The organism is Thermomicrobiales bacterium, assembly GCA_037045155.1.
Taxonomy (GTDB): Bacteria; Chloroflexota; Chloroflexia; order Thermomicrobiales; family CFX8; genus JAMLIA01.
Genome location: JBAOIG010000003.1, coordinates 1 through 57,671 on the forward strand (window position 1 = coordinate 1; position 57,671 = coordinate 57,671).

Genomic DNA, 57,671 nt, shown 5'->3' on the forward strand with positions numbered 1-57,671 from the left:
GTTGAAGCTCACCATGTTCGTCGACGGCGTGGGGGTTGATTGGGTGAGCTCGCCGGGGGCGCTGACGGGGAGCCGGTGGACGCCGGCCTTGGCTCTGTACGCCGGCGCCCGCATCGACGAGCTCGCGTTCTACACCAAGGCGCTCTCGGAAGAGCGCGTGGTCGCCCATTGCAAGGCCGCTGGAAAGTGCCAATGAGCGCCGCCACGCTGTCCCCTGACGTCCCCTGACAGTCAGGGATCGTGACTAGCTAACTCCTCGATTTCGCACGGCGAGTTCCGGGCATGACGCGTGCTCGAGGGTGCCGTCATGCACGTGCCTCTTCGCTCCTCGCTCGCCCTCGCGTCTCTCGTGGGAACCGTGGCCCTCGCGGCCGCTTGCGCCGAGGACGAGCTCCTCGCGGGTCGCGCCTTCGGCGGGGCGCCGGGCGCCGGCGTCAAGTGGACCGGTGGCCCTGGCGAGCCGGGTGCGCCGACGACGGCGGCCGTTGGCGCCCGTCGCCTGACGAAGGCCGAATACGCGGCGACCCTTCGGACGCTCGATCGCGCCCGAGGTGCCCGTGGCCCTCGAGCAACTCGCCGTGGACGAGGGCGTGCCCTTCGACAACGACATCGCGTTGCAGCACGCGAGCGGCGTGCTCGTCGAGGGCGCTGACGCCATCGCCGAAGCCGTGGCGGCGTGGGTCATGACCCAGCCGGCGGTCAAGGCGCGCCTCTACGGGTGTCAGCCGACGGGCGCCAAAGACGCCGCCTGCTTCCGCACCTTCGTCGAGCGCTTCGGTCGGCGCGCCTTTCGCCGGCCGCTCACGGAAGCCGGAGATCGTCTCGCTCCTTCCGCTCCACGCGGGCGAGCGTGGAAGACAACGCCTTCGACAGCGGCGCGGCCCTCGCGCTGCGCGCCATGCTCTCCCCATCCGTCGCTGCTCTATCGCTTCGAAGCCGGCGCGAGCGTGGACGCCGCCGGTGAGGTCACGCTCACGGCCTTCGAGATCGCCGCGCGCCTCTCGTTTCTCTTGCAGGGCACGACGCCCGACGACGCGCTCCTCGACGCCGCCGCGAAGGGCGAGTTGGAAGAGCTCGCGCCGCGCACGGCGGCCGCCGAGCGACTCCTCGGGACGCCGGAGGCGAAGGCGCGCCTCCAGCGGTTCCACGCCATGTGGCTCGGCTACAGCCGGCTCACGGAGACCGAAGCCCTCGCGCGTTCGATGCGCGCCGAGTCCGACGCGCTCGTCGGCGCCACGCTCTTCGAGGGCAGCCGCGACTACGCGCGGAGCCGTTTCTGAAGCCCCAAGACCTGGCTCGACGGCGCCCTCGCCACCCACTACGGCCTCTCCGCACCGTCGGCTGCAGGGGGAGCGTGGGTCGAAACGAAGGCACCCGAGCGACGCGGGATCCTCTCGCACGGGGCTGTGCTCTCCTACGGCAGCAAGAACGGCGACACGAGCCCGACGCGCCGCGGAATCTTCATTCGCACGCGCCTCATGTGCCAGGCGATTCCGCCGCCGCCGCCGACGGTGAACGCGGATCAAGGGCCGAAGGGAACGACGCCCAACGCGTGCAAGACCGACCGCTACAAGGAGCACGCGTCGGGGAGCTGCGCCGGGTGTCACCAATCCATCGACCCCGTCGGCTTCGGTCTCGAGCGCTACGACGCTCTCGGGCGTTACCGGACCCACGATGACGGCCGCCCCGAATGCGCCGTGTCTGGGCAGGGCGAGCTGTCGGGCGCGAGCGGAGGCGGAGCGTTTCAGGGGCCCGCGGCGCTCGGCGAGTTGGTCCTCAACTCGGGCAAGTTCGAGGAGTGCGTCGCCGAGAAGCTCTACACGTTCGCGCTCGGTCGTGAGCTTAGGCCGGAGGACTTCGCCATGATCAAGAAGATTGGCCCGGCCTTCGCCGGCGATGGCCGGCACTTCGTCACGCTCGTTCGCGAACTCGTCAGCGACTACACGTTCACGCACCGTCGGGAGGAGAAGTGATGAAGAAGCTTGAGCTCAGTCGCAGGGCCGTCCTCCGCGGAGTCGGTGGCTTCGCCTTGGCGCTTCCCGCGCTCGACGTCATGCTCGACGCGAAGCCCGCCTACGCCCAAGGCGCACCGGTGAAGCGTTACGTCGTGATGACCTCGGGCCAGTCGACGGGGCAGGACTCGGGGCAGAACGCGGCGCCTAGCCTCTACGTGCCGGCGACCGTCGGCGCCCTCAAGGCCGCCGAGCTTCGGCCCGCCGTCGCCGGCCTCGCGGACATCGTCGATCAGTTCAGCATCGTGTCGGGCCTCCAGATTCCGTCGGTCGGGCTCGACGGCTACGGCTCGGTACCCGTCGCGGGGAAGGTGCAGGCTACGCACGACAGCACGCTCAGCCCGCTCCTGGCGGGCAAGGCCCACTCCAATGGCTCCTACGGCGCGAACGGCGCGACGTCCGACTATCTCGTGGCGCAGCAGCTCGGCGCGTCGAGCGTCTACAAGCAGCTCGTCTACCGCGTGCAGCTCGACGAGTTCAACGGTCACTACGCGGAGATCTCCTACGCCGCCGCGAACAAGCCCGTAAACAACTCGGTCGCCGATCCGGCGCTCGCGTGGCAGTCGCTCTTCGGCTCCTTCGTGCCGCCGGCGCCGCCCGCCGGAGGCGGCGGTGGTGGAGGTGGCGGCGGAGGGACGCCGGTAGGCGGTGGCGGCCCTTCCGCCGCCGACCTCGCGCTGCAGCAAAAGAACCTCCGCTCGACGTAGCGTCCTCGACGCCGTCATGAACAGCGCCAAGGAGCTCTCGGGGCGCCTCGGCGCCGCGGACCGGCGTCGGTTGAGCGATCACCTCGATCAGGTGCGCGCCCTCGAACAGCGCGTGGCGCTCCTCTCGGGAGCCGCGTTGCCCACGATGCCGTCTTCGCCCTCGTCTCCGTCGGCGCCGCCTCCCATGACCTCCACGCTCTTCGTGCTCGAAGCCGACGCAACCTGGCGCATTCACCAGGGGGGCCAACTACAACGACGAGATCAAGCGCGGCGAGCTGCTCGTCGACCTGATCACGATGGCCTTCGCGTGCGATCTCACCCGCGTCGCTTCGCTGCTCATCTCTTTCAGCATGCCCATGTTCCGTCTCCCGGCGCATGCCATCGATGTCCACGAGGAGGGCCACAGCGGCTCGGCGGCCGACTTCCTCTTGTCGCACAAGTGGCACGTGGGTCTGTTCGGACGGTTGGTCCGAAACCTGAAGGCGCTCCCGGAAGGCAACGGCACCGTGCTCGACAACACGGCGGTGGCGTTCGCCCTTCTCGAAGCTGGGGCCACGGCCGTGACGGGCAACAAGGCGAAGGCAACTACTTCGCGGCTCACTCGACCGACAACATGATCATGCTCATCGGAGGCGGCGGTGGCGGCAAGCTGCGCAAGGGGCAACACATCCGGCCCGCCGCGAGCGGGACGCACCCTGAACGGCAGCGCCAAGCCCCGCCATCCTGCGAGCGTGCTCATCTCGTGCATGAACGCCGTGGGCGTGCCGGCGACGACGCTCGGCGACGTGAGCGGCAACGTGCCGGAGATCCTCGTCTGAGTCGCTTGAGAGCTACGGGAAGATTGAGCGTCGTTCGCACGGTCATCGAACGACCCGGCGGCGTGACCGCCACGGGCGCGACGATCATGCGCAAGCAATCGGCCACCTCGCCTCGGGCGCCCGCGCGCGGGCTGACGCCGCGACCGATCTCTCGACCGTCCGCTGCGATCCCGACGTCGAAGCCGTAGGTCGCGGCGCCGGCGTCGGCGGCAGCCAACTGCGCCGCGCATCGCTGCCGAAAGAGCGGGCGCTGCGCCTGCAGGGCCAGCGTGACCTCGCCATCGATGGCGGCACGATTGACGGGGACGGCCTGGCGATCGGCGAAGCCTGCCGGCGTCTGATGCTTGGGACGTCGAGGGAGCCAGCGGCGCCGGAGGGCTAGCCGCGGGCCGCGCGCGCAGTCCGAAATAGATGGATAGTGCAATGATGGAGGCGCCGCCGACGATGGCCAGCGGCGTCGTGCGTGAGGTCCCGCTCATTGGCTCACGACGGACTCAGGAGGTTACTCGACGATCATCGTGACGGTCTTCGCCGAGCCGCCGCTGATCGCAGGCGTGCCCTTCGAGCCGTTTGGTGCGGTGCCGCACATGGCGACCCACACCGTCGCGGCGCTCTTGAACGTCTGGAGTCCGACGCGCGTCACGCCGATGGCCACGTTGGCCAGGAGCGGCTTGATGGCCATCGTCTGCGCCACGGCGGGCGGCGCTTCGTCGTCGAAGGGCGACCAATTCTTGCCGTCGTAGTAGCAGGCGTAGGCAAGGGCGCTCTGGGCATCGACTTGCGAGACCATTAGTGCGGCGGTGCTCGTCATGAAGACGGTCTGCCCCGCCTTCACGTTGATCTGCACGAGCGGCGAGAACTCCGCGGTGGTCGCACCGGGGATTCTGGCGTCGCCGCCCGACGAGACGGGGCTCGTCGTGCCCGGCACGCCCTGGATTCCTTGGATGCCTTGAATCCCCTGGATGCCTTGTCCGCCCGGTGCACCGGTGGCTCCCGTTGCGCCTGCCGCTCCGGGAGCGCCCGTCGCGCCAGTGGCGCCCGCTGCTCCGGGCAGCGCCAGTGGCTCCCGTCGCGCCCGCGGCGCCTGGTGCTCCTGTTGCTCCCGTGGCGCCAGCCGCGCCCGGTGCTCCGGTAGCGCCCGCGGCGCCCGGTGCTCCCGTCGCGCCCGCTGCACCTGGTGCGCCGGTAGCGCCCGCAGCGCCTGGCGCACCGGTCGCGCCCGCGGAGCCTGTTGCTCCCGTGGCGCCCTGCGCGCCGGTTGCACCGGCAGGGCCGGTCGGGCCGATCGGGCCGATCGCGCCCGTCGCGCCGGTTGGGCCCGTGGCGCCTGTTGCGCCGGCGCCCGTGGCGCCTTGCGCGCCCGTCGCTCCAGCCGGGCCTGTCGGACCGGGCGTGCCCGCGAGTCCCGTCAGCGGACCGACCCAGTGGCCGGTGCTGTCGATCACTTGGGTGCCGTTGACTGTCACCGTGTTGGGATGGATGTTGCCGACGGCGTTCTCGGCGACGAGCGCGTAAGGAACGCTCGACATCGCTTCGCGCGGAGCCATCTCCACGTCGCCTTCGATGCGGATGCCGAGGTAACGCGTCCCTCCGTCGGCGAAGAGCGCAGCGCCGATGGGCGTCAGCTTGCCGAGCTGCGTCGTGAAGTAGCCGTTGTCGAGCGTCAGCGCCTGGCTCTCGGTCCAGATGGGCGTGCCGCCGGCGGCGCTGTCGTACATTCAAAGTGAAACGTCACTGGGCCCGACACGGGCTGACCTGCGGCGTCGAGCAAGAGCCCCTGCTGCGTGATGGGCCGCCGGGACCGCGGCTGCCGCGTGGCTCGCGATGGCGAGGCTCGCCACCATGCCGAGCACGTAGAGGCCCCGCGTTCGCTTCGGCCGGCTCGAGCGCTTGCTGTCCTGCCGCTGGTCTGCGCTTCGTGTCACAACGAACCTCCGTCGATTCATTTCTCGCGCCAGCGGCGGCGCCGCTGACGACCGTGTGCGCCGGTGATGCGGTGATGCCGTGCCCGCCGGGCTACCGCCGGTCTTGGTGATGAGCGTGAACTTCGAACTCTTCGTGACGACCGCGCCGGCGCCCAAGCCTGACGCGAAGGCCGCGCCATCGAAGCCCGCGTCGAGCGTCGGCGTGGGCGCCGCGTCAACGACGGGCGGTGGCAAGTTCGTCGTGCTCGCGCTGGGGAGCGGCGGGATTGACGCGTCCGCGCCTTCCGGCGGAATGATCGGCGGATCGTTCTTCACGCAGCCGCGCCCTGGCGGCGCCGGCCGCTGCCGCGAGGAGCAACGTGGCGAGCACCGGCGCGAGCCGCCCGCCGCGAGGCCACGAAGACGAGGGAGGGGCCGAGGGGCGGAAGAAAGTCACGACCCCAGCATATAGCCGAGCTGTCGCGCCGCGCCACCCGCGCCGCGCGATGCCATCGGTCCGCGTCGAGGCCCACTCGGGCCCTCGGGCCCGACGACTGAAAACGGCTTCAGAACAGTGAATTGAGGAGGTCTGGGTTGGCCTTCAGCGTTTGGCGACCACGTCGTCGCGCCGCGCCGATTCTCCTTCCCCCAGCGAAGGGACGTCGCGCGATTGCCTAACTTTCGGTGGGCGCAGTTCGAGGGACGCGGTGCGGCCGCGCTACTTCGCGGGCAGCGGCGTAGCCCGGCGGCGGCCACTCAGCGGTGTCCAGTCGATCTGTGTTCCAGCGTGCCTCGCCGAGCAGGCGGTCTTCGACGAGTTGCCCGCCGTTGAAGATCGACGGGCTCCAACCCGCGAAGGCCCGATCCCAACGCACGCTCCAGAGGATCGACGAACTCCAAGCGAAGGCCCTCCCCCGACGACTACGTTGAGAGAAGCGATTGCCGCTTCCTATTTGCACCTACCGCGGGTGCGGTCTTCCATCTTGCAGTTGCCCGACTGGCACTCAGAACCCTTGGAGCACATTCGGCCGCGCTCCAGGCCCTTGGGCTTCGAGCCGCCGGACGTTGGCGACGAACTCGCGTCGCTCGAGCTGCTCGATGACGAACTGGTTCGGGGGGGTGGCCATTCGGCAGACGCCCCCTTCCAAGCACACGTCGAACTTGCCGGGGCACTTTCGCTTCGCGCTGCAAGTCCGACACACGCCGCCGCTGCACAGGCCCGAGCCGCACTCCCAGGGTTCTTTGCACGATGCACCCGCGGCGAGCGAGTGGTAGGTCGCCGTTCCCCGCAGCACCCCTTCGTAGCAGCCGGGCACGGAGTAGACCATCTGCGGCGAGATGTGGAGCGTGAGCTCGCCGGCTTCGAACTTCGCGTTCCGCCGCATGTGAGTCCTCGTGCTCCTCGCCGGGCCTCTTCGCGTCGGCGCCGGTGAACAGGCACGTGAGGCGTTTGACCGATACGGCGGCCGGCTGCGGGGCGTTCGTCCTCGAGGCCGGCTTGGTCGGCGCGCTGCCCTTCTCGGTGCGGACCTCGGGGCCAGCGCACGCGGTCGCCGCGGCCGCGAGGGCCTCGCCGCACGCCGTCGTAGTGAAGTTCCACCGCCCGTTCGCGGCCTTCCACGCGGCATCATCGTAGTGTTCAAAGTCGGTGACGAGCTTGAAATCGTCGCCGCACTTTTCCTTGGTTCTCGCCAAGCTCGCACGCAGCGTCTTGTCGAACTCATCCCGCGCAGCCGATTGCTCAGCGGTGAGCGACGCCTGACTGTGCGAGGGCGTCGCGCAAAGCACGAGTCCTCCGAGGCACGCAGCTGCGAGCACCGTCCGACGCACCACCGAACCCCTGCGATCTGCCATGGTCACTTGCCCTCCGGGACCCCGCTCGACTCGACTGACTTTGGACGGGCCGCCATCCGCGCGATTCAAGCCGGTGAATTCCGAGACCCGCACCCGTTTGCGCAAGCGAGGCGGCCCCCCCTCGAACGAACGAGCAGGAGACGAGACTATCGTCGAGTGAGAGCGGGCGCGCGCCCAATGACCTGGCGGAGCGAGCACGGGCCCGTTTCGACCCGAGGCGATTACAGGACCACTTTGCGCACCTCGTCCGTGACTGGTCACAGGCCAGGGCGCGAAGCGTCACGGTCACCCGTCCGGTCCCCGCCGAAGAGCGTTCGCTCGTAGACGCCATTGGGACCGATGACCCCCAGCGCGAGAGCTCCGACGACGCCGTCGCGCTCCACGGTGTCCTGGGGGAGCGTCAACGTCTCGGGGCCACGAAGGCCTTCCCAGATGGCGAGCGTGACGTGCGGCATGAAGCGCTCGCCGTTGCCTGTCGTCACCGTCACACCGCGCACAAAGGGGAGCGACAGGGCTCGCTCTTCCGCCTCGCGAAGGGCCTTGGTGCACGGCACGATGAGATACGCCATCGTGGCGGGCGGTGCGCCGTCGGGCGCGTTGTCAGGGGCGTTGTAGGGTCGGTCGTAGCGAAGAAACGCCAGCGCGCGGAACGACATGAGCATCGCCTTCGGGAGCGACGCAACGGCTTCGCGCCAGAGTGCTTCTGCCGCGCCGGCGCCGTTCGTCTCGACATGCAGCAACGTCACGTGCGGGACGCGGCCGTCGCCGAGCACGACGCGCGCCTTTTGGCCGCGCGCGAGCGACTCGGAGAGCGCGACGCAGCGCGCCATCGACTCAGGGTCGGGCAAGTAAACGAGGCCGAGTCGCATTGTGGCTCAGTCTAGCCGCGAGCGCGGCGCAGTCTCCGCCCTACGGACACACCGCCGGCTCCGGCGCCGCCACGAGCGAGTCCAAGTCGGCCGCCGTGGTGGCCGCGTCGAAGCCAAACGACCCAATGAGGCTCGTGCCGGCGTCGAACTCGAGCCGCATGAGGGTCTTGTCGGTGCCGTTGATGGCGAAGATCGTGTCGAGCGTGCTCTCGACGCCGATGCGCGTGATGCGCGGCGTCGTCGTGATGGCGAGCGTCGCCGCGGCGTCCGCGAGGTTCATCGTGTAGATGGCGCTGCTGCCGGTCGTGGGCGTCGTTTGCATCACGTCCATCATGTAGAGCGTGCCGCCGCGGAAGGAGCAGCTGTCGCCGTCGTCTTGCAACGTCTGGTGCGAGCCGAGACGCGACGCGGCGCTGGCATCGAAGTCGACCTTCACCAAGCTGCCGGTGACGGTGGTGGCGCTGTCGACCCAGTCGCCTGACGCGTAGAACTCCCCGGTGATGGGGTTTGCCGCGAAACACTCCATGCGCTTCAGGAGGCCCGCGTCTCCGCCGCCGGTGGGCGCTTTCGTCACGCGCGGACCGACGGTGATGGCGCCGGTGCAGCAATCCACCGTCGCGAGCTTGGGCGCCGTGAGCGCTTCGACGACGGCGAAGAGACCTCCGCGGACGGGGTTCCACGCGAGGCGAACGTCGGTGTGTCCCGTCGCGCCGACGAGCGTGAGCGCTGCCGTCGACGGGTTCACGCGATAGAGGCTTCCCTGAAAGTGCGCGTAGAGCGTCGGCGCCGTCGCGGCGTCCGACGCATCGGACGCGTCAGCGGCGCCCGCATCGTTGGTGGCGTCGCCCGCCGCGTCGAGCGTGTTGGCGTCAGCGCCGCTGTCTGCGCTCGCTGCGTCGGGAGGCCCGCCGCTATCGGCGACGGCCGTGTCGGGCGCACCGGCCTCGGCTGTCGGCTGGTTCAGATCCAAGCTCGCATCGAGTGAGCCACCCGTCGAAGGGGAGGGGTCGTCATCGCCGCAGGCGCTGTAGGCAAGAGCCGAGCTGGCAAAGACGAGGGCGAGCGGGAGGGCGCGATTCATGGCCTTCGTGTAGCGCACTTTGCGCCGCGAATGCACCTCGCGACGACGGGTTTTTCGCACGCCGGCGGGGGGAGTCACCGCCCTCCGGCGCTCCTGTGGTCACGAGCCCTTCGCCTCGATAACATGGCTCGTCGTGCCCAAACTCCGCCCGCGCGCCCACCTCTTCCTGCCGCCGGTCTCCGTGGGCCGCGTTTTGGGCAGGTCGCGATGAGCGCCCCCGTGCGTGAGGGCGAGGTCCTCGCCGGCAAGTACCGCGTCGAGCGCGTGCTCGGCGCGGGCGGCATGGGCGTCGTCGTCGCGGCGACCCACCTCGCAGCTCGACCAGCGCGTCGCGCTCAAGTTCCTGCTCGCCGAGGCGCTGGCAGAACGCCGGAGACGCGTCGAGCGCTTCCTGCGCGAGGCGCGCGCCGCCGCGCAGCATCAAGAGCGAGCACGTCGCGCGCGTCCTCGACGTCGGCGACGCTCGACGACGGGCGCGCCGTACATGGTGATGGAGTACCTCGAGGGCGCACGACCTCGCGGACGTCGCTCGAGCGCGCGCGGCGCGCTGCCCGTCGAGCGACGCCGTCGACTACGTGCTGCAGGCGCTGCGAGGCGCGTCGCCGAGGCGCACGCGCGCGGGCATCGTGCACCGCGATCTCAAGCCGGCGAACCTCTTCCTCGCGCGCCGCGCCGACGGCGCGCCGCTGCGTCAAGGTGCTCGACTTCGGCATCTCGAAGATCGCTCGGCCAGCGTCGAGCCGAGCGCCGACTCACGCAGACGACGCTCGATCGCTCGGCTCGCCGCACTACATGTCGCCCGAGCAGATGCGCTCGCTCGCAGGACGTCGACGCGCGCACCGACATCTGGGCGCTCGGGACGATCCTCTACGAGCTCCTCACGGCGCGCCGTCGCCTTCCCCGCGCGACTCGATGCCGCGAGATCGTGCCGCGCCATCCTCCACGATCCGATCCCGAGCCGCTACGGCATGGCCGCGCCGCGATGTGCCCGAGGCCCTCGAGCGCGCGGTGCACCCAGGCGCCTCGAGAAGGACACCGAAGGACGCGCTTCGCCAATCCGTCGCGCGAGCTCGCGCACGCGCTCGCCCCGTTCGTCGCCCGACGCCGAGGGGCACGCCTCTGCCGACTCGGTCGCGCGCCTCTCCGGCACCGCCGCTCACGCGGCCACCTTTCGTCCGCCCGCCAGCAGCGCCGATGGGATGGAGAGCGCCGCGTGTCGGTGCGGCGACGCTGCTCTCTTCGTCAGAGGCTTCCTCAGAGGCTTCGTCCGCGCCTTCGTCGGGGCCTTACTCGTCGCCGTCGTCGACGGAGCCGTCGGCGGAGGCTCGCGCCGGGCGCCGGCAAGGCGACGGCATGGTCCGCTGGCCACGCGTACGGGCCCGAAGACGGCGGTGGCCCAGTCGATGGACGCGCGCGCCGAGCGCCCGTCGTCGCATCGGCGCCGCGCTCTCGGGCCGTTGATCGCCGTCCTCGGGGTCCTCGGCGGCGGCGCCCTCGCGTTCACGCTCGCGCGGAGCACGCCGCCCACGACGGCGGGCGCGCCGGTTTCCCGGCGGAGAACGGGCCGGCGTCGGCTTCGCCGGAGGCCCCGGTGCCGTCCCCGTCCTTGCCGCACCACCCGCGTCGGCGTCGGCGTCCGTCGTGACGACCCCTTCGCCGAGCGCCGCCGTCGCGCTTTCTTCTGCGTCGCCGTCGCCCTCTTCGTCTACGCCGGCCCCCGTGCGCGTCGGCACCGCGGCACCGCCTGCACGAACAGAAACGCGAACGGAACCCAAGAAGCCGCCGGCACCACCGGCTGCCTCGAGTGACAAAGGTCGCCTCTTTATGGAGCTGGAAAATGAGCACGCGCATCGGGTCTTCGCGTTTCGTCACCGCCGCGCCGCGCGGGTGCTTGGTCGTTGCCCTCGCCGCGGCCACACTTCTCGGCGCAGCGCCCTCTGAGGCGCAACGTCGACGTCGCCCTCGGCCCGTCGCACCGACCGCACCCGTGCCCGTCGTCGCTCCGGTCGCGCCAGTGGCGCCCCAGCGGCCGAGCCTTGGCCGAATCCCTCAGCGGCGATGCGCGCGCCGACTACGACTCGGGGCGCGAGCTGTTCCGCGACGGCGATTTCGCCCGGTGCCCTCGTGAAGTTCGAGAGCGCGCACAAGAAGTCCGCCGACGCGCGCCTCCTCTGGAACATGGCTGCTTGTGAGAAGAACCTGCGCCACTACGCCAAGGTGCTCGAGCTCGTGCGCCGGTACCTCGCCGAGGGCGGCGACAAGCTCGACGACAAGGATCGCGCGGAGGCCACCGACCTCCTTCGCACCGTCGAGCCGCTCACCACCAAGCTTCGCGTCAACGTCAACGTGCCCGGGGCCGAGGTCGCCATTGACGACGTCGTCGTCGGCACCGTCGCCCATGACTCGACGGAGCCCGTGATCGTCGACATCGGCATGCGTCGCGTGCGCGTTCGCAAAGACGACCACAAGGAGTTCACGACGCAGATGCCCGTGGGCGGGAGCGCGGAGGTCGCCCTCGTCGCCTCGCTCGTGCCGATCGTGCACGAAGGAAAGTTGTCGGTCACGGCCAAGGACGGGCAATCGATCTACGTCGACGGAAAACTCGTCGGCACGGGCCGCTGGGACGGCGTCGTCAAGAGCGGCGGTCACCAGATTCGCGTCATCGCTCCGGGCATGAGGCCGTTTCAGTCAGGAGAAATCGTGGTGCAAGACGAGCAGGCCCGGACCGTTCCGGTGACCCTCGAGAAGGAGCCGGAAGCGCCCTCGAAGGTTCCCGCCTGGGTTTGGATCGGCGGCGGCGTGCTCCTCGCGGCCGGTGCCACCGTGGGCGCCGTCGTCATCTTTCGCCCCGAGGATCGCACCGAGCCGGCTCCCGTCGGAAACCTCGCGCCGGGCAACGTGCAGGCGTCGGTTCGCTTCCGCTAGGCCGGCGTCAAGCCGACCGACGGGCCCGTCAGCTCGAGCTCGCGAGCCGCGGTCGGAGAATCTCGCGGAGGTAGCTCGCCGACGACGGCGCGTGGCACGACGCGCATGCGCCGTCGAAGCCGACGTCGTCGCAGCTCCGGCAGACCGTGAGCGCCTCGTAGGGCGTGGCGTCGACGAGGTAGTCGACGAGGAAGAGCGAAAGGACGCGCGCGGCGAGGCGCATCTTGGGCTGATCGACGGGCAGCCACACGAGCTCCCCGGCATGACGCGCTGGCTCGAGATGACCGTCGCGCATGGCGAGCGTCACTGCGTTCCATTCGCCCTCCGAGAGCTCAACCAACGCGTCGACGACGACGCGCCGGGTCGACGCGAGGAGCTCGGCGATGGAGCGCTCGCTCATGGGCGCGGCCTCGTGGCGTGATTCGCTCGCGCCGTCGTCCGCCGCCTCGGCTTCGGCGCTGACGTTCGCAAGGGCGCGATACGGACCGCATAGCCACTCCGCCAAGTCGCGCTCCAGCCGTCGCGGGCCCCGTCGAGGAACGCAAGCCCCGTCTCGCGACAGGCCTCGGCAAACGTCGAGGGGGTTTCTTCCGCGCGGTCCAACGGCTCCACCTCGATGGATTCTGCAAAGTTGGTGCTCACGCCTGCGGGCGTCGTTTGGAACGGCCCGGGACGCCCTCGGTGTCCATTTCCGCTCAGGGTGCCGCTCTCGAGGCTCTCGTCGGCGACCGATGGACCCGCGGAGATCCGCCGGGCCGTTGCGCGAAAATTACACTCGCTGGGCACCGTCGACAGGTGCCACGTCGGGATCCGTCGGGCCGACTTTTCTGTCAGACCCTTTCGCGGTCTGAGAGCCCTCAGCGGTGAGAGGCCCTTCAGAAGGTTCCGACGGCGGCGGCGCCGGCGCCCATCGGAACGAACGCGATCGACGGAACGTTCGCTTGCCGAGCCGGCCTGTTCTTGGGTGTCGCGCTCGCCGGGCCGACGCTCACGGTGCGCGGCGGCAGCCAGAGGCGACGAGCAAGGCGCCGAAGGTCTGCATGGCGCCGCTCGTGATGAGCGCGCCGCGCGTGGCCGTCTCTTCGATGCACGGATCGACAGGAATCAACTCGGAGCCGGGCGGCGGGGTGCAGTTGGGGCGCTTCGCAAAAGCCATGAACGGCCCCGCGACGGGGATCAGAAGCTCGCGATCGGCGCTGCGCTTGGAGGCGGCGCCGAAATACGCCGTCGGCGCGTAGGCCAGGAGCAAGACCGTCGCGCCGCCGATGAGGAGGCCCGTGGGCCTCGACACCTCCGAAGCGGCGACGCCGTCGGCGGAAGGGCGCGTCCTTACCGGCTCGATGTCCTGCCGTGGCGCGCTCTCGACCTCGATGCGATCGTGCGACAGGAGCTCGAGGGTGGCGTCGGGCCCCGTCGTCACGCCGCGCACCGAATCGCCGGAGCGCGACATCGCCGCCGTGCCGGGTCGAAAGACGACGCGCCTGCCGTCGGTGTGCCGCACGGCGATGACTTGGCCCGCCGCGTCTTGTTCGATCACGGCGCCGAACTCGACGGGCTCGCTCGCGACGAGGGTGATCTCGCCGCGATCAACCCGCGCGCCCTCCGGCAGGGGGATTCGCTTGGTCGAGCGAATGATCGCGAGCGGCCGAAGCGCGTCGCGGCGGGCCTCGGCCGGCGACACCGTGTGCGTCGCGACCACTTGGCCGCCACAAGCGGGGAGGCCGCCCATCGTCGCCACCAAGAGCGCCGTGCCAAGAAGACGCCCGACGCCGTGCCCACGAGGAGATGCACCACGGAACCACGGAAGGCACTCCATACCCTTGCGAACGGCCGCATGCGCGAGCCCTTAAAGGGCTCGGCCATCTTCAGCGTTGTTGTCAGCGCCGAGCCGCCCTCGGCTACGCTCGTGCGTCCCGGTGCGCGCCGATTTCGAGAGCGCGCCGGCGCCCACAACCGGGCCAGAGGTCTCATGCGTCACGTCACGGTCTTGCTCTCGGCGGTCTTCGGCCTCGTGACCACCGTGGCGGCTTGCGGCTCCGAGTCGGCGGCGACCTTCGGCTCTGCTCGAGGCCGAATCATCGGTGGGCAGCTCGACGCGACGCACCTGGCGGTCGTCGCTGTGATGCTCGACGCTGGCGTCTGCACCGGCACCATCGTTCGCACCGACCCGGTCACCGGCGTCGGGTGGGTGCTGACGGCCGCCCACTGCGTCGACGGAAAGAAGGCCGCGTACGTACGCATGGTGGACGACTACACCCTGGGCCAGAACGAGCCCCAGCCGTACCTGCGCGCGACGGACTTTGTCGTCTCGGAGACCGTGAGGCACCCCGGTTACGTCGCCCTCACGGGCACGACGCCGCCGCAGAATGACTTCGCCGTTTTGCGCATCCTCGGCGTCGACGCCTCGACGCCGGTGATTCCGATCTTGCCCGCGAACTTGGACGATCTGGCGATCGGCAAGTCCGTCGTCGAGGTTGGGTACGGCAAGATCAGCGGCGTCGTCGACGCTGGCGACAACTCCAAGCGCCGGAGCGTCACCACGACGCGTCACCAAGGTGTCGGCGACGGAGCTCGAAACCAGCTACGCCATCGGCAGCACGTGCCAGGGCGACAGCGGCGGCCCGTCGCTCTACGTCTCCGGCGGCAAGGAGTACGTCGCCGGCGTCACGTCGTATTCGGACTCGGAGTGCAAGGTGTACGCGGTCGCGGAGCGCGTGTCGTCGGCGCTCGCGTGGATCGACGGCGAGGTGAACAAGGCGCCGGCGCTGAGCGGCTGCAATCTGGTGCCGCGAGGTCTCCACGGTCGGCTCGCACGCGTGTCACGCGGCCTACGAGCGCTGCAACAGCGACGCCGCATGCGCCGCGCTCCGCGACTGTCGTAGCCACGTGCAGCACGCGGCGGCCTGCTTCGCGACGTGTGAGTCGCGAGCACCCGCTCGCCGTCGGGGCCGCTCCTCGCGTGGGCCAACTGCGCGTGCCTCGGCGAGTGCAAGAGCAAGTGCGGCAGCGTGTCGGCGTGCGGCAATGTCCCCAAGTGCAGCGTCGACGTCGGTGTCACCGCGTGCGGCAAGTGCCAGGAGGCGAGCTGCTGCAGCGAGGTGACGACGGCGGCGCACGAGCCCGTGGGCAACCGGTGCCTCGCCACCAAGGGGACGTTCGCCGGGTGCGCGTCCAACGCGGCCTACAAGGCGGTGGAGGCGTGTCGCGCCTCGAGGTGCGCCGCCGACTGCGGCCTCGCGCCGCCGTCGCCGTCCGCGCCTCCGCTCGCCGAGGCGCCACCGGCAGGCGACGCGGGCTCGGCGCCTCCCGCGCCCGCGGCGGCACCGCCGGCCGAGGACTCAGGCTGCGCGGTCGTCGGGAGGGTCGTCCTCCGCCCCGACGTCGTCGGCCTCGTGGGTGGCCATGGCGCTCCTCGCGTGGGCGCGGCGCCGCCGCGTCCCCTGAGCGAAGCCGTGTGCTGACCCGCCGCGCCGCGCTATCATCCAGCGATGCGCCGCACTTCCTTTCTCGGTCTCAGCGTCCATGGTCGTCGCCGTCGGCACTTACGCCGCGTGCGTCGACGACGATCCGTCCAACCCGGGTTTCCAATTCGACGGCGGCGGTCTCGACGCCGCTTCGCCTGACGGCACGACGCCGGAGACCGGCGTGCCGCCCGTCGGCATCGACGCCGGTGGCGCCGCCGACGCGGGCCCCGCCCCCGTGACCGTGCTGCTGACGCGAGCCGGTGCGCCCGCGAGCGGCGTGACGGTGGTCTTCCACGACGCGAGCGGCGCCGTGCATCGATACACGCACCACCGACGCCAGCGGCCAAGCCGCGATGGTCGTGCCCGCCGGCTCGCAAGTCACCGCGGTCTTCGGCACGGTCACCAACCCGGAGCTCGTCACCATCGCTGGCGTCGAGCCAGGCGACGTGCTCCGCGCCGCTGAGCCGCTCGCGGCGGCCCAGCCGCCATTCCCCTCGATTGACATCGAATCGGCACCGGCGTCGCCGCCCGCGGGGACCGCCTATTACCTGGCGCGCGTGGGCTCCTGCTCGAACAGCGTCAACGTCGTCGACGGCGGGCAGGCCGGCCCCATCAACGTGACCCTCGATCCTGGTTGCACGAACGGGTCCACCGTGTCGGTGGTCGTGGAGGCGAAGAGCGCCGGCTCCGCGACGCTGGGCTTCGCCTCGCTGGCGAGCGCGTCAATCGCCGACGCCGGTGTCGTGACGCCGATGCCCGTCGACGTTGGTGGCACGTGGGCCGACGCCGGAGCGCAGGCGCTGCAAGTCGTAGGCGCCGATCCAATCGCCTCCGGCAATGCGGTCTACTCCGAGATCATGAACAGCGGAGCCATCTCTTCGTTCACGAACGTCGTCGGCAACGCAGACGGCGGGCCGCTGCAGCTCTCCTTCGAGGTGCATCCAGGCGTCGCGGCGAACGGTCAATATGAAGTTAATTATCGGGAGGACCTCTCAAGCGGCGTCGCCTTTCGCGCCATCGCCGGGCGCAGCGCCAGCGGGGAAATCCGAGCATCGACGTCGCGCAGATGATGCCGGCGCTAACGGCGGCGGACGTCGACGCCGGTGTCCCGGCTCGTCCCGCCGTCACTTGGGCTTCGGCACCACCGTCACCGCCGACGGCCTCTTCGTCCGCGTGCGCTGGTGGGAGTCGCCGACCGACGGCGGAGCGTACGTCTCGGGGCGCTGGACCATGGTCGTCCCCCCGCAGACCCAGGTAATCCAAGCCCCGCAATTGCCCGCCGCGCTGGCCGCCTACGCGCCGAGCGCCACATCGTCCGTTTACCAGACGCCGACGCTCGTGTTCGTCGACTCGAGCCTCTTGCCCGGCTACCGCGAGCTCCGGCAGGTCTCTGCCTCCGTCGGGCCGTCGCAAAACATGTACGAGGATCGACCGGGCGGTGGCCTCGTCCGCCTGATCGCAGTCGATTGCGACAACACACTCTGGGGTGGGGTTGTTGGCGAGGTCGGGCTGGGACGGAATCGAGCTCGGCGAGGATGGCCCCGGGCGCGCCTACCAGCTCTTCCAGCAGCAGCTGAAGCGGCTCAAGGAGCGGGGCATCCTGCTTGCGGTGGTCAGCCGCAACGAGGAGGCGGATGTCCTGGAGGTGTTCGAGCGCCACCCCGGCATGGTGCTCCGGCCGGCCGACATCGCGACCTGGAGCGTCAACTGGCGCCACAAGTCGGAGAACCTGCGCTCGCTCGCCGAGGAGATGAACCTGGGGCTGGACAGCTTTGTGTTTCTGGACGATGACCCGGCGGTGCCGGGCGGAAGTGGCAGCGCGCGCGCCGGAGGTCCACGTCGTCCCCTTGCCGAGCCGCGCGACGGGATACGCCGAGGCGCTCGCGCGGCTCTGGCTATTCGATGGCGCCCAGGCGACGGATGTGGACGCGGCGCGGACGCAAATGATGCAGGAGGAAGGACGACGCAAGCGCGAATCGACGGCAGCCGCCAGCATCGACGAGTTCCTCGCCGGGCTGGACCTGCGGGTCGAGATGCGACCGCCGGAGGACACTGAGTGGGCGCGTGTCGCTCAACTCACCCAGCGCACCAATCAGTTCAACCTGTCGTTGAAGCGTCGCACCGTCGAGGAAGTCCGGGCATTGGCCGGCGAGGAGGCGGTTCTTGTCTTGAAGGCGGCCGACCGGTTCGGAGATTACGGCCTCGTCGGGGTGGTATTCGTCCGGCCGCCGGACGCGGCCCGCTCGGCCGAAATTGACACGCTGCTGATGAGCTGTCGGGCACTCGGCCGGGGCGTCGAGGATGCGTTCCTCGCCGGCATGGCGGCGCTAGCCGCCGGCCAGGGAGCAACAACCCTGGTCGCGCCATACGTCGAAGGAAAGCGCAACGCGATGGTGCTGGACTACCTGCGACGCAGTGGATTCACCGAGCAGGGCTCCGGAGCATGGACGCTCTCGATCGTCGATCCGCCCTCACTGCCGGCCCACGTCCAGTTCGATAGCCCCTTGCTCGTCACGACCGGCGCTCCCGGGGGCAACTGAAAGGATCGTCTTGATGGAGACAGTGTCTTGCCTGCTCTGCGGATACCCAGGGAGCACGGTGCGCGTGACTGGGTGGGATCGTATGTGCAATGTGCCGGGGGTGTACACGCTGGTCGAATGCGACCGATGCGGCTTCCTCTACCTGTCGCCGCGCCCCGATGCGGAGGAGATCAAGCGTCACTATCCGGAGGAGTACCCGTTCTACGCATCGTTCTTCGACCAATCCTCCTACATCAAGTCGATCGGTGTCTATGAGCTGACCAAGCGCGCCCAGCAGGTGCTCGACGCGGTGAGTGGCGGGCATGACGTGCTCGATATCGGCTGTGCCGTCGGCGACTTCCTGTCGATGATGAGCTCGAAGGGCTGGAATGTGCGTGGGGTAGAACCCGACCCTGGCGCGGCTGCCTATGCCCGCAAGCGACACGGGATCGACGTGTTCAACGGCTATCTCGAAGAGGCTTCATTCGAACCCGAGTCATTCGACGCCGTGACAATGTGGGAGGTTCTTGAGCATACTCCCCAGCCCCTCGATACGCTGCGGCGCGCCTTCGATCTGCTCCGGCCCGGCGGCGCGATTGTCATGTCGGTGCCAAACCGGGACTCGCTCGAATCAAAGGTGTTTGGGACATACTGGATTGGCAATGACTTCCCACGCCATTTCTCCGTGTTTTCGCCGAAGCACATGCGTGTGGCGCTGAGCTCGGCTGGATTCGTCGAGCCGCGAATCATCAGCCAGCGTGGCCGTCTGGGGGCGATGCATAACGAGATCGCCTGCGGGCTTGGCAGCATCGACCTCTGGCTACACGCTGGAGACCGCGATCGCGGCGCAAGGCGCATCGCAGATCGCGTCCTGTTGCCGATTGTCACGAAGCCTGTGGGTGTCGTCCCCATCTTCATTGCGTCGTTGCCGATGTCGGTTGCGATCCGGAAGCTGAACCTCGGGTCGCAGATGATCGCCGTTGCCCACAAGCCAGCCGCCTGATCTGCCTGGCCCGCGTACACTTCGCTGAATCCGCTTGGCGGAGAGAGGGGTAGCGTGTGGCGCTTCGGATCGCGATCGACAACAGGCTGGAGACTGCCCGGCTGACCTATCCGTTCGAGGCGGGTTGGGTCGAGCAAGGAGGAGTTTCCCTTGTCGAGGGCCTGACCTCGACCCGGGCGGCCGACGTGGATATCGCCCTGCTCGACAGCGTTTCGGCGCTCTCGATGCTGGCGAATTTCGCCGTCCTGTCCGATCTGGCGCTTGTCACCCGGCGGGCGACGATGCTGACACTGGCAACCCATACGCGGCCGGACGATGTCGATGATGTCGCGGTGTCGCTCGCAGGGGTCTCGCCGGCCGGACGCGCGGTGGCGCTAGCGACACTGCAGCCATTCTATGGCATCCGCGCGAGAGAATGGTCGGAGGAGACGTTCCCCGTTGACACGGAACACGCCGTCGTCAGCGAGGGGCCGGCCGCCCTGATCCTGGCCGGGGATGAGGAGACCCACCAGGAAGACCTCGGGCGAGCCTGGTATCTGCTCACCGACACGCCATTCGTCAGCCACATCTGCGTCGTCCGTCGAGGACTACTCTCTCGAGACCCGGTAGCTGTAGCCGAGGCGGCCGGGTATCTGGTCGCCTCGCTCGAAGCGGGAAACGAGCGTGGGCGCGAGTTGCGGCGCGATATGGCGAAGCGATACGACATCGATCGCGACCTGCTGGTCGAAGTGATGGCCGACCAGGAGTGGGAGTTGACGGCGGAAGGAGTCTCTGGCCTCGCTCTGCTGGCTCGCCGCTCCGGCCTCACCAGCGGCCCGGCGCTGGAGCGCGCGGTTGTGCGGGTCAGGACGAGCAAGGCAGGCTAGCGCGGCGATCGGCCGGCCGGTCGCCGGGACTGACAACGCGACGTAACCTTATGGGTGAGATTTGGCGACTCGACGGTGAGTCGCCGCGCGGCGTGAAAGGAACGGCGGCCAGGATGTCACTTCGAGCAGCATTTCAGAACGAACCGTATACCGATTTCGCGGTCGAGGAGAATCGCGCGGCAATGCGTGCCGCGCTCGACGAAGTCGGCGCCCAGCTCGGCCAGCGCTACCCGCTGATCATCGGTGGCGAACGGCGTGAGACGGGTGAGTGGATCACCTCGACCAACCCGGGCAATCCGTCGCAGGTGGTTGGCGAGGTCGCCAGAGGGCGAGCCAGCGACGTCGAGGACGCGATCGTGGCGGCCGAGAAGGCGTTCAAGAGCTGGAAGCGGATGAGCGCCACTGGTCGGGCCAGCACGCTGTTCAAGATGGCCGGCATCCTCCGTCGGCGTCGGCTCGAGCTGGCCGCCTGGATGGTCTTCGAGCTGGACAAGCCGTGGGATGAGGCCGAGGGTGAGATCGCCGAAGCGATCGACTTCCTGGAATGGTATGGCCGCAAGGCGTTCGAGCTGGGTCAGCCGGTGCCGCTTGCCCATCTGGCAAACGAAGCGACCCAGATGATCTATGTCCCGCTCGGCATCGGAGTGGTCATCCCCCCCTGGAATTTCCCCTGCGCGATCCTGACCGGGATGACGATGGCCCCCATCGCGGCCGGCAATGTCGTGATCCTCAAGCCGGCCAGCAACACCCCGGTCATCGGCTACAAGATGGTCGAGATCATGGAGGAGGCTGGCGTCCCGGCCGGAGTAATCAACTTTCTGCCCGGCAGCGGTAGCGAGATCGGCGACGCGCTGGTCGAGCATCCGAAGACGCGGTTCGTTGCCTTCACCGGCTCGAAGGACGTTGGTGTGCGGATCTACGAGCGGGCGGCGAAGCTCCAGCCGGGCCAGCGCTGGCTTAAGCGGGTGACAGCCGAGATGGGCGGCAAGGACGCGATCATCGTCAACAACGACGCGGACCTCGATGCGGCGGCCGAGGGAATCGTCACCTCGGCGTTCGGCTTCAGCGGCCAGAAGTGCTCGGCCTGCTCGCGGGCGATCATTCACCAGGATGTCTACGATTCGCTGGTGGACAAGGTCGTCAAGCGCGCCGAGGCGGCGGTTTCTGTCGGCCCTGGTGTCGATGGCGAGGCGTCGATGGGCGCTGTCGTCGACAAGAAGCAGTACGATCAGATCCTGAAGTACATCGAGATCGGCAAGGGCGAGAGCCGGCTGGTCCTCGGCGGCGAGCCGGCGGCAGAAGAGGGCTACTACGTTGAGCCGACGATCTTCGCCGACGTCCCGCGAGATGCCCGAATCGCCTGCGAGGAGATCTTCGGCCCGGTGCTCGCGCTGGTGAAGGCGCGGGATTTCGATGACGCGCTGGACATTGCCAACGACTCCGAATACGGCTTGACCGGCTCGGTCTACGCCCGCGATCGGGCCGTGCTGGAGAAGGCGCGCGAGGAGTTCGAGGTCGGCAACCTGTATCTGAACCGCAAGTCCACCGGGGCAATGATGGGGGTTCACCCGTTCGGCGGGATGAAGCTGAGCGGGACGAACACGAAGGGCGGCAGCCCGGACTATCTGCTGGCCTTCGTCGAGGCCAAGTCGGTCGGCGAGCTGCTGTAGGAGCGCGGCTGGGCAGGGGCGACCCGCTTGCCTGTCATCCTTCACTCCGTTCAGGATGACAGAGAAATGGGAAGCTGCCGGCCTGCCATATTCACTGCGGTCGCCTACTCAGTGCAGCGACTAGCATGATGCGTCCTGTATTGTGGTGCGACAGCCACCACCGCTCGTTGTCATTCCGAGCCGCAGCGAGGAATCTCCCCTGGCTGGATACAGTCGAACGCAGGGAGATCCTTCGGCTGCGCGGGCGCCATCGCCCAGGGGGCACCCGCGCAGAGGATGACAAAGGACAGGGAGGCTATCGACGTGACAGTTCATACTGGTTGATGCACTCAGGATGACGAAGGAACGAGTCGCCTGTCGCTTGAACGGATCGTCCAGCCTGCTTCCGAGGTGGGCCGAATTGGAAGGAAGGACCCGCCGTGGCGTCTGCAACCGTATCGGCTAGCCAGTCCCTGCCGGCCAGGCTGTCGGCGATGGTCAACCCGGTTTTCCGCAAGGGCATCCTGCTGGCGACGCACAACCGTCTCGTCGCCAAGGTTGTCCGACGCTATGGAATGCGGCTCGGCGGCAACCGTTTTGTGGCTGGTGAGGATCTCGACCAGGCTGTGCCGGTGCTCCGGCGGCTCAACGAGCAGGGCCTGCTGACCAACACAACGCTGCTCGGCGAGGCAGTGCGCGACGAGCGCGCCGTCGCGGCCGTCGTCGGTGAATATGTCCGGCTGCTCGACCGAATCCAGGCCGAGGGGTTGAAGACCAACATTGCGCTCAAGCTGACCCACCTGGGGCTGGATCTCGGCGAAGATGTCGCCTATGCCAACGTCGAGCGACTGGTTGCGCACGCTGCAACGGTCGGCAACTTCATCCGGATCGACATGGAGGAGTCGGCGCGTGTCGACCCGACGCTGCGGATCTACCGCCGGCTGCGCGCGGCCGGCCACGACAATGTCGGCGCCGTCCTCCAGTCGGCCTTGCTGAGGACTCCGGCGGACCTCGAATCGCTGCTGGCGCTCAAGCCTAACCTCCGGCTGGTGAAGGGCGCCTATCTCGAATCGCCAGCGATCGCGCACCAGAAGAAGACAGACGTCGATGCCGCCTACGTGCGACTTGCCGAGCGGATGCTGCTCGAAAATAGCTTCACCGCGATCGCGACGCACGACGAGAAGATCATCGACTACATGATCAGCTTCGCCGCGCAGCATGGGCTGACCAGCGATAGCTTCGAGATTCAGATGCTCTATGGAATCCGGAGCCAGTATCAGCTCGATCTGGTTCGGCGCGGATTCCGCGTTCTGGTTGCCAGCCCCTACGGCGCAGAGTGGTATTTCTACCTGATGCGTCGGTTGGCTGAACGGCCGGCCAACGTCATGTTCCTCCTGCGCGGGATCGCCCGGCGCTAGGCGCGAAGACGCTTGCCAACCGGGTTCCACCGCCGATAATGCCAACCGAGGGTATGGCGTGAGCGAAGGGATTCCCAGTGGCGACAAGCTATGACGTGCTGATTCGTGGCGGCAAGGTGATCGATGGGACCGGCAACCCGTGGTTCTACGGAGATGTGGCGCTTGCTGGCGATCGTGTCGCCGCAGTGGCGCCGCGCGGACGGATCGACCCGGCTAACGCGCGCGAGGTCGTTGATGCCGCCGGCCACGTCGTCAGCCCCGGCTTCATCGACATCCAGTCGCACTCAATCCTGCCGCTCTTCGCCGAGGGTCGATCGCTGTCGAAAATCACCCAGGGGGTGACGACCGAGATCATGGGCGAAGGGTGGACTCCCTCCCCTTTCGGCGGACGTATCACCAGCCCGCTCGGCTCATCGATCGTTTCGGCCGACGCTACCGATGAGTGGGAGTCCCGCGCGCGTGGCTGGACGCGATTTCGCGCCTGGCTGGAGGCGATCGAGCAGCGTGGCGCGTCGGTCAACATCGGCTCGTTCGTCGGCGGCGCGACGGTGCGCGAATACGCCATGGGCTGGGACATGCGCGAGGCGACGACCGACGAGCTGGCGACGATGAAGCGTGTCATGGACGAGTGCATGCGCGAAGGGGCATTCGGCGTCGCGGCGGCGCTGATCTACCCTCCCGGCTCCTACGCAACTACCGATGAATTGGTTGAGGTCTGCAAGGTCATTGCGAGCCACGGCGGGGTCTACATCAGCCACATCCGCTCGGAGGCCGATCTCCTGCTGGAGGGAATGGCCGAAGCGATCGAGATTGGCCGGCGTTCCGGCGTCGCGGTCGAGGTCTATCACCTCAAGGCGTCGGGCAAGCAGAGCTGGCAGTTGATGCCGCGCGCGATGGAGATGATCGACGAGGCGCGTGCCGCCGGGATCGACATCACCTCCGACATGTACCCCTATGTCGCCAGCGGAACGGGACTCACGACCCTGGTCCCGAACTGGGCATCCGAGGGGGGCAAGCTCTATGAGAATCTCGCCGACGACCGCGTCTGGGCGGTGATGCGCGCCGAGATGATCGACCCGCCGCTCGAAGCGCCATCGATGTCACGCGCGCAGAATCTCGAAGGGGTGATGCCGGTCGGGTTCGTCCGCAGTGAGAACCGGCACTATATCGGCAAGCGTCTGCCGGAGATCGCTGCCGAACGCGGCGAGGAGTGGCCTGACACTGTCCGGGCCATGCTTCTCTCCGAGCATCAGCGTATCTCGACGATCTTCTTCATGATGAGCGAGGAAAACGTCCGTCGCCAGCTGACGCAGCCGTGGATCAAGATCAGCACCGACGCGGGCGGCCTCGACCCTGTGGGCCAGACAAACCCGACTCACCCGCGCGCATACGGGACATACCCCCGCGTCCTCGGCCACTACGTCCGCGACGAAGGCATCCTGCCGCTGGAGGACGCCATACGTAAGATGACCTCGTCCGTTGCCGATCGGCTGAGCCTGCGCGATCGCGGAATGCTTCGCGAGGGGATGCTGGCCGACATCATCGTCTTCGACCCGGAGACGGTGCGCGATAACGCGACGTTCACCGACCCCCACCGGCTCTCGACCGGTATCCGTGATGTCTGGGTCAACGGCGGGCGTGTGCTGCGCGAAGGCCTGCACACCGGCGCGATGCCCGGCCGGATCGTCGACGGGCCTGGCCGACGCTAACCGACAGACGGGCGCTGGGAGCGACATTGTCGCTCCCAATGCCCGGCCCCAGCGCAATATCCTGTGCAAATCTTCATAGTCTCGTCGTTACTATGTTGACGGATCGAAAGGCTGCGTCTAGCATCGGTGTAATCCGCTGTTCCGTGATCCGCCCGCAGACCGTGTTGTTGCTCGTGAGGTGAGTGACTTGCAGGTCTGTTGTGCGTAACCTTTGGGGAGGTAGCGACGTGAGCCAACGTGATACCCAGGACCTCAATGACAAGATCTACGCGAACTGGCAGCGATTCTATCGAGAAGGCCGTATCAATCGTCGGACGCTGATGCAGGCGATGATGGTCTGGGCCGGCGCGGCGAGTGTCGGCGGACTGTTGGCCGCTTGTGGCGGCAGCGCCGAGAACACGCCCAGCGGCGGTGGAGCGGCGACTGCTCCGTCGGGCGGCGCAACGGCGCCAGCAGGCGGCGCGACTGCTCCGACGGGTGGGGCCACCGCGCCGGCAGGCGGCGCGACCGCTCCGACAGGTGGGGCGGCGACCGAGGGCGGGATGCTGAGAGTCATCCTCGACCAGAACGACTTGCCGACGATGGACCCACACATGCACAACCTGCGCACAGGCATTATCTTCTTCTACCATACCCACGATAATCTCGGCGTCCGCAACCGCGAGACGAACCAGATCGAGCCCTGGCTGGCGGAGAGCTGGGAGAACATCGAGCCGACCGTCTGGGAGATGAAGCTGCGGTCGGACGTCAAGTTCCACAACGGTGATCCGTTCACCGCCGCGACCGTCAAGTGGAACTGGGATCGCGTCACCAACCCGGACCAGAAGAGCCAGCAGATGGGTAACCACTCCCAGATCGCCGGAGTCGACATCGTCGACGACTACACAGTCCATGTGAAGACGAAAGCCCCATACCCGATCTTCACCGAGCGGCTGCAGAACTTCCAGATGATCCCCGAGAAGCTGGCTCAGGAGAAGGGTGATGCGTGGCTGGCCGAGAACCCCGTTGGCTCGGGGCCATACAAGTTCGTCGAGTGGAAGCATGGACAATCGATCACACTCACCCGAAACGATGATTACTGGAACAAGGACGTCAGAGCGCCATACAAGGACCTGACTATCCGCTTCGTCCCGGGCGTCCCGACCCAGCTAGCTGAGCTCCTGGCCGGCAACGTCGATATCATTCGCGTTGTTCCCTACGACCAGATGAAGGCAGTCGAGGATTCCGGAGTGGCGATGCCGATCACCCAGGCGATCCTGCGCGTCGGCTACACCCGGCTGGACGCGATGGGCCGTTCTGGCCCGAATCCGTTCCAGGATGTGAAGGTGCGCCACGCCGCCAATCACGCCTGCGATATTCAGGGGTATATCGATACCCTCCAGCCGGGCGGTGACCGAACGCCGGCCATGCTCAACCCGAAGCACTTCGGCTTCGACCCGTCGATCGAGCCACACGACTATAACCCCGACAAGGCCAAGCAACTGTTGACCGAGGCCGGCCATCCGGACGGCATCGATGTCAAATGGGTTCGTGGCCCATCCTCAATGCCAAACCAGGATCAGGTCGACCAGGCAATGCAGCGAGATCTGGCGGCCGTCGGCATCCGGTGCGAATTCGAGACGCTGAGTGACGGTAACGTCTTCACCACTCGGCACAACGAGGGCAAGGCGGGGCCGATGCACTCGTACAACTGGGGCTCGTATTCCGTCTTCGACGCGGATGGCATCTACTGGGACCAGTTGCACACCGGCTCGATTTTCACCTACTACAGCAACCCCGAGCTTGACGCGCTCCTCGACGAAGGCCGCAGCTCGCTCGATCAGGATCACCGCAAGGAGGTCTACTCGAAGGCGCAGCGGATCGTCCGTGACGAAGCGCCGGTGATCTTCATGTGGGGATTCCATTCCGTCTGGGGTGTCAGCAACAAGATCGACTGGAAGCCACGTCCAGACGAAATCGACATGTACTTCACCGCCAAGCCGAAGGCGTAACCCGTCAGCAGCGGTAGTGACCGGCGCCTGATCGACGTATCAGGCGTCGGCCATCACCCGAGAGGCCATCACTCATGGGCTCGTACGTCATGCACCGCGTGCTGCAGATGCTCATTGCAGTCTTCGGCATTTCGGTGATCGTGTTCATCATCACCAACATGATCGGCGACCCGGTCAACGTCCTGCTCCCGCCGGAAACTCCCTACGAGCAGCGCGAGATCTATCGCGAGCAGATGGGGTTCAACCGGCCGTTGATCGTTCAGTATGCGGACTTCTTCTCAAGCGCTGTTCGCGGCGACTTCGGCAAGTCATTCCGCGCCGAGCGGCCGGCCCTGTCGATCGTCATGGAGCGGATGCCGGCTACGTTGCTGCTGACCGTCTCGGGGACGATCGTAGCGACGATCATTGCCATCCCGATGGGTATCCTCTCCGCGTACAAGCGGCATACGATCTGGGACAACATCTCGACACTCTTCGTCGTCGCCGGCCAGGCGATGCCGATCTTCTGGCTGGGCCTGATGCTGATCATCATCTTCGGGGTCAACCTGAAGTGGTTGCCTCCCTCCGGGTATGGGGAGATGGGGATAGACCGGCTCAAGCACCTGATTCTGCCGACGATCGTGCTCGGCGTTTTTCTGGCGCCGGTTACCGAGCGGCTGGTGCGATCTGGCATGCTCGACGCTCTCACGCAGGATTACGTCCGCACGGCGCGGGCGAAGGGCCTGAATGAGCGGGTCGTTCTCAGCCGCCACGCCTTCCGCAACACGATGATCCCGGTTATCACCGTCCTGGGGTTGCAGTTCGGGCAGCTCCTCGGCGGCGCAGTCATCACCGAGACAGTCTTCGCCTGGCCGGGAGTCGGCCTGCTCGCGATCGATTCAATCCGCAACGCGGACTTTCCGGTGACCCAGGCGGCAGTCGTGACACTGGCGGTGATCATCAGCCTGGTCAACCTGCTGGTTGACCTTGTTGTCGGCATGATCGACCCGCGTATCCGTCCGTCATAGCCGCGAGCATCATCGCGGGCTCCGGCTGCCGGGCATGCCCGATCGGCGACCGCAGGGAGGATTCATGGCATCTGTTGGTTCCACGACGCCGGAGATGGTCGAGTCCGCATTCTCACCGCAGCGGACCCGACGCCGGACGTTGCGCTCCGTCCTGAAGGCCGCCTGGAAGCTGCGCATGTCGGTCGCTGGGGGACTTGTCCTGTTGATCCTGATCGCCATCGCCATTGCGGCGCCGATTCTGACTCCGTACAGCCCGGAGGAGGGGCGCATCGCTAACCGGCTCCAGCCGCCGGTCTGGCAGGGTGGCTCATGGTCGCACCCGCTTGGGACCGATGGCATCGGCCGCGACTACGCTACCCGGCTGGCGTATGGGGCACGCGTTGCGCTGACGGTCGGGCTGCTTGCGACGCTGCTTTCTGGCGCGATCGGAATTGCGCTCGGTGTGCTGGCCGGCTTCTTCGGCGGCCGGATCGACGCTGTCATCTCGACGCTGGTGAATATCATGATGACGTTTCCGTTCATCCTGCTGGCGTTAGCGGTGATCTCCGTCCTCGGAGCGAGCTTCCTGAATGTCGTGATTGTGCTGGGGGTCGGAGCCTGGCCGATCTATACCCGCGTGGTGAAGTTCGAGGTCGAGCGGATCAAGTCGCTGGACTATATCCAGGCCGGCCACGTGCTCGGAGCGAGCAACCTGCGGCTGATGACCCGCCACATCCTGCCGAACCTGGTCAACGCGATCATCGTCATCGGCACCGTCCAGGTCGCCCGGCTGATCATCTCCGAAGCGTTCCTCAGCTTCCTGGGTCTCGGCATTCAGCCGCCGACGCCGAGCTGGGGCTATATGCTCCAGGAATCGCAGGCATTCATGTTCTCCTGGAGCGACCTCTGGCTGCCGACCCTGCCGGGGCTGGCAATCTTCATCACCGCGCTGTCGATCAACTTCGTCGGCGACGGACTGCGCGACGTGATGGATCCCCACCAGCGCGCCGCGCTGTAATCTGTCGTGACGCCGCGGGAGTCCGACAGGGTACACGCGCGTTGGTCGCGCCCGACGAATGACGCTGATCACCGTACTGAGTACATCGACTAGCATGAAGTGTCCTGTACTGTGGTGCGACAGCCACCCCGGCCGTTTGTCATGCTGAGCCTCAGCGAAGCATCTCCTCATGCTGGATGCATTCAGACGCAGGAGAGATCCTTCGGCTGCGGCCTCAGGATGACAAGGTGCGGGGAGGCTGCCAACCTGACACATCATGCTAGTCACTGTACTGAGTGGCCCGACCAGCGTGACGTGTCGGATTGTTGGTTGCGGCCGCCACCCCTCCCTCTGTCATCCGACGCCTAGAGGGCACCCGGCAGTGAAGGATCCGGTTCCCTGCGTTCGGTCGCAGCTGGCGGGGAGGAACGGATTCTTCGCTGCGGCTCAGAATGACAGGAGGCGGGGAACCGTCCAGAATGACAGGATCACTGCGGTCGACGACTCAGTGCACCGACTAGCGTGATGTGTCCTGTACTGTGGTGCGACAGCCACCCCGGCCGTTTGTCATGCTGAGCCTCAGCGAAGCATCTCCTCATGCTGGATGCATTCAGACGCAGGAGAGATCCTTCGGCTGCGGCCTCAGGATGACAAGGTGCGGGGAGGCTGCCAACCTGACACATCATGCTAGTCACTGTACTGAGTGGCCCGACCAGCGTGAAATGTCGGATTGTTGGTTGCGGCCGCCACCCCATCTCTCTGTCATCTTCTGCCCAGAGGGCGCCCGCGCAGCCGAAGGATCCGTTTCCCTGCGTCGTTCGCTGCCGCCGAGGAGGGACGGATGTTTCGCTCCGGGCGCCCTCTGGACGATACATGACAAGACACGGGACTGGCTGCCGACCTGACACATCACGCTGGTCGGAGCACTGAGTAGTCGACCAGCGTGATGCGTCCTGTACTGTGGTGCGACAGCCACCACCGCTCGTTGTCATTCCGAGCCGCAGCGAGGAATCTCCCCTGGCTGGATGCATTCAGACGCAGGAGAGATCCTTCGGCTGCGCGGGCGCCCTCTGGGCAGAGGATGACAAGGTGCGGGTAGGCTGCCAACCTGACACTTTATCCTAGTCGGAACACAGAGTCGTCGACAGCAGTGATTCTGTCATTCTGAGCCGCAGCGAAGAATCCGTTCCTCCCCGTCGGCTGCGACCGAACGCAGGGGGCCGGATCCTTCACTCCGTTCAGGATGACAGAGAAATGGGAGGCTGCCGGCCTGACATATTCACTGCGGTCGACTACTGAGAATGACGGGGGATGGCGCAGACTGCTGACTCCACATGTCATGCGGGCTCAGACATTCGATATGTTGACACACAGGGGGTGTCGCTAACGCACACTTGATATACGTCACTATGGTCGTGACGAGCTGGAGTTGGGAGCATGGCCTGATACGCCGGTGAATTGCCGGCTACCGCAATTTGTTGAAGAGTTGCTCGGCCTCGGTCTCGGTGAACGCGCGGTATGACTCGGTCCGGATATTCCCCGTGCCGGCGAGCTGCAGAAGTGACACCGATAGCGTTTCCTCATCCGGCGCTTCGACCACGGCCATCAGATCGTACGGGCCGGTCGTCCACCAGATCCCCTTGAATATCGCCCCTGCTGGCTCGAACATTGCCTTTGCCTGCCGATATCGGGTGACGCTATCGGCAGCTGCCCTGACCCCCTGATCTGTCCAGTGCATGAGTATGACGTAGGTAGGCATGCTGGCTCCCTTGTGCAAGCGGCCATGCTCCCGGGAACACACCCACTCTACACCCGCCGCTGGGCCTGTCAACGCCATATCATCTGACATCGTTGTCAGCAGCGGAGAGCGTCCCGTATCCTGTCGCCCCAGGCCTATTGCATGAACAGAGATGGCAGCCAGCGATGCAACCAGCCCCGCGCGCCGACGATGAGTCGGTTGAGATCGAGAGCGTACTGCCCGAAGACGATCGCCTCCAGCCGCCGGCACATACACGCGCGCACGCGAACCTGCCTGACCCCGAGGCCGAGTTCGCCCGCGCCGCGGCAGACCCGCAAGGCTTCTGGGCGGAGGTCGCCCAGGATTTCGACTGGTTCCGGCCATGGGACACGGTCCTGACTGGTGATTATCCCCACCACCGCTGGTTCGATGGCGCGCAGGTAAACATCACCGTCAACGCGCTCGATCGCCACGCGACGGGGCCACGAGCGAACAAGGTCGCCTACATCGCGCTCGGCGAAGATGGCAGCGAGCGGGTCGTCACTTACCGCCAACTGCTGCGGCTGGTCAACCGATTTGCGAACGTCTTGCGCTCGCGCGGCGTCTCGACCGGCGATCGGGTCGTCATCTACATGCCGTTGTCGCTGGAGGGCATTGTCGCGATGCTTGCCTGCGCGCGGATCGGCGCGATCCACAGCGTCGTCTACGCCGGCCTCGGCGTTGGGGCGCTGCGCGATCGGATCGTAGACGCCGAGGCGCGCGTCATCGTCACGGCCGATGTCGGCTACCGGCGCGGCGCACCGACGCCACTCAAGCCGATGGTGGACGACGCCATCGCCGGGCTGGACCAGGTCCGCCACATCATCGTCTGGCGGCGTGAATCTCCACGTTGTGAGCTGACCGACGAGCGCGAACACGATTTCTACGAGCTGCTGAACAACGCCAGCCCGGATTGCCGCGCCGAGCCACTCGATGCCGAGCATCCGCTCTACGTGCTCTACACCTCGGGGACGACCGGCCGGCCGAAGGGTGTCGTCCACGTCCACGGCGGCTATATGGTCGGGACCACCTACCACCTGCGGACGTTCTGGGATATCAAGGAGGACGACGTCTTCTGGTGCATGTCCGACATCGGTTGGGTCGTCGGTCACTCGTACATCGTCTATGCGCCGCTGGTGCTTGGCGCGACAACGGTCTTCCGCGAGGGATCCCCCGATTTCCCACACCCGGCCATTGCCTACGAAGTAATCGAGAAATACGGCGTTTCGGTGCTGTTTACTGCGCCAACCGCGATCCGGATGCTGATGAAGTTCGGCAGCGACGCCCCAGCCCGCTACGATCTGCGCTCGCTGCGGTTGGTGACCTGCGCTGGTGAGCCGCTGAATCCCGAAGCCTGGCGCTGGGCCTATCGCGAGCTGTGCGGCTACGGCGAGCACGCCTGGCTGATCGACAACTGGTGGCAAACTGAGCTTGGCGGGCCGACGATCGCGACCTTGCCGGCGATGGCGGCCAAGCCGGGCGCGGCTGGCAAGCCACTGGCCGGCGTTGTCGCCGATATCGTGGATCGGGCGGGAAACCCGGTTGCCGATGGCGTCGGCGGGCTGCTCGTGCTGCGCCAGCCGTTCCCGCACATGTATCGAGCCGTTTATAACGACCCCGAACGCTACGCGCGTGACTGGTCGGTCGTGCCGGGCGTCTACACCAGCGGTGACGTCGCGTTGCGTGATGCCGACGGCTACATCACGGTCCTCGGTCGGGCCGACGACGTGATCAACGTGGCAGGGCACCGGATCGGGACGGCCGAGGTCGAGAGCGCGCTGGTCAGTCACCCTCAGGTGGCCGAGGCGGCCGTGATCGGCAAGCCGGACGAGGTCAAAGGGCAGGCGGTCAAGGCGTTCGTCACGCTACGGGCTGGGAACACACCGTCGGACGAGGTGCGCGCCGCGCTGGTCGAGCACGTCCGCCACATCTGCGGCCCGATCGCCACGCCCGCCGAGATCGAGTTCCGTGAGCGTCTGCCCAAGACTCGCTCGGGCAAGATCATGCGTCGCCTGCTCAAGGCCGAGGAGCTGGGCGTCGACCCCGGCGACCTGACGACGTTGGAGGAGTAGAGAGGCTGGCCCTCATCGCTGCCCAGAGGGCTCCCGCCCCCTCTCCCAATGCTGGGAGAGGGGGTGTTGCGTGGCTTACGTGCTGGTTACCAGTAGCGATCTCGACAACCCAATCGAGACAAGACCCCCTCTCCCAAAGTTGGGAGAGGGGGCAGGGGGGTGAGGGCCTCCCCCTCCCTACCTGACCACGAAGTTGATCAGGCGGCGAGGGACGTAGACTTCCTTGACGACTGTCTTGCCATCCAGATGCTCCGCCACACGTTCGATGCCACGGGCAGCTGCCAGCGCGGTGGGCTCATCGGCGGCTGGAGAGAGGCTGACGTGGCCGCGGACCTTGCCATTGACCTGGACGACGATCTCGATCGTGTCCTCGGCGGCCAGCTCCTCGCTCCACACCGGCCAGGCTTGGGTATGCACCGAGAACGGCTTACCCAGCTTCTCCCACAGCTCTTCGGAGATATACGGCGCGCCGGGCGCCAGCAGCAGTGCCAGCGTCTCGATCGCCTCGCGCCATGCGGCAGTTGACGCAACGGCGGTGTCCTTCTGGCGCATCAGCTCGTTCACGAACTCCATCAGATGGGCGACCATCGTGTTGAACGAGAACGACTCAATATCGCGGGTGACGACGCGGATCGTCTGGTGGGTGACTCGGCGCAGTTGGCGGGTAGCGCCGTCCTCGCGCGCCTCGGCCGGGTTTGCCATCGTCTCGTTCGCGACCGTCCAGACGCGGTCCAGGAACCGCTGCGGGCCGGCAATGCCACGCGAGTTCCACGGGCCACCGAGATTCCATGGCCCCAGGAACATCAGGAACAGCCGGACCGTATCAGCGCCCAGCTCGCTGACCAGCTCATCGGGATCGACGACGTTGCCGCGGCTCTTGGACATCTTCTCGGTGTCTTCGCCCAGGATGATGCCCTGATTGAACAATCGCAGGAACGGCTCGTCGTGATCGACCAGCCCCATGTCGCGAAGAGCCTTGGTGAAGAAGCGCGCGTAGAGCAGGTGCATCGTCATGTGCTCGACACCGCCGGTGTACTGATCCAGCGGCGTCCACTGGGCAACCCGCGCAGGGTCGATCGGCCCGTCTTCCTTGTGCGGTGTCAGGTAGCGATACCAGTACCACGACGAGTCCATGAAGGTGTCCATCGTGTCGGTCTCGCGCCGGCCCGGCCCGCCGCACGACGGACAGTTGACATTCACGAATCGGTCGTCCGACTTCAGCGGCGATTCGCCCGTCGGGCTGAACTTTGAATCCTCCGGCAGGACGACCGGAAGATCCTCTTCCGGCACTGGCACGACACCGCACCGGTCGCAGTAGATAATCGGGAACGGTGTGCCCCAGTAGCGCTGGCGCGAGATCAGCCAGTCGCGCAGTCTGTAGATCACTTCGCCTGCGCCGGCGTTGTGCTCCTCGAGCCAGTCGATCGTCGTTGCGATTGCAGCGCCACCAGGCGTGGTGCTCAGCGGGCCAGAGTTGATCATCTCGCCATGATCGCTGTGAAAGGTGATATCGGGTTCGGCGGTAAAGAACGGGATGTTGCGAAGGATCTCCATCGCCGTCCGGCCGGCGCCGGTGCGCTCGACGATCGCACGGTCCGAGTCGACACTCTCCAGCTCGATGGTCTTGTCCTCGAAGACGACGCCGGTGCGCGCGCCAGCGTAGGGAACCCACTGGCCGGTCTTCAGCTCAGCACGGACCATCGATGTGAACTCCGTCATCTGGCGGCCGCTCAACGAAACATGAAATTCACCGCCGGCCTCGGTCGCGGTGACCTTCAGCGTTCCCAGCGCGTGCTGGAAGCTGGCGCGGTCGCCAACGGCTGCGAACGGCACAACCACGCGCACTTCGCCATCGAGCCGGCGGATGACCGGGATGATCGGCAGGCCGAACTTCAGCGCGAAGTCGAAGTCGCGTTCGTCGTGAGCCGGGACGGCCATGATCGCGCCGGTGCCGTAGGTGATCAAGACATAGTCGGCGATCCAGACAGGCACGCGCTCGTTGTTCACCGGGTTGATCGCGTAGCCGCCAGTGAAGACGCCGGTCTTCTCCTTCTCGGTGGACTGCCGGGCGATCTCTGATTCGCGAGCCGTCTGCGCCTGGTAGTCGGCTACGGCCCCACGCTGCTCATCGGTGGTCAGCTTCTCGACCAGTGGGTGTTCGGGGGCGAGCACCATGAACGTTGCGCCCCAGAGCGTGTCGGGCCGGGTGGTGAAGACCTCGATCGGATCGCCGTACTCGGTCGTGAAGGTCACCCGCGCGCCTTCGGATCGACCGATCCAGTTGCGCTGCATGATCTTGCCGCTCTCGGGCCAGACGACGCCGGGGTACTCCAGTAGCTCGTCGGCATACTTGGTGATCCGGAAGAACCACTGCTCCATCTGGCGCTGGTAGACCTCGGCGCCGCACCGCTCGCAACAACCGTCGACGACCTGCTCGTTGGCCAGCACGGTCTGATCGTTCGGGCACCACCAGACGTTCTGCTTCTTGCGGTAGGCCAGCCCGTTCTCCAGGAACTTCAGGAAGAACCACTGGTTCCACTTGTAGTACTCGGGCAGACAGGTGACGACTTCAGCGTCCCAGTCGAACATCGTGCCCATGCTGCGCATCTGAGCGCGCATGTTCTCGATGTTGGAAAGGGTCCACTTGGTCGGGTGGATGTTGCGCTTGATCGCCGCGTTTTCGGCTGGCAGACCGAACGCATCGAACCCCATTGGGAAGAAGACGTTGTAGCCCTGCATCCGCCGATAGCGCGCGGCAGTATCGGACGGCGTCATCGCGTACCAGTGGCCGATGTGCAGATCGCCGCTGGGGTAGGGGTACATCGTGACCGCGTACCATTTCGGCCGGGAGTCATCCTCCAGATCGGTGCGGTAGAGGCCGGTCTTCTCCCAGATATCGCGCCATTTCGCTTCGACTGAGACCGGATCGAAACGTCCGGGCCGGGTCGCGCGGCCGGCCGCGCCATGTGTCGTGCTCATTTCGGGTCACCTTCCTGGTCAGCCGATCGCTTCAACAGACCATGCTCGCCGTCGAACGGCCGATCCGTTCCGACGGCTCGGCAAGGAACCCGGCACGCCGGATGCCACGCGCAGACTCACCGGAGCCAGCCATCGGCTGCCTCGTCGGTCGTCTCACGCAGGTGAATCCGGACATCTCGTCGCCCCGCCTTCCAGAACCACGTCGTCCTGCCGTGAGCGAGAAAAAGCAACGAGCCTTCCGCCCGGTCAGGGACGAAAGGCTCGGCTTCCGCGGTACCACCCTGCTTGGCCGGTCCCGCGTCATCCATGTGGGTGGAGCTGCGGGGACTCGAACCCCGTACCTCAACACTGCCAGTGTTGCGCTCTCCCGGATGAGCTACAGCCCCATGACGATACGTGAGGCCGGCCCGCTTGGAGGCCTGATAACGGAGGCTACCCGGCGATGGCTCCTGGACGAGTTCGACCGCTCTGCCGCCTCACACCAACCGGCGGCTCGCTGTGTCCGGTCTACTGCTCCCGATCGACGCTACGCTCGTGCCACGGTCTCCCGTGAACCCGCTAATAATACCGAGCGGCCGACAACCCGTCAAACTTCGTCGTCGTTGCGTGGATGATAGAGTGCGCAGGCACGAAAGGACGAGGACATGGCCGAGGCATCCGCGACGACTGACCAGATCCAGACGATCGGCGAGCGAGTCCTCGCCCGGCTGGATAGCACCAACATCGCTCGTGAACGGGCGCTGGCCGAAACGCGCCAGATCGTGCGGATGAGCGCCAATGCGATCCGCGCCGTACATCGCAACGACTTCGCCGAGGCGCGCGATCTGCTGGCGAAAGCGCGCGCGATGCAGGACGCGCTGGCCGCCGACCTGCGCGACACGCCGAACATCTACTGGTCGGGCTACGTCCAGGACGCGCAGAAGGAGCTGGCCGAGGCGAACATCGTCCACGGCATCATCTCCGGCAGCGGCGTGCCGGGGCCGGAAGACCTCAACGTCGAAGACGCTGTCTATCTCAACGGTCTGGCCGAAGCCGCCAGCGAGCTGCGCCGCTACATCCTCGACGCCCTCCGCCGCGACCAGCCGGAACGCACCGAGGCGCTGCTGCAGACGATGGACGACGTCTACGGCCTGCTGGTCAGTGTCGATTACCCGGACGCTGTCACCGGCGGACTGCGGCGCACGACGGACATGCTGCGCGGCGTGCTGGAGCGCACCCGCGGCGACCTGACCATCTCGATGCAGCAACGCAGCCTGCTCGCGGCGCTGGACCGGGCGGCCAGCACGCCGACGTAGGGTGGATTCGACACCCCCTCAACGGATGCGCCGCTCGGTGACGCATGCTCTGATACCACGGCTCGCGCGATGCGGGTATCCTTGCCGAGCGCGACGCGGTCCGATCCTGCTGACGACGATACCTGCACCGCCAACGAGCCGAGCGCCGGCGCCATCAGCCCTGCGACCCGCTGGCCGGCCCAACCCGTGGAGAAGTGCCATGATGCGGCGAGGATCCCGGTTGCTGGCGCTGGTCGCCAGCGTGCTGTTTCTGATTGCTTCGGCAAGCCTGCCGGGGAAAGCGAGGGCAGACGATGTCTATGTCGTCTACTTTCCCTGGGTCTCGAACAACGAGACGATCGGTGGGCAAGGGCCGTGGTCGTCGACGCTTGCGATCCACAATCTGAGCAACAATCCCTGCCCCATGTCGGTCTACGTCGTCCAAACCAGCGGCTGGAATAAGACGGCGCAACTCTCGCTCAATGCGGCGTCGACGCGTTCGATCGCAGCATTGTCGCTCGGTGTGCCGAAGCCTGGTTCGCCCGTTCGTCTCGAAGCAACCTGTCCGATTGCCGCGAGCGTCAAGGCATTCGCGCCGGCCACTGCCGCAGCCCCATGGTCGGACGGCGCCGGCATTATCACCGGCTACACCGGGTTGAGCGAGTTCGACATCGCCGCGTCACGCAACGGGCCAGACGCTGGCTGGGTCCTGCCGCTCGTCCAGACCAACACCGGCTGGAACACGCTCGTCACCATCGCGAACCTTGGCACGACGCGGGCTGACGTCACGCTGAATCTCTATGCGACGGGCAACGAGGACGGCGCGGACGGCGCGACACTCTCGCTCCAGCAGGAGATTGCGGCCGGCGGCGTCTGGACGATCGACGCGCAATCCGCGCTCGGCCAGACGGGCTGGGTCGGCTTTGCCCGTATCACAGCAAGTGGGAACATCGGGGTCATCGCCCGGCGGGTCAAGCCATCGGCGCAGATGGCGATGATCAACGTCGGAGTCGCGACGAGCAGCTTCGCGTCCGGGGCCTATCGATCGGCCGCGCCATTGCTGTTCAACAACTACAACGGGTGGAATACCGGTATCACGTTGGCCAATCCGTCCGCGATTCCCGCGACGGTGACTGTCGAGTACCACGAGGCAGGAGGCACACACGTGTCGAATACCGAGGTCGTTGTTCCCCCCTTCTCGATGCAGTACATCTATACACCAGGCTCGGTTGCGCAAGACGGCTTTGTTGGCGGCGCGAATATCCTCAGCAACGTCCCGATCATCTCCTCTATCGACGAGGTGAAGTACGAGACGATCGAGGGGCTGTCCTACATGGCGAACGCCGGTGGACAGAGCGAGGTAACCATCCCGATTGTGTTCCGTGAGAATCCGAAGTACTTGCAACACGACAACTCCGGCATCGCCATCGCGAATCTCGACCCGGCCGCCAGCGTGACGGTTGCCATTGGCTTCCTGTCGCTCTATGGAGCGGATCTGCTGCCGACGCCGATACAGCTGACGATCCCGGCTGGCGGTGTTGGAACGATCTACTTGCCGTTTGTCGACGGACTGCCGGCCGGCACCGTCGCAACCGCGCGGCTGACGACCGCTAGCCCGGCTGGCATCGTCGCAGTCTCGAACGACGTCAATTACACGGTTGCGGGTGACGGCTCGGTCGTCTTCAACGCATGGGGCGCGACAGGGTCGTATATCGCCGGAGGGGCGGGGCAGTGACAGCAGGCAGGACGGACGAGTTCTCTGAGATCGTCGCCGCGTTGAACGCTGGCGATCTGCCAGAGGTATTCGCGTTGATCGAGCGCGAGCTGGCGGGAGACGCCGGCCAGGAACGCCGATACGCGCTTCTGTTGATGCGGGCCAGGCTACGGATGGTCTCCGACGATCCGGGACTGGCGTTCCCCGACCTCGACGATGCGCTGACGCTCGCCGGTTCGACGGGAGGGCAGGCCGCAGTTCTCCAGGCGCGCGCCGAGGCCGCCGAGGCAGTTGGCGAGCTGGATATGGCTCGCGCAGATCTCGAACGCCTGATCGCGACGGTGACCGATCCGACTGACCTGGCGGCAGCCGAGCAGGTGCTCGGCCGGGTCGAGCGCGACGGTGGCGACATCGCCCGCGCAGTCGCGTTGCTGGAGAACGCCCGCCGGCGCTTGATCGTGGCTGGCGCTGACGACGATCGTGTTGCGGAGGTGGCGCTCGATCTCGCTATGGCGTTACGACTGGCCGGCCGGGCGGAAGAGTCGATCGCGCTCTTGCGGGAGGTCGCCGCGTCGGCTGGGCCGGAGTTCGCTGCCCGTCTGCTCGTTCAGATCGGCACGAGCTGCGCGTTCATTGGCGACTATGACGCCGCGCTCGAGGCGTGGGCCGAGGCGCTGCCGATGCTGGCGGACGGTGATGATCGCGCGGTCGTGCGCTACAACCGGGCCGTGGCGTTTCGCGATATGAGCAGGCTTGACGAAGCGCGCGACGACCTGCAACGCGGACTGGTGGATAACGCCGGGCTGAACCCGCACACCGAGTTCGACCTGCTCCTGCTGCTCGGCATCGTCGAGCGGGAGCGCGACGACAGCCAGCGCTCGCTCAACGCACTCGGCCAGGCGGCCGCGTTGATGCCCGACGGCGACCCGCATGGGCGCGCCCGGCTGGAGATCGGGACGACGCTGGCGGTTGCCGGGCTCGTCGGGCTGGCCGTCGAGGAGCTTGGAGCGGCCGCCCAACTCTGCGCGAACCCTGACGATCGCGCCCGGGCGTTTCGTTCGCGTGGCGCGGCGCGGCAGGAGCTGGGCCTGGTTGACCTGGCGCTCGATGATTACAGCAGGGCCATCGAACAGACAACCGACACTGACGAGCGAGCTCGTGGGCAGATCACCCGCGCAACCATCCTTGGGGCGCTCGATCGGCGGCGCGAGGCGCTGATAGCGCTGGGGGATGCCGCGCTGGCCGCTCGCGACCCGGAGGTGGCTCGTCAGGTGATCGTCCAGCGCGGGGCGCTACGCTCGGCCACCGGCGACCTCGATGGCGCGATCGCTGACCTGGAGCTCGGTCGCGACTTGGCATATCGGGCGGGCGATGACGATCTGGCCGCGCGAGTTTCGGTAGATCTCGGGGCGATTTTCGTTGCGGTCGGTCGTGAGGCTGACGCGATCGGGTTGTTCGACCATGCGCTGGCAACGGCGGCCGGCGGGGATGTCGCGTTCACCGCACTGATGCATCTCGGCAGCGTCCACGTCGCGCGCCGCGAGCCGCTGGCGGCGCTTGGCGCGTTCGAGCGCGCCGCCGGCGCTGCTCACGACGACCGGGAGGGTCGGGCACGCGCCTTCCTGGCACGCGCCGGCGCAGCCCAACGCTTCCAGCGCTTTGGCGAGGCCGCTGCGGACTACGCGCGGGTCCTCACCCTCCAGCCGGGGCCGCAGGCATTCGACCAGGCGTCGATCGGGCGGGACGTCATCGCGAACCAGATCGGCAGCCTCGAACGCGCGCGGGCGGAGCTGACCATCCTTATGCGAGCGCCCGAGGAGCCCAGCTTCCGGGCCGGCCCGACGCTTCAACGTGGCCTGATCGCGCTGCAGTTGGGCGATATCGCCGCGGCCGAGATCGATCTCCACCGCGCGTCCCGAATGTACCGACTCCTCCCCGATCGCGCCCTCGCCGAGGCGTGCCTGGCGCTCCTCTCCGCCCATCTCGGCCGTTGCGAGGATGCACGCCAACACCTTATTGTCGCGGCCGATCTCGACCCGGCCGGCGCCTGGAAGGCGCAACTGGCCGACGAAGCGGACTGGAACAACTGTCCGGGCGTGACAGATGAGGGCTGAGGCAATGGGGATGACAAAGCCGCAGGGACAGCGTGCCTCAAGAGGCTCGTGACGTGAATCACGAAACCGGTTACCCTTTCGGGCATCGGGCTGAGAACAATCGGCGGATGACGTAACCGACCCTGACGAATGTGAGGAAATGAATGGCTGCACGGAAAGAGGAGCGCCAGATCGACGTCTCGCGCTTCCATACGTTCGACGAGATGACGGGGCTGCTCAAGGGGCTGGTAGAAACCTACCCGACGCTGGCCACGATCGAGTCGATCGGCCAGTCCCACGAGGGACGCGACATCTGGCTGCTGACGATCACGAATCAGCAGACCGGCGCGGCGGGTGACAAGCCTGCCATGTACATCGACGCCAACATCCACGCCGGCGAGGTCACCGGCTGTAATGTCGCCCTCTATACCATCGAGATGCTGCTCGCTGGCTACGGGAATGACGCCGATATCACCGAGCTCCTCGACACAAGAACGTTCTATATCGCCCCGCGCGTCCAGCCAGACGGCGCCGAGCTCTATCTGACGACGCCGTACACCCTTCGCTCCTCCGTCCGCGAGTGGCCAGGCGGCGACCCGGACGATGGCCTGACGGCGGAGGACATCGACGGCAACGGGCTGATTCTCCAGATGCGGGTGAGAGACCCGAAGGGCGAGTGGCGCGTCTCCGATCATGACGCGCGTCTGATGGTCAAGCGCCGGCCCGACGAGCTGACTGGCGAGTTCTACCGCCTCTATACCGAGGGCGTTCTGAATAACCACGTCCGCGGGCCAGTGACGCTGGCGCGTCCGAAATGGGGGCTGGATCAGAACCGCAACTGGCCGGCAAACTGGTCGCCGGTGCAGCGCGGTGGCGGGCCACACCCGCTGTCCGAGCCGGAGACGCGGGCTGTCGCAACGTTCGTCGAGTCGCATCGCAACATCGTCATGATCCAGAACTACCACACGACTGGCGGGGTGATCCTGCGCGCGCCGTGCGCGGTCGATGACAAGACGCTCCCGCCGCGCGACGTGGACACCTACAAGAAGATCGGCGACATCGGTGAGGGGATCACCGGGTATCCCTGCGCGTCCGTCTTCGACGCCTTCCAGGAGGTAGATGACAGCGGCCGGCGGAGCCAGTCGGGCGGGTTCATCGAGTGGACCTACTACCACCTCGGCGTCTTCTCCTTCGCGACCGAGTTGTGGGATCTGCAATCCCGAGCCGGCATCGAGCGGCCGGCCAACGATGCGATGCGCAGCATGCGTGAGCAGACCGAGGACGATGGCCTGAAGCTGCTGCGCTTCAATGACGAGCATCTCGGTGGACGCTGCTTCGTGCCCTGGAAAGCGCACGAGCACCCGCAACTCGGCGCGATCGAGATCGGCGGCTGGAAGACGAAGGAGATTCGCCAGAACGCGCCGGCCGAGTTCCTGCCGGACGAATGCGAGCGCAATGCCGCCTTCACTGTCCGCCAGGCGGCGATGACGCCGATCATCGCGATCGGCGACGTTGCGGTCGAGAAGATCGCCGACGATGCCTTCGTGGTTCGGGCGATGGTGGCGAATGAGGGCTACCTGCCGACCTACGGCGCTGAGATGGCGCGGCGGATCGAGGCGGCCAAGCCGGTCGAGGTCGCGATCTCGGGGGCCGAGCCGATCATCGGCAAGGCGAAGCAGTCGATCGGCCATCTGCAGGGCCGAAGCGCGGCACGCGGGATGATGTTCTCCTTCGGCGGCGCAAAGGTGGATAACGAGCGCTTGCTGGAGTGGCTCGTCCGCGGCAACGGCGAGGTCACAATCACCGCGACATCCGAAAAGGGCGGCGTCGCGCGCAAGACGGTGGCGCTGGCGTAGGAACGGACGGCCCTCACCCCCTGCCCCCTCTCCCAACTCTGGGAGAGGGGGTGGCTTATATTGCGGGGCAGAGAGTGAGACCGTCGAATACAGGACACCCCCTCTCCCAGCATTGGGAGAGGGGGTGGCTTATATTGCGGGGCAGAGAGTGAGATCGTCGAATACAGGACACCCCCTCTCCCAGCATTGGGAGAGGGGGCCGGGGGGGATGAGGGCCGTCGCTAGTCCGCGGCGTCCCGGTGGATCGCCGGTGCGTTCTCGGGGGTCCAGCGCAGATTGACGTTGCGGTTGGCGCTGACTTCGTCGAGGCGCTTGTACTCGGTCGTGTGCGGAGCGTTGCGGACGAACTCCGGGTCGCTCTTGACCTCGTCGTCGATCTGACGCATCACGGCAATGAAGTTGTCCAGCGTCTCGATGCTTTCCGTCTCGGTCGGCTCGATCATCATCGCTTCCTCGACGATCAGCGGGAAGTAGGTCGTCGGCGGGTGAATGCCGAAGTCGAGCAGCCGCTTGGCGATGTCGAGCGTGCGGACACCGTACTCCGCCTTCTGCCGGCGGGAGGTGGCGACGAACTCATGCATGCAGGGCCGGTCGTAGGCGATCTCGTAGCGATCCTTCAGGTTGGCCATCAAGTAGTTCGCGGCCAGGACCGCGTCCTCACTGATACGGCGCAGCCCCTCGGCGCCGTGCATCCGGATATAGGTGTACGCGCGGACGTGCATGCCGAAGTTGCCGTAGAAGCCATGGACCTTCCCGACGGAATGCTCGGGCGACTCGAAGCCGTAGGAGCCGTCGTCGTGCTTGACGATCACTGGCTCGGGCAGGAACTGTGCCAGGTCGGCACGGACGCCGACTGGTCCGGATCCAGGGCCGCCGCCGCCGTGCGGGGTCGAGAATGTCTTGTGCAGATTGAAGTGCATGATGTCCATGCCGAGGTCGCCCGGCCGGACCATGCCGAGGATGGCGTTGAAGTTCGCGCCGTCGTTGTAGACAAGCCCGCCGGCCGCATGGACGACATTGATGGCCTCCTGGACGTTCTCGTCCCAGAGGCCGAGGGTGTTCGGGTTCGTGATCATCATCAGCGCAACATGTGGACCGACGAGCTCACGCAGCTTGTCGATGTCGCAGTTGCCGCGATCGTCCGACGGCACAGTAACGACCTTGAAGCCGGCCATCGCCGCCGTCGCCGGGTTGGTGCCGTGGGCGGAGTCGGGCACTAGCACGGTGTCGCGGGCATGATCTCCGCGCGCCTCGTGGTAGGCGCGAGCGATCAGAACACCAGTCAGCTCGCCATGGGCGCCAGCCGCTGGCTGGAGCGTGACCGTCGCGAATCCCGAGATCTCGGCCAGATAGCCACGCAGCTCATACATCAGCTCGAGCGCGCCCTGGACCGTCTTGGGGTCCTGGAGCGGGTGGATCGCAGAGAAGCCGGGCATCCGCGCGACGATCTCGTTGATCTTGGGGTTGTATTTCATCGTGCAGGAGCCGAGCGGATAGAAGCCGATGTCGATCGCGTGGTTCTTCTGCGACATCCGCGTGAAGTGGCGGATGACGTCGATCTCGCTCACCTCCGGCAGGGAGAGCTCGTCGCGGCAGAGCGCGGCGGGAATCTCCGTCTCGGGGACGTCGACGGCAGGAACAGTCGTGCCACGACGCCCGGGCTTGCTCAGCTCAAAGATCAGCGGCTCTACCGCCATAGTTCCCCCCACCTGACCTTTCGCCGCATGCTATTGCGGAAAACCAACGATCGACCCGTCATGTCGCTGGCAGGATAACACCAGTCGCCGAGGGGCCACAACCGCGCCGCCAGCGTCGACGCCACTGATAGAATCGGACGGGCTGTTAGTCTCTCGCGGTATGCCGGCCAACCGTGCGCACCGCGTATCGACGTTTTCAGGGAGTCTCACCGATGGCGAAGGCGTTCTACTACGGCGGTCAGGCAGTCATGGAAGGCGTCATGATGCGCGGCCGCTCTTCGATGGCGGTCGGGGTTCGCTCCCCGGACGGCAAGATCGTCGTCTGGGAGGAAACGATCACCCCCGGGCCGGTTGTCCGCTCGGTGCGCAACGTCCCGCTCGTCCGCGGCGCGGTCGTGTTGTGGGACACGATGGTGCTGGGTATGCGGGCGCTGATCTTCTCCGCCAATGTCGGGCTCACCGAGGAGGGCGAAGATGGCGAGGCCGAGGAGCCGGGTTCGCTCAGCGGACCATTCCTGTGGCTGACAGTGGCGCTCTCGTTGGTGTTTTCGATCGGGCTGTTCTTTGTCGTTCCGCTGGTGACGGTCGATCTGCTGAGCCGCTGGATCGAGTCGCACGCGATGATCAATATCATCGAGGGTGTCATCCGGCTCGCGCTGCTGATTGGCTACATGTTCGCGATCTCTCTGACGAGCGATATCCGCCGGGTGTTTGGCTACCATGGCGCCGAGCATATGACGATCAATGCCTGGGAGCGTGGGGCGCCGGTGGATGTCGAGCACGTCCGCGGCCAGAGCCTGCGTCATGTGCGCTGCGGCACCGGGTTCTTGCTGATTGTTGTTGTCATCTCGATCCTGTTCTTTCTGACACTGGGCCGGCCGGTGTGGTACCTGCTCTACGGCTCGCGAATCGTGCTCGTGCCGGTGATTGCCGGGGTGGCCTACGAGGTAATTCGGGCCGGCGCCGCGCACTCAAGAAACCCGATCATGCGAGTCGTCCTCGCGCCGGGACTCTGGCTACAGGGCATCACGACTCGACAGCCGGATGATTCGATGATCGAGGTCGCGATCGCCGCATTCAAGCGGGTTCAGGCGACCGATGGTGTCATCGCCATCACCGACCTGGACCCTGCCGTCGTTGAGGTCGGCGCCGATGGCCAGCCGTTGAGCGGGGCGCCGAGCATTCTCCCGGAGCCTGTTCCGGCCATGGTTGAGGTCTAGTTGATGCACTCCAGAGAGATGGATTTCCAACCGTCAACCGATTCGTCGGCGCTCGATCGAGCTGCGGGGGATGTCGTCCGCGAGGTCGAAAGCCTCGCCGAGATGGAGGAGGTCTTCCGCATTCGGGACGAGGTGTTCGTCCACGAGCAGCGGCTGACCCGCGACGCCCGGCACGATCCCGACGACCGCACGAGCATCCACTATCTCGCCTGGCGCGATGGCCGGCCGCTTGGCACCGGCAGGCTGACCCTGCACGGCCGCGAGGCACAGGTCGCCTGGGTGGCGGTGCGTCCGGAGGCGCGTGGCTCCGGCCTCGGCAACGCGGTGATGGAGGCGATCATCGATCGGGCCGATCTTGAGCGGGCGGCCTATATCGTCCTCAACGCGCAGGACCATGCCATTACATTCTACGAACGGCTCGGTTTCGAGATCGTCGGCCCCGAGTTCACGATGGGTGGCATCGGCCATCGCGTGATGATCCGCCGCGGCGCTCCGAGGTAAAGCGACAAGCGTAACCGGAGACGGGAGACCGGGGTCGGGCCAGACACGCCCGACCCCCTCGATGCCCGCCCCCGTCCCCCGTCCCCGCCGTCAGACTGCCGAGACTGCCTCGCCGACGTGCTCGTCCGGGAGGTCAGCGAGGGCGGCAAGCGGGATCGGCCTCAACGGCGGTCGGGCGGTGATCAGTCCGACATCGGTGGGCGTTGCGCCGGCCTTCCGCGCGACATAGGCGCGAACGATCGGCGAGCAGATGCGACCCTGGCACAATCCCATCCCGCAGCGGGTGCGGCGCTTGATGTCGTTGATCGACAGCGCGCCCTCGGCAATTGCCGTGTCGATTGCCGACGCCTGAATCTCTTCGCAGCGGCAGATGATCGTCTCCGGGGTGACGACGTCGGGCAACGCTGCGCCAGGCACGTAGATCGTGTTCAGCACTCTGGCTATATCGCGGCGCTGGGCGATATCCTGGCGCAGCGAGGCGGCCTGGGCGGTATAGGAACGCTCGCTCAGCAGGCCGAGGTCGTGGGCGGCGCTCAGGCCGGCCAGCGCCCCGGTCGATTCGGCCAGGTCGGCCCCGCCGATCCCGGCCAGCTGCCCGGCAACGTAGATGCCTGGCTGGCTGGCGCGCATGCCGTCATCGTGGACGACGTGCCATCCTCCACGATCTTCCTCCCATGCCGTCTCGCATTCGGCCATCCTGGCGATCTCTGTGAGGGCCTCGAAGCCGAAATGGATGCAGAGGGTATCGACGGCAACAGTGCGCTGCGTGTCCGGCAGCACCTGCCAGTCGGCATCAGCCCTGGCGAAGGTAACCTCTTCGACCTGGCCATCGCCGCGGGCAGCGGTGACGACGTGGCCGGAATAGATCGGGATGTCGTGCTGGGCGAGGACGCGGCGATAGTCCCACGCTTCCTTGACGCGACGCATCTGGCCCCAGAAATGGTGGAGGTGGCGCAGTGGCGCGGTCGCCTGGCTGCCTTCGACGACGCCAACAACCTGACCGCCGGCCTCGGCAATCTCTCCCGCAACGGCGAGCAGCAATGGCCCTGTGCCAGCGACGAGGAAGCGTCGGCCCGGCAGGACACCGTCCTTGCTCAGCAGTGACTGGACTCCGCCGGCCATGATGACGCCGGGAAGCGTCCAGCCGGGGAAGGCCGCTGCGCGTTCCATCGCGCCGCCGGCGAGGACGACGGCGTCTGGCGAGAGAATGTCAGCGGTGTCGCCGCGTAGCGTCGCCACCTGGCTGGGCTGGAACAGCCCCCAGGCAAGCGTGTCGGTCTGCAACGTGAAGCGGTCGCCATGCAGTGCGGCGAGACGATCCTGGCCCTTCTCGACGCGCTCGTCGAGATCGCGTCCGCGCGAGATGTTGCGCGCCGCCGACCGCTGCTTGTAGTACTGGCCGCCGACGGCCGGCATCTCATCGATCAGCGTTACTCGCGCACCCTGTTCGAGAAGCATCGTTGCGGCGGCGATCCCGGCCGGGCCGGCGCCGACGACGACAATCGCGGGGGTGCTGGCTCCGTCGCTCATGCGATCTCTCCTTCGGGGCCCCAGGCATACGGCCGGTTGGGCTCGACCACGAGCCCCGCAGATGCCGGAGTGACACAGGCGCGGCAGCTCGGTGTGCCATTCACCGTCACCAGACAGTCGAAGCACATCCCGATTCCACAGAGCATCCCGCGCGGCTGACCGCCGGAGGTCTCGCGCAGCGTCCGAACGCCGCGCGCGAGCAACGCGCCAAGGATCGTCTCGCCCGGATAGGCGGTGACGTCTTCGCCCTCCCACTTGAACGTGAACGCTTCGCCACGGGCGACTCGTTGCCCGCGCAACTCCTCGATTCGCATCGGCCGTCCCTTTCACATCAGTGCCTGATGCATTATCCGGCATCCTGGCTGGGCACGCTACGCCATGTCGCATACTATCGTCTCTCAGCAATCCGTGGATGATGAAGGAGGGTGCTGGATGGCAACGCTGCGATACGTCGAGGAGGATGACGCCGACGAGCGCGTGAGCGCCGCCTATGACGACATCAAGGCCGGCTTCGGCAACGGACAGGTGCCAAACGTCTATAAGGTCCTGGGCAACAACGCGACCATCCTCGAGGCTGCGGTCGAGCATCGCCATCGAGTGATGGAAGAAGGCACACTCGACTCGACGGCGAAAGAGCTCCTCGCCTGGGCCACAGTGACGCTACTGAACAATCGCTTCGGCATCCAGATCCACACCGCCCGCCTGAAGCGGCTCGGCTTCAGCGACGCCGAGGTGCTGGAGGCGCTGGGCGTGCTCCAGTACTTCGCTGGCATCTCAGTCGTCATCAACGGCCTCGACATGGGCGACGACGTGAACGAGGACATCAAGCGATTTCTCAAGAACGAAGAATGAGGGACGGGGCACGGGGCACGGGGCACGGGGGTGGCGCGTGCGAGTTTCATCCCCCATCCCTCATCCCTGACGTCGTTCGAAAGGCGAGGATATGACGACGAAAACGCCGCCGATCGAGCCACTGGCCCTCGATGGAGACCGGATTACGATCATCGACCAGACGCTGCTGCCCGGGGAGGAGCGGCGGGTGACGGTCGGCACAATCGAGGAGATGCACGAGTCGATTCGTAGCTTGCGGGTGCGCGGCGCGCCGGCCATCGGCATCGCGGCAGCGTTCGGGCTGGATATCGCGGCGCGGGCGTCGCTGGCGACCGAGCGCGCTGCGTTCCTCGCCGATCTCGATGCGGCGCGGGTCTACCTCGCGTCCTCCCGGCCGACGGCGGTGAATCTGTTCTGGGCGCTCGACCGGGTCTGGGCGCGGGTGTCGAACGAGCAGGGGGATGTGACCACGCTGCGGGCGGCAGTGCGCGCGGAGGCGCTCGCGATCCTGGAGGATGACCGCGCGGCCGGCCGGGCAATCGGCGAATACGGCGCGGCACTATTGACCGACGGCGCAGTGCTGACACATTGCAACGCCGGCGGGCTGGCGACTTCAGGCTACGGCACGGCGCTCGCGCCGATCTATCTCGCTCACGAGCAGGGAAAGGCGATCGCAGTCTTTGCCGACGAGACGCGGCCACTGCTGCAGGGAGCGCGGCTGACTGCATGGGAGATGGCGCGGGCGGGCGTGCCGGTGACAGTGATCGGCGACGGGATGGCGGCGACCGTCCTGGCGCGTGGCGATGCGCAGGCGGTAATCGTCGGGGCGGACCGGGTGGCGGCGAATGGGGACTTTGCCAACAAGATCGGGACGCTCGGTCTGGCAATCATTGCCCACGAGCTGAGCGTTCCGTTCTACGTCGCGATGCCACTCTCGACGGTCGACCCCACGATCGCCAGTGGCGCTGAGATCCCGATCGAGGTGCGCGGGGAGGACGAGCTGCGCGTCTTCAATGGCCGCGCGATCGTCCCTGCCGCAGCTGGAGTCTATAACCCTGCCTTCGATATTACCCCCCACCGCTATGTCACTGCCTTCATCACCGAGCGGGGCGTTGTCTCCCCGCCGTATTTGTTCGGGATCTGACAGCCGCAGATAGTGCGTGTACTCGGCCCACACGAGGAGTCGCGAGCGGTGGGGTTTTTGCAACCAAGCATCATTGCTGTGACATGCTGAAATTCTTGACTCGTTCTGGGCCGGCGGGCTATACTACGAACAGACAACACACAGGATACCCAGGGCTGATTGACGGGAGGGATACCAGCAATCAGAAATGGCCGTCGCGCCATCGATTGTGCGCGGGGATGCGGTGGCCAGGGGGATCAGAGCGCGCAAGCTTGTGACAACTGATTAGGGGTGGATGTGATGAGGAAGCCCTCGCGGTTTCTTCGTATTCTTGCCACGCTGGGCATGCTGGCGGGGTTGTTGGCCGTCCTGGGGGGGACGCCAGCCGCCGCGGCCGCTCCGAGTCCTGGTTGGGACCCGGGCGTCGCGCCAGGCAACCTGTTCTTTTCCATTGGTGGGGCTCAGGAGGTCTATTTCCCGTGGGTCTACAACAACGACAGCTTCGGCCTGGGTGAGGCGAACGGATCGGTCACGGTCCAGAACCTGACGCATGTCGATGGCTATGTCTTCTTCTACGTCGGTGATGGCGACGGCTGGACATACACCTCGTATGCCAACCTGGCCGGCGGCGCGTCGAAGACCTTCTCGGCCGCCTCCATCGGAGTCCCGGCCCCGGGCGCTCCGGTCATGGCAGCCATCTATGAGGAGAAGATCTCGTACGACGGCACGAAGTACGTTTGCGAAGGCGACTATGGCCACGACATCAATGGAGACGGCGACTTCAACGACTGCGACTACATCGCGGTGCGGAAGAACGTGCTCGTCCCGCTGTGGGCTGCTGGCCTGGTCAAGTCGGCGGTGGCCGGCGCGGGCCTTCCATACACCACATCGGCGGACAGCTCGGTCTCGGGGTACAACGGCCTGAGCGGCGCAGAGGTCGAGCTCGACCGCAACGATGATCTGGCCGACGGTGTTTACATTCCGATCGTCCAGACTAACGACGGTCCGGGCGGCGCGTGGGACACCCGGGTGACCGTCGCCAACCTCGGTGACAATGCCAACGCAGGGGTGACGCTGCGCTTCTTCCCGAACAACGGGGATGGCTCTGGCTCGCTGCAGACCGGTTGGCAGGAGAACGTGCTGATCAGTGTCGGCGCGGTCTACCAGCTCACCCTGTCTGACCTCGTCCCAACGGGTTGGACCGGCTCTGTCCACATCTATTCGGATGACAGAATCGGGGCGATCGCCGATCGTTACAAGGTCGGCACCAACATGTGGCTGACCAATATCGGCAGCCAGGCCAGCTTCGAGGTCCAGCCAGGCGCATATTGTGGCGAGGGTGGCTGCGGCGTCGATATCAATGGCGGCCTGTGGTACCCGTTTGCCGGCCAGTACGTGCTGTTCGCGCCGCTGGTGTACATGGACTACAACGGCTGGAACACCGGCTTCTCGGTCGCGAACCTGGTTAGCGCCGATAACAACATCAACATCCAGTACGTCCACAACGGCAATGCCATCCAGGTGCTGACGCAGCGGTTGTCGGCGCACGGGATGATCACGGCGTACCGGCCGAGCCAGCCGGACCAGGACCAGAACCAGCAGAACGTGATGTTCGACCAGGTTGCTGGGGCGCTGATCCTGTCGGACGCGCCAGTGGCGGTGGCGGTCGACGCCGTCAAGTACTTCGGGAACGACAACAACGTTGGCCAGGCGATGACGTACAACGCCACTGCTGCGCTGAGCACCGCCCAGGCGATGCCGCTGGTGCAGAAGGGCAACCCGGCGACGGGCATGGGGGCGACCTCGGGCCTGGCGCTATTGAATCCGCTGCCGCTCCCGAACTCGATGGCGGTGACCTGGCTGAACCAGTCGGGGTACAACGCGGCGAACTTCGGGACATCGACGATCATCGTGCCGGCGCAGTCGATCGGGATTGCGTACACGATGACGCAGCACAACCTGCCGAACGGGTACTACGGGTCGGCGGTGGTGCACGCGAACCTGCCGTTCACGATGGTCTCGGCGAACGTCGATTACCAGGTGCAGGGTGATGGCTCGGTGATCTGGAACGGGTACAACCCGTGTGGATTGTTCCGGGCGTACCAGGAAGACTGTGTCTGGGGTTGGCCGGAACAGCCGGGCCTCGCGACACTGACCAAGATCGTCGTCGACAAGGAAGGCAATCCGATCGCGGGTGTCAAGGTCACCTTCGACGGCCAGGATGTCAACGGCGACCTCCAGAACGGCGAGGGCTACACCGATGCCGATGGCATCGTCAGCTGGAGTAGCCTGGTGGCCGGAACCTACAACATCAACGTCGTCGGCGCGCCGGCCGGCTACATGTTCGGCCCCGATTCGGACCTGAGTGACACGAAGATCCTCCTGATCGAGGGCGCCAGTGTTACTAAGACCAACATCGTCACGCTGATCCGCCTCACTGCGACGATCACCAAGACCGTCGTCAGCCAGCCGGAGAACGGCTACCCGATGGTCGGGATGACGGTCGCGGTCTACGCGGCAGCCAGCTGCCCGGCGCTCGGCTCTACCGTCGCTGACACCTCCGGCGCGTTGGCGTCCGGCACGACCGGCGATAACGGGCAGGTCGAGCTGACCTTCGACGTTTCCGTAGGCGGCACGGCGGTCTGCGTCGTCGTCATCAACGGGTCCGGCAAGGTCGTCTCGGTCGACAGTAGTCTGACCTATGGGCCGGCCGCGACCGACGAGATCACGAACGTCGTCGCGGCGACAGCGACGATCACGAAGACTGTTGTGCGCCCCGGCCCTGCGGATGGCGCGGATATCCCGATCGAGGGCGTGGCGGTCGCGTTGTACGGCGGCGGGTCGTGCCCGGCGGTGGGCGCGACGGCTGGCACGACGGGACGCCTGACCAGCGGGACGACTGATGCCAACGGCGAAGTCGCGCTGACGATCGACGTTGCGACGACGGGCGCGTCGGTGTGCCTGGTCGTGCTCGACGCGAACAACAAGGTTGTCGTCCTCGACTCCCCTATCGACATGCTCTATCCGGGCGACACGGTCGAGATCACCAATGAGATCGAGACAACGCTGGATATCTGGGTCACGGCCGGGTTTACGGTTTTGAATCAGGTTGCGATCTACGTGTTCACTGGCGCTTGCCCGGCAAGCCCGGGGACGACCGGAGCGTACTGGAGCCAGGCGCTCCAGACGACATATCTAACCATCCCCCTTCTCAGACCCGCGCAGTTCCACCTCTCGTTTCCTCCAGGCCCGTTCTGCGTAGCCGTTGACGCCTACTACAACGGCAGCATCAACACCTGGAGTGGCGGCACGATCCTGCTTGGCGATCCGGAGGAAATCGGCCTCGCGGGCTCTGACGTGGTGGTCGCGCCTCGACTATTCAGCCCGTACGCGGCGATCACGATCCAGCCATAAGCGCGAGCGCTGGTGCGACAGCCGGACGCTGAGGACGACCCCCGGGAAACCGGGGGCCGCTTTCTTTTGTGCGCGCCGGACGGAGACATCCCGCCCCTTGGCGGTAGCCCGGGGGGCCGTGTGGCCATCATTTCACGACGATCGTGGCCTCCCAGGTTTTCAGTGGGGCGACACCGGTCTCGAACGAGCGATGGTAGATCAGCCGCAACGTGGTTGTGCCGGCGCTGACGGCCTTGAAGGTGGCAGTGACTGACCCGCCGGAACCAATCGCCGAGCTCTCTGGCGCGAATTTCCAGTCACCCTCTTGCTGGAGCACCCCGGTGTCGAGATTCTCCGGCTCCCAGGCGTAGCCGGTCGTCGGGTTGCCATCGAGCTTCACTGTGAATGCCTCGCCGGCCTTGAGCCGGATTGTCGTTCCGGCGTCACTCTCGGTCAGCGCCTTCGAGCCTCCGGCGCTGCCGCACGCCAGAGCCAGGCCGGCAATGATGATCACCGACGCCAATAGCATCAACACTCGCATCCTGACCCTCCTCACTGACGACTTCCGCTCATAATCATATGGCGGTATGCTGCCCCCCGCTGTAGATTGACAGCGAAGGCATGGCCAGATCATAGAGGAGGATTATGCGCAGCTCTATTCTTGTGTTCATCGTGAGCCTCGGGCTGCTTGTCTCGGCCTGTGGCTCATCATCGGACAAGACGCCGACCGCGACGACCGCCGCAGCGACCAGCCCGACGGCCGCCGCGACCGCTGTTGAATCGACCGCCACCAGCCCGCCTGCTGGTTCGCCCTCCACGACTGCGCCGTCTGCAACCAGCGTCGCCACGACGCCGGCGAGCACTGCAACCCCGGAGAGCGCGGCAGAGCCGACGAAGGTCACGCTGGCGCTCGGCTTCGTGGCGAACGTGCAGTTCGCGCCGTTCTATGTCGCGCTGGATCGGGGCTACTACGCCGACGCCGGGTTCGATGTGACGGTGCAGCAGGGACCGAACCCCGACCTGCTCGCCCAGCTCGGCGCTGGCAGCATCGACTTTGCGGTGACAAGTGGCGATTCGCTCGTCCCAGCGCGGGCAGCAGGTATCCCTGTTCGCTACGTGATGGCCCAATTCCAGAAGTACCCGGTCGGCGCGACGGCGATCGCTGGCAAGGGCGCGCCGTTGGTGAAGCCCGAGGATCTCAAGGGGCGTCGCGTCGGCGTCTCGCAGCTGAATGGCTCGACCTACTTCGGGTTGCTTGCGCTTCTGCAGGCCGGCGGCCTGACGCTGGACGACATCCAGCTGGTGACGATTGGCTTCGCCGAGCTCGAAGCGCTGACCCAGGACCGCATCGACGTCGCGATGACCTACCTCGTCAATGAGCCAGTCCAGGCCCGGGAGATGGGCTACACGATGGAGGAGCTGGCTGTCTCCGACTTCGTGAACATGGTCTCGACCGGGCTGGTGACGAGTGACGCGATGATCGAGCAACATCCGGATGTCGTCCAGCGCTTTGTCGAGGCAACGCTCAAGGGCCTGAAGGATTCGCTGGATAACCCCGACGCAGCGTTCGAGGCGTCGATGAAGCGGATGCCGGAAATCACCGGCGACACCGTGCGGATTCAACGAGCAGTGCTGGAGCAGGCCCAGAAGTGGCAGCAGCCTCCCGCCGGCCATCCTCTCGGATGGACAGATCCCGAGGCGTGGAAGAACACCCAGGATCTGCTCGTTTCGGTTGGCATCGTCAAGACTCCGGTCGATCTTGACTCTCTCTACACCAATGCCTTCGTCGAGCAGGCCGCGCGTTAGCGGGCCGGCGGAGTCCGACAGTAGCGACAGCCGGAAAGCACCGGCTGTCGCGCTGCCACGGCCACGCCGCCGGCAGCGGGTTCTCGCCCGCAGATCCCCGAGGAGTAAGCGGCTGCTTCTCTGGTTGCCGGCGGTCGGGGTATTGCTGGCGCTTGGGATCTGGCAGGTGTTGTGGCTGCGACAGGTCTTTCCGAGCTACATGCTGCCCTCCCCCGCGTCGGTCGCCGACAAGTGGTGGCTCCTCTACCGCAACGGGACGCTCCTGCATCATGCCGGCGTCACGCTCAGGGAAGCGCTGCTCGGGTTCGCCGTCGCATTCGTTGTTGGCGTTGGCCTGGGCTATCCGCTGGCGCGATTCCATACGTTCGACGTGATCTTCGGGCCATACGTCGCTGTCTCCCAGGCGATGCCGGTGATCGCCTTCGCGCCGCTGCTGGTCGTCTGGTTCGGCCTCGGGCTGTTGCCGAAGGTCATCATCTGCGCCCTGATCGTCTTCTTTCCGATCCTCGTCAACACGGTCGTCGGCCTGCGATCGATCGACCCGTCGCTGATCGAGGCGTCCTGGAGCATGGGCGCGTCAGATTGGCAGACGTTGCGCTATGTCGAGGTTCCGCTGATGCTGCGACCGCTGCTGGGCGGGATCAAGATGGGGCTGACGCTGTCGATGACCGGGGCCGTCGTGGGCGAGTTCGTCTCATCGAGCGCCGGGCTGGGATATCTGATGATGCTCGGCCGCACTGCCTACGACATTCCGATGGTCTACGTTGCGGCGCTGACAATGGCCACGATCGCCACCATTGGCTATGTCGTCATCAGCCTGCTGGAACGCCTCGTCGACGCGCTGGTCTAGCCCCAGGCTAGGATTTGCGGCTGCGGCTAGCCTGGGCTATCGCGACGGCGAGCTCGTCGTCGGCATCGGCCAGCCACGCGCGGGCCAGACGCTCGGCGGTCTCCCGGTCGCCGATGGCCAGGTCGCCATCGATCACCATCTCGCGGAGGCGTTCCTTGACATGCTTGATCCAGATGCCGGGCGGCAGGCCGAACAGCGCCATCAGCTCGTCGCCATCCAGCGGCGATTGTAGTGCGTCGAGGGCGGCCACGGCTTCGAGGCGCGCGACGTGCTCGCGCAGGCCGGCCACCCGGCGGGCTGCCGCGGCCTGCTTGTCGGCGCGCGCGCTGGTCACGTCGGCGGCCGCCAGATCGAGCAGGTCCTCAAACGCGTCGCCAGCCTCCAGCGCCAGCCGTCGAACAGCCGCGTCGGTCCAGCTGTCGTCATATCCTGCGCCACGCAGATGCATAGCCACCAGCAGCGTGACTCGCTGCTCGAGTGTCTTCTCCTGCTTCAGCCGCCGCATCGCCCGGCGCGCCAGGTCCGCCCCGGCGATCTCGTGGCCGAAGAAATGAACCTCGCCGGCTTGGTCGACCGAACGCGTGGCTGGCTTGGCCGCGTCGTGCAGTAGCGCCGCCCAGCGCACGGCCAGCCGAGCGGGCGTCTGGCCGACGACGCGGACGGTATGCTCCCAGATGTCCTTGTGTCGCGCGCCGACGGAATCCCGGTCGTCCTCCGCCATCGGCTGCGCCTCCGGCAGTACCCAGCGGATCAGATCGGCTTCGTGGAGCGCTCGTAGCCCGTCGGCCACGTGTGGGCCGACCAGGAGCCTGTTCAGCTCGGTGGCGATGCGCTCACGGCTGATGCGCCGCAGCTCGGGACCGAGCGCCTGCATCGCGGCGAGCGTGGCGTCCTCGATCTCGAAGCCAAGCTGGGCGGCGAAGCGGGCGGCGCGGAGGATCCGGAGTGGATCCTCATTGAACCGCTCGACCGGGTCGCCGACGGCAATGATCTGCCGGCCGCCGAGATCGCCGATGCCGCCGAACGGGTCGATCAGTTCGCCATCGAGTGGGTCGAGCGCCAGCGCGTTGATCGTGAAGTCGCGCCGGGAGAGGTCGTCGCGGAGTGTCGCGTTGTGGGAGACCTCCGGCCGGCGGTCTGGCGTTGGGTAGGTCTCGCTGCGGTAGGTCGTGATCTCGACGACGATGTCTGGCTCGCCCGGCTGCTGGAAGACAAAGCCGATCGTGCCGAACTGCTCCCCGATAGCGAATGTCGCGTCCGGGCTGGCTGCGCCCCCTGCCAGCTTTGTCTGCTCGGGTGTGGCTGATGTGGTGAAGTCGAGGTCGCTCCGGCCGCGATCCAGCAGCAAATCCCGGACGATTCCGCCGACGAGGTAGAGCTCCTGTCCGGCCGCGTTGAACGCGTGCGCCAGGCGGCGGACGATATCCCGCTCCCTCCCCGGCATCCGTTCGACCAGCTCCGGCAATCGCACCCGCGTATCGCTCACTCGCGCCACACTCCTTACCCCGCCAAGTCTAGCGGACACGGGCGGTGGCACGCGGGGACAACGGGCGCGAATCGCCGCACGTTGCTGCTGTCTTCAGATAGATGGTCATGGGAGAAGGTCAGGCCCGGATTCCGAACCTGCCCATCGCGCGGTACTTGGCATAGCGAGCGTCGAGGAGCGCGGCCGGGCCGTCGGTTATGAGCGCGTCGAGTGCGGCCAGCTGGCGGTCGATAACGTCGCCGACGGCCGCGATCATCGCGGCCGGCTCCTCGTGGGCCGGGATCGGCTCGGGGATGATCTCATCAATCAGGCCGAAGGCGCGTAGCTCTGGCGCGGTGACACCCATGGCGGCAGCCGCCTCCGGCGCGCGCGCGGCGTCTTTCCAGAGGATTGCGGCCGCGGCCTCGGGTGACGCGACTGAGTAGACGGAATTCTCCAGCATCACCACCCGGTCGGCCACGCCGATCGCCAGCGCGCCGCCGCTGCCACCCTCGCCGATCACGATAGCAACGATCGGCGTGCCGAGCGTCGCCATTGCGTAGATGTTGTCGGCAATCGCGAACGCCTGGCCACCCTCTTCGGAGGCAAGGCCCGGGTCTGCGCCAGGGGTGTCGATGAAGGCGATGACCGGGAAGCGGAACTTCTCGGCATGGCGCATCAGCCGGAGCGCTTTCCGGTAGCCGGTCGGTTTCGGCAT

Annotated in this window: 48 protein-coding genes and 1 tRNA gene (1 of these 49 running past the window's edge); 32 read left to right on the forward strand and 17 right to left on the reverse strand. The window is 66.6% G+C overall.

Annotation, left to right across the window (positions count from 1 at the left end):
• From V9F06_03185 to V9F06_03210, 6 genes are all read left to right on the forward strand, one after another.
• A partial coding sequence (locus V9F06_03185; protein ID MEI2616633.1) for a hypothetical protein occupies positions 1 to 196 on the forward strand: 196 nt, incomplete at its 5' end.
• Between the two features lie 361 nt (positions 197 to 557).
• Positions 558 to 1,280: a DUF1592 domain-containing protein gene (locus tag V9F06_03190; GenBank protein MEI2616634.1), complete on the forward strand. Its 723-nt coding sequence runs from the start codon at positions 558 to 560 to the stop codon at positions 1,278 to 1,280.
• Between the two features lie 108 nt (positions 1,281 to 1,388).
• Positions 1,389 to 1,973 (forward strand): DUF1588 domain-containing protein, encoded by a 585-nt coding sequence (locus V9F06_03195; GenBank protein ID MEI2616635.1) that lies wholly within the window; start codon positions 1,389 to 1,391, stop codon positions 1,971 to 1,973.
• Positions 1,973 to 2,719, forward strand: a complete 747-nt coding sequence (locus V9F06_03200; GenBank protein MEI2616636.1) for a DUF1552 domain-containing protein — start codon at positions 1,973 to 1,975, stop codon at positions 2,717 to 2,719. Before V9F06_03195 ends, V9F06_03200 begins: the two co-directional genes overlap by 1 nt.
• Positions 2,720 to 3,015: 296 nt before the next feature.
• Positions 3,016 to 3,336: a hypothetical protein gene (locus tag V9F06_03205; GenBank protein MEI2616637.1), complete on the forward strand. Its 321-nt coding sequence runs from the start codon at positions 3,016 to 3,018 to the stop codon at positions 3,334 to 3,336.
• Between the two features lie 21 nt (positions 3,337 to 3,357).
• A complete protein-coding gene (locus V9F06_03210) occupies positions 3,358 to 3,537 on the forward strand; it encodes a hypothetical protein (protein ID MEI2616638.1) in 180 nt (59 codons plus the stop codon).
• A gap of 502 nt (positions 3,538 to 4,039) precedes the next feature.
• Here V9F06_03210 and V9F06_03215 read toward each other — a convergent pair.
• The gene (locus V9F06_03215; protein MEI2616639.1) at positions 4,040 to 4,465 is read right to left on the reverse strand and encodes a hypothetical protein; all 426 of its coding nucleotides are present in this window, start codon (positions 4,463 to 4,465) and stop codon (positions 4,040 to 4,042) included.
• A gap of 547 nt (positions 4,466 to 5,012) precedes the next feature.
• On the opposite strand from V9F06_03215, the gene V9F06_03220 reads away from it, so the two are divergent.
• Positions 5,013 to 5,264 (forward strand): hypothetical protein, encoded by a 252-nt coding sequence (locus V9F06_03220; GenBank protein ID MEI2616640.1) that lies wholly within the window; start codon positions 5,013 to 5,015, stop codon positions 5,262 to 5,264.
• 1,181 nt (positions 5,265 to 6,445) lie between these two features.
• Here V9F06_03220 and V9F06_03225 read toward each other — a convergent pair.
• From V9F06_03225 to V9F06_03240, 4 genes are all read right to left on the reverse strand, one after another.
• Complete coding sequence (locus V9F06_03225) at positions 6,446 to 6,826, reverse strand: hypothetical protein (protein ID MEI2616641.1); 381 nt, start codon at positions 6,824 to 6,826, stop codon at positions 6,446 to 6,448.
• A 726-nt stretch (positions 6,827 to 7,552) separates the two neighbouring features.
• Entirely contained in the window at positions 7,553 to 8,164 is a 612-nt protein-coding gene (locus V9F06_03230) for a hypothetical protein (GenBank protein ID MEI2616642.1), read from the reverse strand.
• Positions 8,165 to 8,204: 40 nt separating this feature from the next.
• Positions 8,205 to 9,323, reverse strand: a complete 1,119-nt coding sequence (locus tag V9F06_03235) for a hypothetical protein (GenBank protein MEI2616643.1) — start codon at positions 9,321 to 9,323, stop codon at positions 8,205 to 8,207.
• A gap of 21 nt (positions 9,324 to 9,344) precedes the next feature.
• A complete protein-coding gene (locus V9F06_03240; GenBank protein ID MEI2616644.1) occupies positions 9,345 to 9,584 on the reverse strand; it encodes a hypothetical protein in 240 nt (79 codons plus the stop codon).
• 1,785 nt (positions 9,585 to 11,369) lie between these two features.
• Between V9F06_03240 and V9F06_03245 the strand changes: the two genes are divergently transcribed.
• Positions 11,370 to 12,170: a PEGA domain-containing protein gene (locus V9F06_03245; GenBank protein MEI2616645.1), complete on the forward strand. Its 801-nt coding sequence runs from the start codon at positions 11,370 to 11,372 to the stop codon at positions 12,168 to 12,170.
• Between the two features lie 28 nt (positions 12,171 to 12,198).
• On the opposite strand, the gene V9F06_03250 is transcribed toward V9F06_03245, so the two are convergent.
• The 3 genes from V9F06_03250 to V9F06_03260 all read right to left on the reverse strand — a co-directional run bounded on the left by V9F06_03250 (position 12,199) and on the right by V9F06_03260 (position 14,411).
• Positions 12,199 to 12,675 carry a hypothetical protein gene (locus V9F06_03250; GenBank protein MEI2616646.1) on the reverse strand — a complete coding sequence of 159 codons (477 nt, stop codon included), beginning with the start codon at positions 12,673 to 12,675 and terminating at the stop codon, positions 12,199 to 12,201.
• Positions 12,676 to 13,158: 483 nt separating this feature from the next.
• Complete coding sequence (locus V9F06_03255) at positions 13,159 to 13,869, reverse strand: hypothetical protein (protein ID MEI2616647.1); 711 nt, start codon at positions 13,867 to 13,869, stop codon at positions 13,159 to 13,161.
• 275 nt (positions 13,870 to 14,144) lie between these two features.
• A complete protein-coding gene (locus tag V9F06_03260; GenBank protein ID MEI2616648.1) occupies positions 14,145 to 14,411 on the reverse strand; it encodes a hypothetical protein in 267 nt (88 codons plus the stop codon).
• 314 nt (positions 14,412 to 14,725) lie between these two features.
• On the opposite strand from V9F06_03260, the gene V9F06_03265 reads away from it, so the two are divergent.
• The 12 genes from V9F06_03265 to V9F06_03320 all read left to right on the forward strand — a co-directional run bounded on the left by V9F06_03265 (position 14,726) and on the right by V9F06_03320 (position 28,793).
• A complete protein-coding gene (locus V9F06_03265; protein MEI2616649.1) occupies positions 14,726 to 15,052 on the forward strand; it encodes a trypsin-like serine protease in 327 nt (108 codons plus the stop codon).
• A gap of 935 nt (positions 15,053 to 15,987) precedes the next feature.
• Positions 15,988 to 16,704 (forward strand): hypothetical protein, encoded by a 717-nt coding sequence (locus tag V9F06_03270; GenBank protein MEI2616650.1) that lies wholly within the window; start codon positions 15,988 to 15,990, stop codon positions 16,702 to 16,704.
• Between the two features lie 425 nt (positions 16,705 to 17,129).
• Positions 17,130 to 17,690, forward strand: a complete 561-nt coding sequence (locus tag V9F06_03275) for an HAD-IIIC family phosphatase (GenBank protein MEI2616651.1) — start codon at positions 17,130 to 17,132, stop codon at positions 17,688 to 17,690.
• Positions 17,581 to 18,174, forward strand: a complete 594-nt coding sequence (locus V9F06_03280) for a hypothetical protein (protein MEI2616652.1) — start codon at positions 17,581 to 17,583, stop codon at positions 18,172 to 18,174. Before V9F06_03275 ends, V9F06_03280 begins: the two co-directional genes overlap by 110 nt.
• 58 nt (positions 18,175 to 18,232) lie before the next feature.
• The gene (locus V9F06_03285; protein MEI2616653.1) at positions 18,233 to 19,156 is read left to right on the forward strand and encodes a class I SAM-dependent methyltransferase; all 924 of its coding nucleotides are present in this window, start codon (positions 18,233 to 18,235) and stop codon (positions 19,154 to 19,156) included.
• A gap of 56 nt (positions 19,157 to 19,212) precedes the next feature.
• Positions 19,213 to 20,022, forward strand: a complete 810-nt coding sequence (locus tag V9F06_03290; GenBank protein ID MEI2616654.1) for an MqnA/MqnD/SBP family protein — start codon at positions 19,213 to 19,215, stop codon at positions 20,020 to 20,022.
• A gap of 113 nt (positions 20,023 to 20,135) precedes the next feature.
• Positions 20,136 to 21,692, forward strand: a complete 1,557-nt coding sequence (gene pruA / locus V9F06_03295; GenBank protein ID MEI2616655.1) for an L-glutamate gamma-semialdehyde dehydrogenase — start codon at positions 20,136 to 20,138, stop codon at positions 21,690 to 21,692.
• Positions 21,693 to 22,111: 419 nt separating this feature from the next.
• Positions 22,112 to 23,089 carry a proline dehydrogenase family protein gene (locus V9F06_03300; protein MEI2616656.1) on the forward strand — a complete coding sequence of 326 codons (978 nt, stop codon included), beginning with the start codon at positions 22,112 to 22,114 and terminating at the stop codon, positions 23,087 to 23,089.
• A gap of 77 nt (positions 23,090 to 23,166) precedes the next feature.
• Entirely contained in the window at positions 23,167 to 24,798 is a 1,632-nt protein-coding gene (locus V9F06_03305) for a D-aminoacylase (GenBank protein ID MEI2616657.1), read from the forward strand.
• 227 nt (positions 24,799 to 25,025) lie between these two features.
• Positions 25,026 to 26,789, forward strand: a complete 1,764-nt coding sequence (locus V9F06_03310) for an ABC transporter substrate-binding protein (protein ID MEI2616658.1) — start codon at positions 25,026 to 25,028, stop codon at positions 26,787 to 26,789.
• A gap of 74 nt (positions 26,790 to 26,863) precedes the next feature.
• Positions 26,864 to 27,796 carry an ABC transporter permease gene (locus V9F06_03315; protein MEI2616659.1) on the forward strand — a complete coding sequence of 311 codons (933 nt, stop codon included), beginning with the start codon at positions 26,864 to 26,866 and terminating at the stop codon, positions 27,794 to 27,796.
• A gap of 64 nt (positions 27,797 to 27,860) precedes the next feature.
• Entirely contained in the window at positions 27,861 to 28,793 is a 933-nt protein-coding gene (locus V9F06_03320; protein MEI2616660.1) for an ABC transporter permease, read from the forward strand.
• A gap of 1,444 nt (positions 28,794 to 30,237) precedes the next feature.
• On the opposite strand, the gene V9F06_03325 is transcribed toward V9F06_03320, so the two are convergent.
• Positions 30,238 to 30,531: a GYD domain-containing protein gene (locus V9F06_03325; GenBank protein MEI2616661.1), complete on the reverse strand. Its 294-nt coding sequence runs from the start codon at positions 30,529 to 30,531 to the stop codon at positions 30,238 to 30,240.
• Positions 30,532 to 30,695: 164 nt separating this feature from the next.
• Here V9F06_03325 and acs point away from each other — a divergent pair, with 164 nt between their 5' ends.
• A complete protein-coding gene (gene acs, locus V9F06_03330; GenBank protein MEI2616662.1) occupies positions 30,696 to 32,621 on the forward strand; it encodes an acetate--CoA ligase in 1,926 nt (641 codons plus the stop codon).
• A 177-nt stretch (positions 32,622 to 32,798) separates the two neighbouring features.
• Here the strand turns inward: acs and V9F06_03335 are convergent, their stop codons facing one another.
• Both V9F06_03335 and V9F06_03340 read right to left on the reverse strand, forming a co-directional pair.
• Positions 32,799 to 35,600 carry a class I tRNA ligase family protein gene (locus V9F06_03335; protein MEI2616663.1) on the reverse strand — a complete coding sequence of 934 codons (2,802 nt, stop codon included), beginning with the start codon at positions 35,598 to 35,600 and terminating at the stop codon, positions 32,799 to 32,801.
• 313 nt (positions 35,601 to 35,913) lie between these two features.
• Positions 35,914 to 35,986: transfer RNA gene (locus V9F06_03340), tRNA-Ala, on the reverse strand.
• A 258-nt stretch (positions 35,987 to 36,244) separates the two neighbouring features.
• On the opposite strand from V9F06_03340, the gene V9F06_03345 reads away from it, so the two are divergent.
• The 4 genes from V9F06_03345 to V9F06_03360 all read left to right on the forward strand — a co-directional run bounded on the left by V9F06_03345 (position 36,245) and on the right by V9F06_03360 (position 42,537).
• The gene (locus V9F06_03345) at positions 36,245 to 36,895 is read left to right on the forward strand and encodes a haloacid dehalogenase (GenBank protein MEI2616664.1); all 651 of its coding nucleotides are present in this window, start codon (positions 36,245 to 36,247) and stop codon (positions 36,893 to 36,895) included.
• A gap of 202 nt (positions 36,896 to 37,097) precedes the next feature.
• The gene (locus tag V9F06_03350; GenBank protein ID MEI2616665.1) at positions 37,098 to 38,609 is read left to right on the forward strand and encodes a hypothetical protein; all 1,512 of its coding nucleotides are present in this window, start codon (positions 37,098 to 37,100) and stop codon (positions 38,607 to 38,609) included.
• The gene (locus V9F06_03355; protein MEI2616666.1) at positions 38,606 to 40,702 is read left to right on the forward strand and encodes a hypothetical protein; all 2,097 of its coding nucleotides are present in this window, start codon (positions 38,606 to 38,608) and stop codon (positions 40,700 to 40,702) included. Before V9F06_03350 ends, V9F06_03355 begins: the two co-directional genes overlap by 4 nt.
• A gap of 143 nt (positions 40,703 to 40,845) precedes the next feature.
• Positions 40,846 to 42,537, forward strand: a complete 1,692-nt coding sequence (locus tag V9F06_03360) for a M14 family metallopeptidase (protein MEI2616667.1) — start codon at positions 40,846 to 40,848, stop codon at positions 42,535 to 42,537.
• Between the two features lie 221 nt (positions 42,538 to 42,758).
• Here V9F06_03360 and gcvPB read toward each other — a convergent pair whose 3' ends face one another.
• A complete protein-coding gene (gene gcvPB, locus V9F06_03365; protein MEI2616668.1) occupies positions 42,759 to 44,234 on the reverse strand; it encodes an aminomethyl-transferring glycine dehydrogenase subunit GcvPB in 1,476 nt (491 codons plus the stop codon).
• A 212-nt stretch (positions 44,235 to 44,446) separates the two neighbouring features.
• Here gcvPB and V9F06_03370 point away from each other — a divergent pair, with 212 nt between their 5' ends.
• The gene (locus tag V9F06_03370; GenBank protein ID MEI2616669.1) at positions 44,447 to 45,454 is read left to right on the forward strand and encodes a DUF1385 domain-containing protein; all 1,008 of its coding nucleotides are present in this window, start codon (positions 44,447 to 44,449) and stop codon (positions 45,452 to 45,454) included.
• A gap of 18 nt (positions 45,455 to 45,472) precedes the next feature.
• On the forward strand, positions 45,473 to 45,955 hold the full coding sequence (locus tag V9F06_03375) for a GNAT family N-acetyltransferase (GenBank protein ID MEI2616670.1): 483 nt from the start codon (positions 45,473 to 45,475) through the stop codon (positions 45,953 to 45,955).
• 90 nt (positions 45,956 to 46,045) lie between these two features.
• Here the strand turns inward: V9F06_03375 and V9F06_03380 are convergent, their stop codons facing one another.
• The gene (locus tag V9F06_03380) at positions 46,046 to 47,485 is read right to left on the reverse strand and encodes an NAD(P)/FAD-dependent oxidoreductase (protein ID MEI2616671.1); all 1,440 of its coding nucleotides are present in this window, start codon (positions 47,483 to 47,485) and stop codon (positions 46,046 to 46,048) included.
• Complete coding sequence (locus V9F06_03385) at positions 47,482 to 47,799, reverse strand: (2Fe-2S)-binding protein (GenBank protein MEI2616672.1); 318 nt, start codon at positions 47,797 to 47,799, stop codon at positions 47,482 to 47,484. The genes V9F06_03380 and V9F06_03385 overlap by 4 nt, the downstream gene beginning before the upstream one ends.
• A 118-nt stretch (positions 47,800 to 47,917) precedes the next feature.
• Here V9F06_03385 and V9F06_03390 point away from each other — a divergent pair, with 118 nt between their 5' ends.
• The 3 genes from V9F06_03390 to V9F06_03400 all read left to right on the forward strand — a co-directional run bounded on the left by V9F06_03390 (position 47,918) and on the right by V9F06_03400 (position 52,853).
• Positions 47,918 to 48,337 carry a carboxymuconolactone decarboxylase family protein gene (locus V9F06_03390; GenBank protein MEI2616673.1) on the forward strand — a complete coding sequence of 140 codons (420 nt, stop codon included), beginning with the start codon at positions 47,918 to 47,920 and terminating at the stop codon, positions 48,335 to 48,337.
• Positions 48,338 to 48,428: 91 nt separating this feature from the next.
• On the forward strand, positions 48,429 to 49,460 hold the full coding sequence (gene mtnA, locus V9F06_03395) for an S-methyl-5-thioribose-1-phosphate isomerase (GenBank protein MEI2616674.1): 1,032 nt from the start codon (positions 48,429 to 48,431) through the stop codon (positions 49,458 to 49,460).
• Positions 49,461 to 49,739: 279 nt separating this feature from the next.
• Positions 49,740 to 52,853, forward strand: a complete 3,114-nt coding sequence (locus tag V9F06_03400; protein MEI2616675.1) for a hypothetical protein — start codon at positions 49,740 to 49,742, stop codon at positions 52,851 to 52,853.
• A 127-nt stretch (positions 52,854 to 52,980) separates the two neighbouring features.
• On the opposite strand, the gene V9F06_03405 is transcribed toward V9F06_03400, so the two are convergent.
• Positions 52,981 to 53,373, reverse strand: a complete 393-nt coding sequence (locus V9F06_03405; protein MEI2616676.1) for a protease inhibitor I42 family protein — start codon at positions 53,371 to 53,373, stop codon at positions 52,981 to 52,983.
• A 104-nt stretch (positions 53,374 to 53,477) separates the two neighbouring features.
• Here V9F06_03405 and V9F06_03410 point away from each other — a divergent pair, with 104 nt between their 5' ends.
• Both V9F06_03410 and V9F06_03415 read left to right on the forward strand, forming a co-directional pair.
• Positions 53,478 to 54,638, forward strand: coding sequence for an ABC transporter substrate-binding protein (locus tag V9F06_03410; GenBank protein MEI2616677.1), 1,161 nt, complete (start codon positions 53,478 to 53,480; stop codon positions 54,636 to 54,638).
• A gap of 124 nt (positions 54,639 to 54,762) precedes the next feature.
• Positions 54,763 to 55,488, forward strand: coding sequence for an ABC transporter permease (locus V9F06_03415; GenBank protein MEI2616678.1), 726 nt, complete (start codon positions 54,763 to 54,765; stop codon positions 55,486 to 55,488).
• A gap of 7 nt (positions 55,489 to 55,495) precedes the next feature.
• On the opposite strand, the gene V9F06_03420 is transcribed toward V9F06_03415, so the two are convergent.
• Both V9F06_03420 and V9F06_03425 read right to left on the reverse strand, forming a co-directional pair.
• Positions 55,496 to 56,974 (reverse strand): HD domain-containing protein, encoded by a 1,479-nt coding sequence (locus tag V9F06_03420; protein MEI2616679.1) that lies wholly within the window; start codon positions 56,972 to 56,974, stop codon positions 55,496 to 55,498.
• Positions 56,975 to 57,092: 118 nt separating this feature from the next.
• Positions 57,093 to 57,671, reverse strand: the 3' portion of a protein-coding gene (locus V9F06_03425; protein MEI2616680.1) for an acetyl-CoA carboxylase carboxyltransferase subunit alpha. It continues 246 nt past the right edge of the window; 579 of the gene's 825 nt are visible here — the last part of the coding sequence; the start codon falls outside the window, past its right edge — the gene reads right to left on this strand; the stop codon is at positions 57,093 to 57,095.

Bases quoted from the DNA above. Each gene is read 5' to 3' on its own strand.
- V9F06_03200 (MEI2616636.1), top strand. From the start codon at position 1,973: ATGAAGAAGCTTGAGCTCAGTCGCAGGGCCGTCCTCCGCGGAGTCGGT.
- V9F06_03205 (MEI2616637.1), top strand. From the start codon at position 3,016: ATGGCCTTCGCGTGCGATCTCACCCGCGTCGCTTCGCTGCTCATCTCT.
- V9F06_03220 (MEI2616640.1), top strand. From the start codon at position 5,013: ATGGATGTTGCCGACGGCGTTCTCGGCGACGAGCGCGTAAGGAACGCT.
- V9F06_03225 (MEI2616641.1), bottom strand. From the start codon at position 6,826: ATGCGGCGGAACGCGAAGTTCGAAGCCGGCGAGCTCACGCTCCACATC.
- V9F06_03230 (MEI2616642.1), bottom strand. From the start codon at position 8,164: ATGCGACTCGGCCTCGTTTACTTGCCCGACCCTGAGTCGATGGCGCGC.
- V9F06_03260 (MEI2616648.1), bottom strand. From the start codon at position 14,411: ATGCGTACGTACGCGGCCTTCTTTCCGTCGACGCAGTGGGCGGCCGTC.
- V9F06_03270 (MEI2616650.1), top strand. From the start codon at position 15,988: ATGGTCGTGCCCGCCGGCTCGCAAGTCACCGCGGTCTTCGGCACGGTC.
- V9F06_03280 (MEI2616652.1), top strand. From the start codon at position 17,581: ATGCAGGAGGAAGGACGACGCAAGCGCGAATCGACGGCAGCCGCCAGC.
- pruA (MEI2616655.1), top strand. From the start codon at position 20,136: ATGTCACTTCGAGCAGCATTTCAGAACGAACCGTATACCGATTTCGCG.
- V9F06_03315 (MEI2616659.1), top strand. From the start codon at position 26,864: ATGGGCTCGTACGTCATGCACCGCGTGCTGCAGATGCTCATTGCAGTC.
- V9F06_03320 (MEI2616660.1), top strand. From the start codon at position 27,861: ATGGCATCTGTTGGTTCCACGACGCCGGAGATGGTCGAGTCCGCATTC.
- V9F06_03325 (MEI2616661.1), bottom strand. From the start codon at position 30,531: ATGCCTACCTACGTCATACTCATGCACTGGACAGATCAGGGGGTCAGG.
- acs (MEI2616662.1), top strand. From the start codon at position 30,696: ATGCAACCAGCCCCGCGCGCCGACGATGAGTCGGTTGAGATCGAGAGC.
- V9F06_03335 (MEI2616663.1), bottom strand. From the start codon at position 35,600: ATGAGCACGACACATGGCGCGGCCGGCCGCGCGACCCGGCCCGGACGT.
- V9F06_03345 (MEI2616664.1), top strand. From the start codon at position 36,245: ATGGCCGAGGCATCCGCGACGACTGACCAGATCCAGACGATCGGCGAG.
- V9F06_03350 (MEI2616665.1), top strand. From the start codon at position 37,098: ATGCGGCGAGGATCCCGGTTGCTGGCGCTGGTCGCCAGCGTGCTGTTT.
- V9F06_03360 (MEI2616667.1), top strand. From the start codon at position 40,846: ATGGCTGCACGGAAAGAGGAGCGCCAGATCGACGTCTCGCGCTTCCAT.
- gcvPB (MEI2616668.1), bottom strand. From the start codon at position 44,234: ATGGCGGTAGAGCCGCTGATCTTTGAGCTGAGCAAGCCCGGGCGTCGT.
- V9F06_03370 (MEI2616669.1), top strand. From the start codon at position 44,447: ATGGCGAAGGCGTTCTACTACGGCGGTCAGGCAGTCATGGAAGGCGTC.
- V9F06_03375 (MEI2616670.1), top strand. From the start codon at position 45,473: ATGGATTTCCAACCGTCAACCGATTCGTCGGCGCTCGATCGAGCTGCG.
- V9F06_03380 (MEI2616671.1), bottom strand. From the start codon at position 47,485: ATGAGCGACGGAGCCAGCACCCCCGCGATTGTCGTCGTCGGCGCCGGC.
- V9F06_03385 (MEI2616672.1), bottom strand. From the start codon at position 47,799: ATGCGAATCGAGGAGTTGCGCGGGCAACGAGTCGCCCGTGGCGAAGCG.
- V9F06_03390 (MEI2616673.1), top strand. From the start codon at position 47,918: ATGGCAACGCTGCGATACGTCGAGGAGGATGACGCCGACGAGCGCGTG.
- mtnA (MEI2616674.1), top strand. From the start codon at position 48,429: ATGACGACGAAAACGCCGCCGATCGAGCCACTGGCCCTCGATGGAGAC.
- V9F06_03400 (MEI2616675.1), top strand. From the start codon at position 49,740: ATGAGGAAGCCCTCGCGGTTTCTTCGTATTCTTGCCACGCTGGGCATG.
- V9F06_03405 (MEI2616676.1), bottom strand. From the start codon at position 53,373: ATGCGAGTGTTGATGCTATTGGCGTCGGTGATCATCATTGCCGGCCTG.
- V9F06_03410 (MEI2616677.1), top strand. From the start codon at position 53,478: ATGCGCAGCTCTATTCTTGTGTTCATCGTGAGCCTCGGGCTGCTTGTC.